General features: G+C 69.7%; 38 protein-coding genes and 2 pseudogenes. 23 read left to right on the top strand and 17 right to left on the bottom strand.

Annotation, left to right across the window (positions count from 1 at the left end; all coding sequences use genetic code 11):
• Positions 1-437: 437 nt before the first annotated feature.
• The gene (locus ABT294_RS49470; RefSeq protein ID WP_350813505.1) at positions 438-1955 is read right to left on the bottom strand and encodes an alpha/beta hydrolase; all 1518 of its coding nucleotides are present in this window, start codon (positions 1953-1955) and stop codon (positions 438-440) included.
• A 136-nt stretch (positions 1956-2091) separates the two neighbouring features.
• On the opposite strand from ABT294_RS49470, the gene ABT294_RS49465 reads away from it, so the two are divergent.
• On the top strand, positions 2092-3219 hold the full coding sequence (locus ABT294_RS49465) for a sensor histidine kinase (protein ID WP_350813504.1): 1128 nt from the start codon (positions 2092-2094) through the stop codon (positions 3217-3219).
• Positions 3220-3238: 19 nt separating this feature from the next.
• On the top strand, positions 3239-3904 hold the full coding sequence (locus ABT294_RS49460; protein ID WP_350813503.1) for a response regulator transcription factor: 666 nt from the start codon (positions 3239-3241) through the stop codon (positions 3902-3904).
• Between the two features lie 7 nt (positions 3905-3911).
• On the opposite strand, the gene ABT294_RS49455 is transcribed toward ABT294_RS49460, so the two are convergent.
• Positions 3912-4073, bottom strand: coding sequence for a recombinase family protein (locus ABT294_RS49455; protein WP_350813502.1), 162 nt, complete (start codon positions 4071-4073; stop codon positions 3912-3914).
• Positions 4052-5416, bottom strand: coding sequence for an MFS transporter (locus ABT294_RS49450; RefSeq protein ID WP_350813501.1), 1365 nt, complete (start codon positions 5414-5416; stop codon positions 4052-4054). Before ABT294_RS49450 ends, ABT294_RS49455 begins: the two co-directional genes overlap by 22 nt.
• A 194-nt stretch (positions 5417-5610) precedes the next feature.
• Between ABT294_RS49450 and ABT294_RS49445 the strand changes: the two genes are divergently transcribed.
• Positions 5611-7182, top strand: coding sequence for a serine/threonine protein kinase (locus tag ABT294_RS49445; RefSeq protein ID WP_350813500.1), 1572 nt, complete (start codon positions 5611-5613; stop codon positions 7180-7182).
• Positions 7182-8651, top strand: coding sequence for a serine/threonine protein kinase (locus ABT294_RS49440; protein ID WP_350813499.1), 1470 nt, complete (start codon positions 7182-7184; stop codon positions 8649-8651). Before ABT294_RS49445 ends, ABT294_RS49440 begins: the two co-directional genes overlap by 1 nt.
• A gap of 72 nt (positions 8652-8723) precedes the next feature.
• Here the strand turns inward: ABT294_RS49440 and ABT294_RS49435 are convergent, their stop codons facing one another.
• On the bottom strand, positions 8724-9674 hold the full coding sequence (locus ABT294_RS49435) for a GlxA family transcriptional regulator (RefSeq protein WP_350813498.1): 951 nt from the start codon (positions 9672-9674) through the stop codon (positions 8724-8726).
• Positions 9675-9865: 191 nt separating this feature from the next.
• Here ABT294_RS49435 and ABT294_RS49430 point away from each other — a divergent pair, with 191 nt between their 5' ends.
• The 4 genes and pseudogenes from ABT294_RS49430 to ABT294_RS49415 all read left to right on the top strand — a co-directional run.
• Positions 9866-10531 (top strand): DJ-1/PfpI family protein, encoded by a 666-nt coding sequence (locus tag ABT294_RS49430; protein ID WP_350813497.1) that lies wholly within the window; start codon positions 9866-9868, stop codon positions 10529-10531.
• A 145-nt stretch (positions 10532-10676) separates the two neighbouring features.
• On the top strand, positions 10677-11138 hold the full coding sequence (locus ABT294_RS49425; protein WP_350813496.1) for a hypothetical protein: 462 nt from the start codon (positions 10677-10679) through the stop codon (positions 11136-11138).
• Positions 11139-11140: 2 nt separating this feature from the next.
• Positions 11141-11422 (top strand): hypothetical protein, encoded by a 282-nt coding sequence (locus ABT294_RS49420; RefSeq protein ID WP_350813495.1) that lies wholly within the window; start codon positions 11141-11143, stop codon positions 11420-11422.
• A gap of 104 nt (positions 11423-11526) precedes the next feature.
• Positions 11527-11742: pseudogene (locus ABT294_RS49415) on the top strand (hypothetical protein); the annotation flags it as partial.
• A gap of 111 nt (positions 11743-11853) precedes the next feature.
• Here ABT294_RS49415 and ABT294_RS49410 read toward each other — a convergent pair.
• Positions 11854-12363: pseudogene (locus ABT294_RS49410) on the bottom strand (cupin domain-containing protein); the annotation flags it as partial.
• A gap of 54 nt (positions 12364-12417) precedes the next feature.
• Positions 12418-13641, bottom strand: a complete 1224-nt coding sequence (locus ABT294_RS49405) for an esterase-like activity of phytase family protein (protein WP_350813494.1) — start codon at positions 13639-13641, stop codon at positions 12418-12420.
• A gap of 352 nt (positions 13642-13993) precedes the next feature.
• Here ABT294_RS49405 and ABT294_RS49400 point away from each other — a divergent pair, with 352 nt between their 5' ends.
• Complete coding sequence (locus ABT294_RS49400) at positions 13994-15091, top strand: PP2C family protein-serine/threonine phosphatase (protein WP_350813493.1); 1098 nt, start codon at positions 13994-13996, stop codon at positions 15089-15091.
• A gap of 95 nt (positions 15092-15186) precedes the next feature.
• Here ABT294_RS49400 and ABT294_RS49395 read toward each other — a convergent pair whose 3' ends face one another.
• On the bottom strand, positions 15187-17979 hold the full coding sequence (locus ABT294_RS49395; RefSeq protein WP_350813492.1) for an AfsR/SARP family transcriptional regulator: 2793 nt from the start codon (positions 17977-17979) through the stop codon (positions 15187-15189).
• 98 nt (positions 17980-18077) lie between these two features.
• Between ABT294_RS49395 and ABT294_RS49390 the strand changes: the two genes are divergently transcribed.
• Both ABT294_RS49390 and ABT294_RS49385 read left to right on the top strand, forming a co-directional pair.
• Complete coding sequence (locus tag ABT294_RS49390; protein ID WP_350813491.1) at positions 18078-18530, top strand: carboxymuconolactone decarboxylase family protein; 453 nt, start codon at positions 18078-18080, stop codon at positions 18528-18530.
• 34 nt (positions 18531-18564) lie between these two features.
• Positions 18565-18855: a hypothetical protein gene (locus ABT294_RS49385; RefSeq protein WP_350813490.1), complete on the top strand. Its 291-nt coding sequence runs from the start codon at positions 18565-18567 to the stop codon at positions 18853-18855.
• Between the two features lie 202 nt (positions 18856-19057).
• Here the strand turns inward: ABT294_RS49385 and ABT294_RS49380 are convergent, their stop codons facing one another.
• Entirely contained in the window at positions 19058-19789 is a 732-nt protein-coding gene (locus ABT294_RS49380) for a MerR family transcriptional regulator (protein ID WP_350813489.1), read from the bottom strand.
• 115 nt (positions 19790-19904) lie between these two features.
• Here ABT294_RS49380 and ABT294_RS49375 point away from each other — a divergent pair, with 115 nt between their 5' ends.
• The 3 genes from ABT294_RS49375 to ABT294_RS49365 all read left to right on the top strand — a co-directional run bounded on the left by ABT294_RS49375 (position 19905) and on the right by ABT294_RS49365 (position 23901).
• Positions 19905-20813: a CPBP family intramembrane glutamic endopeptidase gene (locus ABT294_RS49375; protein WP_350813488.1), complete on the top strand. Its 909-nt coding sequence runs from the start codon at positions 19905-19907 to the stop codon at positions 20811-20813.
• 450 nt (positions 20814-21263) lie between these two features.
• Positions 21264-23051 (top strand): glycoside hydrolase family 15 protein, encoded by a 1788-nt coding sequence (locus ABT294_RS49370; RefSeq protein WP_350813487.1) that lies wholly within the window; start codon positions 21264-21266, stop codon positions 23049-23051.
• Positions 23052-23202: 151 nt separating this feature from the next.
• A complete protein-coding gene (locus tag ABT294_RS49365; RefSeq protein ID WP_350813486.1) occupies positions 23203-23901 on the top strand; it encodes a 4a-hydroxytetrahydrobiopterin dehydratase in 699 nt (232 codons plus the stop codon).
• Between the two features lie 19 nt (positions 23902-23920).
• Here ABT294_RS49365 and ABT294_RS49360 read toward each other — a convergent pair whose 3' ends face one another.
• The 3 genes from ABT294_RS49360 to ABT294_RS49350 all read right to left on the bottom strand — a co-directional run bounded on the left by ABT294_RS49360 (position 23921) and on the right by ABT294_RS49350 (position 28594).
• Positions 23921-24457 (bottom strand): pyridoxamine 5'-phosphate oxidase family protein, encoded by a 537-nt coding sequence (locus ABT294_RS49360; protein WP_350813507.1) that lies wholly within the window; start codon positions 24455-24457, stop codon positions 23921-23923.
• Positions 24458-24820: 363 nt separating this feature from the next.
• Positions 24821-27199 carry an Ig domain-containing protein gene (locus ABT294_RS49355; RefSeq protein WP_350813485.1) on the bottom strand — a complete coding sequence of 793 codons (2379 nt, stop codon included), beginning with the start codon at positions 27197-27199 and terminating at the stop codon, positions 24821-24823.
• A 267-nt stretch (positions 27200-27466) separates the two neighbouring features.
• Positions 27467-28594, bottom strand: coding sequence for an ROK family protein (locus tag ABT294_RS49350; protein ID WP_350813484.1), 1128 nt, complete (start codon positions 28592-28594; stop codon positions 27467-27469).
• Between the two features lie 75 nt (positions 28595-28669).
• Between ABT294_RS49350 and ABT294_RS49345 the strand changes: the two genes are divergently transcribed.
• From ABT294_RS49345 to ABT294_RS49330, 4 genes are read left to right on the top strand one after another with little or no spacing between them, the layout of a single operon-like run.
• On the top strand, positions 28670-29929 hold the full coding sequence (locus ABT294_RS49345; protein WP_350813483.1) for an ABC transporter substrate-binding protein: 1260 nt from the start codon (positions 28670-28672) through the stop codon (positions 29927-29929).
• Positions 29926-30792, top strand: a complete 867-nt coding sequence (locus ABT294_RS49340; protein WP_350813482.1) for a carbohydrate ABC transporter permease — start codon at positions 29926-29928, stop codon at positions 30790-30792. The genes ABT294_RS49345 and ABT294_RS49340 overlap by 4 nt, the downstream gene beginning before the upstream one ends.
• Positions 30789-31604: a carbohydrate ABC transporter permease gene (locus ABT294_RS49335; protein ID WP_350813481.1), complete on the top strand. Its 816-nt coding sequence runs from the start codon at positions 30789-30791 to the stop codon at positions 31602-31604. The genes ABT294_RS49340 and ABT294_RS49335 overlap by 4 nt, the downstream gene beginning before the upstream one ends.
• Complete coding sequence (locus tag ABT294_RS49330) at positions 31601-32887, top strand: Gfo/Idh/MocA family protein (RefSeq protein WP_350813480.1); 1287 nt, start codon at positions 31601-31603, stop codon at positions 32885-32887. The genes ABT294_RS49335 and ABT294_RS49330 overlap by 4 nt, the downstream gene beginning before the upstream one ends.
• A 95-nt stretch (positions 32888-32982) precedes the next feature.
• Here ABT294_RS49330 and ABT294_RS49325 read toward each other — a convergent pair whose 3' ends face one another.
• The 5 genes from ABT294_RS49325 to ABT294_RS49305 are packed head-to-tail and all read right to left on the bottom strand — an operon-like array spanning position 32983 to position 38552.
• Positions 32983-33942 carry an ABC transporter ATP-binding protein gene (locus ABT294_RS49325; RefSeq protein ID WP_502912245.1) on the bottom strand — a complete coding sequence of 320 codons (960 nt, stop codon included), beginning with the start codon at positions 33940-33942 and terminating at the stop codon, positions 32983-32985.
• Positions 33942-34886 carry an ABC transporter ATP-binding protein gene (locus ABT294_RS49320; RefSeq protein ID WP_350813479.1) on the bottom strand — a complete coding sequence of 315 codons (945 nt, stop codon included), beginning with the start codon at positions 34884-34886 and terminating at the stop codon, positions 33942-33944. The genes ABT294_RS49325 and ABT294_RS49320 overlap by 1 nt, the downstream gene beginning before the upstream one ends.
• Positions 34876-35868: an ABC transporter permease gene (locus tag ABT294_RS49315; protein ID WP_350813478.1), complete on the bottom strand. Its 993-nt coding sequence runs from the start codon at positions 35866-35868 to the stop codon at positions 34876-34878. The genes ABT294_RS49320 and ABT294_RS49315 overlap by 11 nt, the downstream gene beginning before the upstream one ends.
• The gene (locus ABT294_RS49310) at positions 35865-36824 is read right to left on the bottom strand and encodes an ABC transporter permease (protein WP_350813477.1); all 960 of its coding nucleotides are present in this window, start codon (positions 36822-36824) and stop codon (positions 35865-35867) included. Before ABT294_RS49310 ends, ABT294_RS49315 begins: the two co-directional genes overlap by 4 nt.
• A gap of 18 nt (positions 36825-36842) precedes the next feature.
• Positions 36843-38552, bottom strand: a complete 1710-nt coding sequence (locus tag ABT294_RS49305; protein WP_350813476.1) for an ABC transporter substrate-binding protein — start codon at positions 38550-38552, stop codon at positions 36843-36845.
• A 207-nt stretch (positions 38553-38759) separates the two neighbouring features.
• On the opposite strand from ABT294_RS49305, the gene ABT294_RS49300 reads away from it, so the two are divergent.
• From ABT294_RS49300 to ABT294_RS49290, 3 genes are all read left to right on the top strand, one after another.
• Positions 38760-41084: an immune inhibitor A domain-containing protein gene (locus ABT294_RS49300; protein ID WP_350813475.1), complete on the top strand. Its 2325-nt coding sequence runs from the start codon at positions 38760-38762 to the stop codon at positions 41082-41084.
• Between the two features lie 91 nt (positions 41085-41175).
• Complete coding sequence (locus tag ABT294_RS49295; RefSeq protein ID WP_350813474.1) at positions 41176-43236, top strand: S9 family peptidase; 2061 nt, start codon at positions 41176-41178, stop codon at positions 43234-43236.
• 334 nt (positions 43237-43570) lie between these two features.
• Positions 43571-44050, top strand: a complete 480-nt coding sequence (locus tag ABT294_RS49290; RefSeq protein WP_350813473.1) for a hypothetical protein — start codon at positions 43571-43573, stop codon at positions 44048-44050.
• A 162-nt stretch (positions 44051-44212) separates the two neighbouring features.
• Here ABT294_RS49290 and ABT294_RS49285 read toward each other — a convergent pair whose 3' ends face one another.
• On the bottom strand, positions 44213-44392 hold the full coding sequence (locus ABT294_RS49285; protein WP_350813472.1) for a hypothetical protein: 180 nt from the start codon (positions 44390-44392) through the stop codon (positions 44213-44215).
• Between the two features lie 464 nt (positions 44393-44856).
• On the opposite strand from ABT294_RS49285, the gene ABT294_RS49280 reads away from it, so the two are divergent.
• Complete coding sequence (locus ABT294_RS49280) at positions 44857-45888, top strand: 2,5-dihydroxypyridine 5,6-dioxygenase NicX family protein (protein ID WP_350813471.1); 1032 nt, start codon at positions 44857-44859, stop codon at positions 45886-45888.
• A gap of 19 nt (positions 45889-45907) precedes the next feature.
• Positions 45908-46660 (top strand): maleate cis-trans isomerase family protein, encoded by a 753-nt coding sequence (locus ABT294_RS49275; RefSeq protein ID WP_350813470.1) that lies wholly within the window; start codon positions 45908-45910, stop codon positions 46658-46660.
• The last annotated feature ends 133 nt before the right edge of the window (positions 46661-46793 follow it).

Below are 46793 nucleotides of genomic sequence, written 5' to 3'. Positions count from 1 at the left end.
CCAGCCACGGCCGCATCGCCAACGCCCTCAAGAACGACGGCACCGCCGAACTCGACATCCACGCCACCACCTCCAACGGCGACATCACCGCCCGCCGCCTGTGACCCGCAGCCCCCATGGGAACCGTTGATCGAGTCGGCGCCCTGCCGGCCATGGCCGGCAGGTCTCAAGACGAGCTCACCACCGCCGCGTACGCCGCGACCGAGGCCCTCAAGGTCGACGCCGATGTCGCCGCGGCGGGTGAGTTCGCCGGTGGTCCCGTGGTCTTCCTGGCAGCCGCCCACCCCTCAGGACGCGAGAGGGGTGCAGCCGGAACCGCTGTGGGTGTGGTCCGTCGTCTGCGCGATCGACGTAGGAGCCTCGCTGCTTGGCACGGTCGGCCCCAGCTCTTGAATGCGTGAGGCCGCGATGGGGCGTCGCGGCCTCGGGGCTGCGGGTCAGGGATGGCAGCTCGGGTCGGTGGCGGGGAGGGTGCCGGTGGCCAGGTAGGCGTTGACCTTGGTGTCCACGCAGGCGTTGCCGTAGTCGCCGTAGATCCCGTGGGCGGTGGTGCCGCGCAGGGTGAGCAGGCGGGAGCCGGTCAGCGCCCGGTGCATGGCCTTGCTGCCCTCGTAGGTGGTGGCGGTGTCGCCGGTGGCGGACACGATCAGCGCGGGGGTGGGGTTGGCGACGTGCGTGAGGCTCTCGCGGGGGTGGTTCGGCCAGAAGGCGCAGGGCCAGATGTTGTTCTTGAGGGGGCCGAAGAGGGGGTGGCGCGTGCGGCTGCGCTGGACGTCGTTCCAGTAGGTGTCGGGGTCGCGTGGCGCGGCGCGGTCGCCGCAGGTGATCGCGGCGGTCGGGCTGGCAAGCGGGGAGCCGGCGCTGGTCAGGATGAACGCGAGGAATCCGTTGAGTTCGGGGCCGGGGTCGGCCGGACGGCGGTGCGCGGCCTCGTTCAGGGTCCGAACGGTGGAGGAGAACTCCGCGCGGGCCGCGGGGCGGTCGTTACCGGAGCCGACGGAGAGGATGTACGGGACCACCTGGTCGTCCACCTCGTAGGGGCCGACGCGCAGCGGGCGGTCCTGCGCGGCGGCGACGATGGCGTTCACGGTGGCGAGCACGCGGGCGGGGGTGGCGCCGAGGCCATAGGTGCCGTGACGGTTGGCGGCCCAGACCGCCCAGCCGCGCAGCGCGCGTTCCGCCTCCTCTTCGCTGCCCTGCATCGCCCTGGGGCCCCACTTGTTCGGGTCGCCCGCGCTGTCCAGGACGACGCGGTCGGTGCGGCCGGGGAACATCTGGGTGTAGACCGCGCCCAGGTAGCTGCCGTAGGAGTAACCGAAGAAGGAGATCCGGCGCTCCCCGAGGACGCGGCGCACGAGGTCGATGTCGCGGGCCGTGTCGCGAGTGTTGGCGTACGGGAGCACGTCGGCGTGGCGCCGGGCGCAGCGCTCGGCCAGGTCGCGCTGCACCGCCACCTGGTGATCGAACCGGGCGCGGGTCGAGCCGGCCGAGCGGAGCCACAGGCCGATGGGCCAGCCGCAGTCGAGCGGCGTGCTGCGCCCGACGAAGCGCGGGTCCAGGCCGATGAGGTCGTAACGGGCGGCGACGTCCTTCATGGCCGCGCGCGTCTGCAGAGGCATGCCCAGCGAGCTCTCGCCGGGGCCGCCGCTGTTGAGGACCATGGTGCCGATGCGATGGGCGCGATCGGTGGCGGGGAGGCGGGACAGCGCGAGTTTGATGGTGCGGCCGCCGGGCCTGGAGTGGTCGAGCGGGACGGTGAGCTCCGCGCACCGTGCGCCTGCCCGGTCGAGCTCCCTGCCGAGGGCGTCGTCGGGGCCCTGGGCGCAGGGCTTCCAGTCGAGCGGCGAGGGCCGGCCAGCGTCGGCTCTGGCCGGGGACGCGACGGCGGCGGACAGGGCGATCAGGGCGAGGGCCGGGACCAGGCGTCTGCGGGTCCGCGCATATGTCGATTTCATGGTCGGGGACGCTATTTCGGCCGGACGTCCGGCACGATACAGCTGGCCGCACGCGCGTTGGTACAGCCCGCTGTAGTGTCCGGCGGTGACCGGTGGCGGATAATGGTCTCCATTCCGGCGTCGTGAGGAGGTGCGCATGCGTGACCGGGCGTTCTCCGGCTCGGTCTACCTGCTGGCCACGCTGGCCACCGCCGTGGTCACGGCGCTCGCGTTGCCGGTGCTGCTCGCGCCGCCGGCGGGGCGGGGCTGGGCGGACTGGCACCGTCAGCGGGCCGGCAGGCTGCTCGGCGTTCCGGCCGACGGGCGGCCGGGCGGGCGGCGGGATCTCCCCTGGGCGCTCGCGCACGTCGTCGTCGGGTTCACGCTCGGGCTGGCCGCCCTGATATGCCTGGGCAACATCCTGGTCGCCGCGGTGGCGTTGCCGTTGTGGTGGGCGTTTCCCGCCGACGCGCGTCCCACCCTGTTCTCGTTCTTCGATGTCCATGTGGGCGATTGGGGGACCGCGCTGGTCGGGGGCTCTGTTCAGATCGCCGTCCTCGGTGCGGCGGCCTGGTGGGTGCTCCCGGCGCTGGCGCGGCTCCACGCGCGGCTGTGCCTGGCGGTGCTCGCGCCGTCGGCCCGCGAGCGGCTCACCGAGCGGGTCGACGTGCTGACCAGGAGCCGGGTCGGGGTGGTCGACGCCCATGGCGCGGAGCTCCAGCGGATCGAACGCGATCTGCACGACGGGACGCAGGCGCGCCTGGTGGCCATCGCCATGCAGGTGGGCCTCGCCCGGGAGTCGCTCGCCGACGACCCGGACACGGTCGCGACGCTGCTCCAGCAGGCGCACGAGACGGCGGAGGAGGCGATGGTCGAGCTCCGCACGGTGCTCCAGACGATCTACCCGCCGATCCTCGCCGACCGCGGGCTCGACGGGGCGCTGACGGCGCTGGCCGCCCGGTCGAGCGTGCCGGTCCACATCGAGCTCGCCGATCTGGGCGCGCTCCCGGCGACCGTGGAGGCGGTGGCCTACTACGTGATCGCCGAGGCGCTGACGAACGTGACCAAGCACGCCGCCGCCACGCGGGCGGCCCTCCGGATCGAGCGCGCCGACGACGTGCTGTCCATCGAGGTCACCGACGACGGAAGGGGCGGCGCCGACGAGGCGCGCGGCACCGGGATCCCCGGGATACGCCGACGGGTCGCCGCCCTGGACGGCGCGGTCCGCCTCGACAGCCCGCCGGGCGGCCCCACCACGCTCGCCGTCCAGGTGCCGTGCGCATAGTGATCGTTCAGGAGGTCCCGTGCGGGTCGTGATCGCCGAAGACAACGTCCTGCTGTCCAGCGGCTTGGAGCTGCTGTTGGCGGCGAAGGGCTGCGATGTCGTGGCGGTCGTCGGCGACGGCGAGGCGTTCCTCCTCGCCGTCGCCGAGCACCGCCCCGACATCGCCATCGTCGACGTGCGGCTGCCACCGTCGTTCCGCGACGAGGGAATCCACGCCGCGCTGCGGGCCCGCCGCGAGCACGGCGCGCTGCCGATCCTGGTGCTATCGCAGTACGTCGAGCGCGAGTACGCCGGCGAGCTCCTCTCCGACGGCCGCGGCGGCATCGGCTACCTCCTCAAGGACCGCATCGGACGGGTGGCCGAATTCGTCGACGCCCTGCGCCGGGTCGCGGCCGGCGGCACCGCCATGGACCCCGAAGTGGTCGCCCAACTCCTCGCGCGCCGCGCCGACGACCCCCTGGACACCCTCACCTCCCGCGAGCGAGAGTCGCTCGCCCTCATGGCGCAGGGCCACGACAACGCCACCATCGCCGAGCGGATGCGCATCTCCGACAACGCCGTCCACAAGCACATCGGCAACATCTTCGCCAAGCTCGGCCTGGCACCGGACGACTCCGGCCACCGCCGCGTACGCGCAGTACTCACCTATCTGGACGGCACACCCGGCCGCGGGAACCCGCACTGATCCGCGTTCAGGCCTCTTCCGGCCCGCGAAGAGGCTCGGAGAGCATGGCGGGGTCGTAGATGCCGGTGAGGAGTTCGAGCTGGATTCCGGCGGCTTGCAGGCCGGCGGCGAGCGTCATGAGTTCGGCAGCGTTGCGGGCCGGGCGCTTCAGCTCGTGGACGGTGAACACGACGGTGACGGCTGGGTGACGGTGCTGATGGAGTCGGTCGACCCGGCGGTGCCGAAGCTGCTGTCGCTGGGTGCGGACATCGAGGTGCTGCGCCGCAGGATCGCGGAGACGGCGGCGGCCGTGCCCGACCGGTACCCACCGGCGGACGCGTGCGGCCGGGCGGAGTCGGGCGCCCTCAGCAGCAGTCCGGCGGACAGGGTCGCCAGCAGCGCAAGGGCGGCGAGGACGCCGAAGCCGTAGCGCGTGTCACTGTGGTCGGTGACCGTCGCGACCAGGAACATCGCCCCGACCGTAGCCGCCAGCCCGCCACCGTTCGCCAGCCCGAAGGCCCTGCCCACCGAGGCGTCGTCGGCCGAGGCCATCAGCATGGTGCGGGAGGCGATCCTGGCCTGCCCGAAGAAGAACGCACCCAGCGGCACCCCGACGAGGTAGCCGACGATCCCGAACTGGCTCTGCAGCACCAGGCCGACATTGCAGAGCAGAAAACCCACGACGGCGATGCGAAGGTCCGGATGGCGTCTGCTGACGATCCGGTAGGCGCCGGTGGCCGCCAGGAAGCCGAGACACCCGAGGGCGTCCACGACGCCGAACGTTGCCGCACCCAGGTGGAGTTCGCCGATGACGGCAGTGGGCAGCAGCGCGTTGAAGACCGTGACGACCACGCTCCCCTGGGCGTAGAGCAGGATGAAGCGGCGCACACGCAGCGGCCCGCGCGACGCTGCCGGGGCCGGCGCCTGCTCCCCGGCGGCGGCAGCCGGCGCCCGGTCCGGGCGGCGCCCCACCGCGGCGACGCAGAGCGCCGAGACCATGAAGGTCGCGGCGTTGAACACCAGCAGCGGCACGGCACCGAACGCCTGGACGGACAGCCCGCCGACCGTCGCCGACAGCAGCATCCCCGCCTGGGTCCCCATCTCGTAGCGGGCGTTGAACCGCCGCAGCCGGTCCGCCGGAACCCGTTCCTTGATCAGCGCGGAGCTGGCCGGGAAGAACAGGGCGCTGACGACGGCCAGCCCCAGATTGGCGCTGTAGATCCCGGGCCCCGGGGCACCACCGCAGGCCAGCCACAGTGGCAGCCCGAGGGCCAGCGCCGCACTGGTGGCATCGCACCCGATCCACAGGCTCCGCCGGTCGAAGCGGTCGGCCAGCCGTCCGAAGAAGGGCGACAGCAGCGCCTGCGGACCGGCGACCGCGATGAACAGCCAGCCGACGGCCATCATGGTCTGCTGCTCCCTGATCATGAGCAGCGCACCGACGATGAGCTGGACATTGTTCCCAAGGGCGGTGGCGAAGGCCGCGGACACGAGCAACCCCTCGGCCCGGCGGGGGTGGTGACTGAGGATCATGGCATCAGTGTCCGGAGGTTCACTGACATCTTCTGTCAGTTGTCGCTCAGACGGACTCCCGGCCCAGTCTCATCCGAGTGAGCTCAGACGTGCGCGAGAGCGCCACCGTCCAGGCCTCATGACCATATATCGGACGCAATCACGGCATTCCCGCTATGGTGCTGAAGATCCATAGTTTCCGACATTGGAGTGTCATGCCGTCCGCCGAACCCCTCCGGGAGGGTGATCCCGCCGCCGTGGGGCCGTACCGGCTCCTCGGACGGCTGGGCGCGGGCGGGCAGGGAATCGTCTATCTGGGCCAAGGGCCGGACGGCCGCCCCGTCGCGGTGAAGGTGCTGCGCGAAGGGCGGGCCGACGAGCGTTTCGCCAAGGAGATCGAGGCGGCGCGGCGGGTGGAGCCGTTCTGCATCGCCCAGGTGCTGGACGCGTCAGCGAGCGGGCGGCCGTACATCGTGACGGAGTACGTGGAAGGGCCGTCGCTCCAGCAGGCCGGCCGCCACGCGGGCGCCGATCTGCAACGTCTGGCCGTGGCGACGGCGACCGCGCTGGCGGCCGTCCATCAGGCGGGGATCGTCCACCGCGACTTCAAGCCCGCCAACGTGCTGCTGGGGCCGGGCGGGCCGCGGGTGATCGACTTCGGGATCGCGCGGTCGGCCGGGGCGGGGCCGTCGGGGGCCAGCGGGATCGTGGGGACGCCCGCGTACATGGCGCCCGAGCAGCTCGCCGGGACGCCGATCGGGCCCGCGGCCGACGTGTTCGCGTGGGGCTCGGTGATGGTGTTCGCCGGGACGGGGAGCCCGCCGTTCGGCGAGGACACGCTGCCCGCGGTGATCAACCGCGTCCTGCACAACGAGCCGCGGCTCGGCGACCTGCCGCAGCCCTTGCGCGCGATCGTGCTCGAATGCCTGGCCAAGGATCCGGTACGCCGGCCGTCCATGCAGGACGTGCTGCTGCGCCTGCTGGGCGACCCGAGATCCGGACCTGGGAGCGGCGTCCCGGCTGGTGCGGGGTTCGGAGGCAGCGGACCGGCGGGGCCAGGGCTGGAAAACGGCGCCCCGGGTTTCGACGGCGGCGGTCCTGTCGGCAGGGGACCCCGTTCCGGCGGCATGGCCACGGCGCCCGGGAGGTCGGGGCGCAGGAGCGGGCCCTGGATCGTGGCAGGGGCCGCCGGCGCGGTGGCCCTGGCGCTCGTGGGGACCGCCGTCTGGGGTGTCGCGAACGGATGGATCGTCAAGAGGCCGCGCCCGACCGCGGAGTCGCTCGCGATCGCCACGAACGAAGACCCCAAGCCGACGGCGACGCCCACGCGCCCGAAACGTACGAAGAAGCCGACCTCCCCCAGACCGACCAGGAAACCGACCACCGAACCGCCCGAACGGCCCACGCGGGAGCCCACCACCTCCGCCCCGCCGACGCGTACGGCGAAGCCCACCAGATCCGCCACCTCAGCGGGGTCGTTCAGGATCCCCTCTCTGTACGTCCAGGGCGCCAGAAAGGCCAACACCCAGGACTGCCAGATCGGCCAGAGCAACGCGTTCGCCGTGGTTGAGGGCACCAAACTGCGCACCAGGTTCACCTACCAATGGATCCTGGACGGCAAGGTCGTGATGCGCTCCGAGGCTTACATCGCGGGCGTCCACACCCAGGGGGCCACCAGCCCGCTCATCGAGAAGAACGGCCCTCACACCATCACGCTCCGCGTGACCTCGCCCGTCGCGGTGTCGAGGACGCTCAAGTTCACCATCTGCCCGGTCGGGACCGAGTGATGGACCCGCTCCGGCCCGAGGATCCGCCGGCCATCGGTCCGTACCGGCTGCTGGGACGGCTGGGCGCGGGCGGGCAGGGCGTGGTCTACCTGGCCCAGGGGCCCGACGGGCGGCGGGTGGCGGTCAAGGCGCTCGCGGACGGGCTGGCGGGCGACCACCGCTTCGCCAAGGAGATCGAGGCGGCGCGCCGGGTGGAGCCGTTCTGCATCGCCCAGGTGCTGGACGCCTCGCTGGGCGCGCGGCCGTACATCGTGACCGAGTACGTCGAAGGCCCCTCCCTCCACCAGGCGGGCCGCCACACCGGGGCCGACCTGCAACGCCTGGCCGTGGCGACCGCGACCGCGCTGGCCGCCATCCACCGCGCCGGCGTGGTGCACCGCGACTTCAAACCGGCCAACGTGCTGCTCGGGCGCGACGGGCCGCGCGTCATCGACTTCGGCATCGCCCGCACGGCTGACCAGGCGCTGACGGTGACGAGCAGCATCGTGGGGACGCCCGCGTACATGGCTCCCGAGCAGCTCGCCGGCGCGCCGGTCGGACCGGCGGTGGACGTGTTCGCGTGGGCCTCGGTGATCGTGTACGCCGCAACGGGGACGCCACCGTTCGGCAACGACTCGCTGCCCGCCGTGATCCGCCGCATCCTCAACGACGAGCCGTATCTGGGCGATCTGCCGGGGCCGCTGCGGCCGATCGTCCTGGCCTGCCTGACCAAGGATCTGGCGGCGCGGCCCGCCATGCAGGACGTCCTGCTCTGGCTCATCGGCTCCAGGCCGGCGCCTCCCCTGCCCTCGCCCCGTCCTCCTGTCCCTTCCCCTGCGCCCGCGCCGCGGCGGGGGCCGGTGAAGGCGCTGCTGACGGGCGCCGGGGCGCTGATGCTGGCCGCCGCCGTGGTGGCCGGGGCGATCACGTGGATGCCGGACGCGGCGACGACCGAGGCCGCCTCCACCCCCTCCCTGAGCGCGCCGGCCACGACGCCGGGCCCGACGGCCACGTCCTCCCGCCGCCGACCGGCCGCCAAGTCCACGCCGAGCAAGCGCCCGTCCACGAAATCGGCCACCCCCAAGCCGAGCACGGCCGATCCCACGACGTCCCCGTCCGAAAAGACCAGCCCCACCAGGACCGCGCCGACGAAAACCGCGACGACCGCGGCCGCGAGCGGGAACACCCGCCTGCAGTCGCTGACCCTGGACGGGATGAAGACGGAGAAGGGCTGCTATTCACCCAGCCTCTTCCCCGTCGCGGTGATCAAAGGCCCGACGGGCAGGAACGCGGAGTACGGCTACAGATGGATCGTGGACGGCCAGGACGAGGGCTGGAAGACCGGCTACCTGTACCGGGGGACGGACAAGAACATGCGTAACCCGCTCGGCGCGTTCGACCCGGGCAGGCATACCGTCGTCTTCCGCCTCCTGACCGGAGTCAAGACCACCAAGAGCCTTTCGTTCACTGTCTGCGACGCCTACTCCTGAACCACACGACTCCGAGAAGGAACTCGTGGCCCAGCTGAGACGCCACCAGCGTGTCGATTGAGTTCAGGAAGCTCAGGATGCGTTCGTCCGGAAGGAGGAGCGGTAGGACTGCGGCGTGACGCCGACGACGCGTTTGAACCGCTCCCGGAACGCGGTGGCCGAGCCGAAACCGGCCTGCGCGGCGATGCGTTCGACGCCGTGGTCGGTGGTCTCCAGCAGGAACTGTGCACGCCGTACGCGTGCTCGCAGCAGCCACTGCAGCGGGGTGGCGCCGATCTGCTCGCGGAAGCGGCGGCTGAAGGTCCTCGCGCTCATCCCGCTGCGCATGGCCATCTCCGCCAACGTCAGCTCCTGGGCGAGGTTGTCCTCGATCCACGACAGCACCGGCTCCAGCAGCGAACCCTGAGGGACCGGCGGCTGGGCGTGGAGGATGAACTGCGCCTGACCGCCCTCCCGTTCCAGGGGCATCACCGACAACCGGGCGGAGTCCGCGGCGACCGCCGAGCCGAAATCCCGCCGGATGATGTGCAGGCACAGGTCCAGGCCGGCGGCGGCCCCGGCCGAGGTCAGGATCTGGCCGTTGTCTACGTACAGGACGTCCGGTTGTACATCCACCTGTGGGAACGTCTGGGCCAGCCGGCGAGCGGCCATCCAGTGCGTGGTCGCGCTCAGCCCGTCCAGCAGCCCAGCTGCGGCAAGGGTGAACGCTCCCGCGCAGATGGAGGCGATCCGGGTGCCTGCGGCCGCGGCCGCGCGCAGTGCGTCGAGCACCTCCCGGGCGGGTGGGGCGGCTTTCTCGGAGCATCCCGGCACGACGATCGTGTCCGCCTCCCGGAGCGCCTCCAGGCCGTGCGGGGCGATGAGTGTGAAGGCGTCGCTGGCCACCTGTGGCGTTGCGGCACAGACCAGGACGCGGTACGGCCGGCGCCCGTCCGCCAGCCGGGTACGCCCGAAGGCCTCGATCGGCGTCGCCATGTCGGCCGCCACCACATGGTCCAGAGCCAGGACCGCCACCGTGTGCATCAGGACACGATAGGCGAGAACCGGCCAGCCACAAAGAGGCAGGTGAAGCGTGTGACGCGGTCATCTGCGCAGATGGAGCCTGATGGCGAGAACCCGTTGGAAATTGTCGATTCAGCCCATGGGACGTCCCCGGGCGGGCTGTCTAGCCTTGCGCTGCGAGATTCGAGCAAGCGACGAAGGAGCAACGGCTGATGCATGCGCAGGTCGTCCTGTACGACGGTTTCGACCCTTTGGATGCCATCGCGCCCTACGAGGTGCTGCACGCCGCGGGAATGGCCACCGGCGGAGCCGTGACCGTCGAACTGGTGACGGCCGAAGGCGCCCGGGAGGTTCCCAGCGGCACGCCGCCTCTGGCGTTGCGGGCCGCCGGCGCGCTCGACCCTGCCGGCGCCGACGTGGTCATCCTGCCCGGCGCGGCCGGCGAACTCCCTACCGGGAAAGAGGTCAGTGAGGAGGAACGGCGGCGCTCCATCCCTGTGATCCTCGGCCGCGCGTTGGAGACGGACCTGCCCGCGCTGGCCAGGGAGGCCCTCGAACGGGAGGACACGCTGGTCGCCACCGTCTGCGGCGGTTCCATGCTCCTGGCCATGGCCGGGCTGATCAAGGGCCGCCACGCCACCACCCACCACCACGGGCTGGACGTCCTCAGCGCCGGCGGCGCGCTGCCCGTGGCAGCCCGGATGGTCGACGACGGCGACCTCATCACTGGCGGCGGTGTCACGTCCGGCCTCGACCTGGCCCTCTACCTCCTGGAACGCGAGATCGGCCCGCAAATCGCGCACGCGGTCGAGACTCTCTTCGCCCACGAGCGCCGTGGCGTCGTGTGGTCCAGCCGAGGCCCCTCCCCCGCCTTCTGACCGCCCACACCGCACGTGTCCAACCCGAAGAAAGCACGCCGTTCACCATGTCAGCCACCGAAGGCATCCAGCACAACCCGATCATCGACACCCCCTGTGCCATGGCCGGCGCCGAGCGCACGGCCGCGGAGCGGAGGGCCGGCCGGTGACGAAGTTCCTCCTCTCCGTCCACGTCCTGGCCGCCATCATCGCCGTTGGCCCGGTGACCGTGGCGGCCAGCATGTTCCCCGCCGCGGTGCGCCGCGCCCAGGCGGCGGGTGCGGACGCCCCCTCGCTCGCCTCCGTCCGGCTGCTGCACCGGATCTGCCGCGTCTACTCCGTCATCGGCCTGGCCGTGCCGATCTTCGGCTTCGCCACCGCCAGCGGTCTCCACGTCCTCGGCGACGCATGGCTGATCGTCTCGATCGTGCTCACCGCCGCGGCGGCGGGCGTCCTGGCGTTGCTCGTCCTCCCTGGGCAGGAACGCTTGCTCGCCGAACTCGGCGGGGCCTCGACGGTACGGGGTTCCACGGCGCGCCTGGGGATGCTGACCGGAGTCTTCAACCTGCTGTGGGCCGTCGTGACGGTGCTCATGATCGTCCGGCCCGGCTCCACCACGGGAGTATGAGCGTGAGCCGGACCAGAAGGCCCTTGCCCATCGCGGCCGCGGTCGAACTCGTCTCGCTCATCGTCCTGCTGGGCAACCTCGCCACCGCACACCTGCCCGCCATCTCCTCACTGGCCGAGCCCATCCATGGTTGCGCGTACCTGTTCACCGTCGCCGCCGCCCGCGACCCGCAGCGCACCGTCGTCGCCGCCGCCCTGGCCTGGCTGCCGGGGATCGGCGGGCTGCTGGCCCTGTGGCGCCTCGACAGGACGGCGGCGCAGGGTGAGCAGGTCCGCGCCGACTGAAGCCGCACAGGTGCGCGTCATGCAGGCGCGAGGAGACGATCACAAATGCTTCATCGACGTTCTCCCATGGATCATCTCCGGGCCCGTGTAGTTGCCTGGGTGGTGTGGACAACACCTTGATTCTCGGCGGCACCGGCCAGACCGGCCGCCGCGGTTCCGTGATCGTCATCACCGCTCCCACCGGCCAGATCGGCCGACAGGTCGTCGACAGGATTCTCGACCATGGGCAGCCCATCCGCGTGATCGCGCGCGATCCGTCCTGTCTCGCCCCGCAGGTGCGCGAGCGCGTCGAGGTCGTCCAGGGGTCGCACGGCGACCCGGACGTCGTCGCCAAGGCGTTCGCCGATGCCGACAGCGTGTTCTGGCTGGCGCCCCCCAACCTCCGCGCAGAGAGCGTCGAGGGCTACCTTCTGGACTTCACCCGGCCGGCGTGCGACGTCACAGGCGACCTCTGTGGCGAGCAGATCCAGCGCCGCCCGGGTCCGCGGCCCGGCGGGCACGACCGCCAGCGGCGGGAGCATGTCCAGCAGGCGGTCGCCCACGTCGCCGCGGAGTTCGTAGGCGCCCCGGATCATGATCGTGGCCCCGGGCAGACCGTCGCCGTAGGTGCGGGGGGCCAGACTCCGGTGGAGCCCTGGCGCCTCCTCCCCCCCGCCGACGACGTATTTCTGCTGTCCCTGAATCACGACCTGGGGTGGGGTGGACGGGTCGTCGGCGACCGTGTACCGCCCGGTGGCGCTGATGAGGGCGGTGTCACCGGCGGCGAGGCGCACGGGCGCGTCGTCGTCGAGCCGGATCGACGCGTGGCCGCCGAGCGTGGCCACGACCGTGAGCGCAGGAGTGTCGGCAAAGGTCAGCGACCATGGCGGCCGCTGGACCAACTTCCTGACCAGCGCGTTCTTGGCGCGGGCCCGGTGCAGCAGATCGCTCAGGACGTCCATGCCGCCCACGGTAGACGATCACATCGGAACAGATCCGTCCGACGCCTTTCAGCGCTACCGCTTCGGGAATCCGATCACGATCATCTCGGTGGCGTCCGTCTTGCCCGGGACGCGGCCGGCGCTGTCCGGGAAGTTGTTGTCCTGCATGACGGCGATCCTGTTGCCCGGCAGGGGGAGCAGCGCCTCCACGGACTGCAGGGGGAACTTGAAGGGGTCGCCGAGGCCGTAACCCCCGGCGGGGTCGTCCGAGCCGATGTGGGCCGGGTTGCGCAGATTCAGCAGGTCGGCGACCTCGGTCTTGACGAGGTAGCCGTCGGCGTCGGTCTTGCGCCGGTCGATCAGGTAGACGCGCTTGAAGGTGGCCTTGGGCCCCTCGTCGTCCTCACGCTCGATCAGGATGGCCCGGTTGGCGTCGAGGGACTGCATGTCGGCGATGCGGTAGTCTCCGCCGTCCGTGCGGTACTGCCAGGAACGACCGGTGTACTGGTTCTTCTGGGTGTCGAACTCGTAGATGTGGCGCCGGAACGGGTTGGCCTCGTTGGCCAGCGGGCCTTCCACCGCGGGGTAGAGGAAGCGTCCGTCGGGAGAGGAGGCGAGGGCTTCGAAGCCGCGGCTGCTCGGCACCGTCCAGGGCTCGCCGCTCGGCAGCGTCGGGTTCTGCGGGGCCTTGAGCGAGGGGTGGGCGATCGGGGCCTGCAGCAGCTTGCCTGTGCTGTCGAAGTGCAGGAGGAACGGCCCGAACTCGTCGCCGACCCACATCGACCCGTCGGGGGTCCGGGTCACCGACTCCACGTCGAAGTCGCCGCCGGTGAGCAGCCGGTCCGCGGTGTCCTCGTTGACGATCTTGAAGGGGATCTTGTGGTCCGGGTCGCGGAGCGAGAGGAACCGGCCCACGTCGATGGTCCCGGCTCCGCCGCGGGCCGTCTCCCAGTGTGGCGTGAACTGGTAAAGCCGCAGCAGGAAGTCCACCGAGTTGCCCTTGGTCCCGAAACCGTTGTCGGGCATGGCCCAGAACGCACCCTTGCCGTCGGGCAGCATGGACGAGATGCCGAACACCAGCTGGCTCGGGTAGGGAGGCGTCATGCCGTTGTTCGGGTCGCTGAAGGCGCCTGTGGGCGGGCCGGGGGCCGGCGTGTAGGCGGGCAGCGTGGCGCGGCCGAGCAGGGTCGCGCGAGCGGGGTCACCGGCCGGCGGGGCCGCCTTGCCGGCGGCGAAGGCGGGGGAACCGACCAGCATGAGCGCCGCGGTGGCCAAAAGGACGAGGGGGCGACGTCGCACGTCTTCTCCTGAGGAACGGACCAGTGAGGGGCATTGGCGAGTCGGATCAAATCGGTCGACCATTAACTGCGGTAACGGACTTGATGGCGGCAGGCCGTAGAGGTGGCGAAATGCCGATGACATCCGCTGATCGCGCGCCGGGAGCGACGACCACGCCGGGCAACTCGACTGCCCAGCCACCACCCGGACAGACGCCCTGGGAGTGTCGCCTCGACAGGCAATTCACCATTGACTAGAACAGGAGCAAAGCCAGGACCTGGGGGAATGACGTGCGACGAACCCCAGGGGAATTCACGTGGCCTTTCCCACGCTGTTCGCACACAGGTCGATCGGATGTGGGATCGAGGCGCGGATGACCCCACTCTCCACCAAGTGGCCGTGGTACTTCTCCTTCATACCGGCCGCCATGATCGTCATCGGGACCGTCCTGAACATTCTGTCTCCGCGCTACTACTGGGGCGACTACCTGCTGGGCGCCGCGGTCGTGGTGGCAGGAGCACTGCTCTCGCTACGGCACACGATCGCGGTCGGAGCGGCCATCGTGCTGGTCCAGCTGGTGCTGTTGGTCAAGGACGGTTACTTCGGTCATGTCGTCGGCACGTTCTCATTGATCAGCGCGGTGTTCACCGCGCTCGTCGGCCTCGGGGTGAACCGCGTGGTCACCAGCCATAGCCGCCGGCTGGAAATAGTGCGTTCCGTCGCCGAGGCCGTGCAGCGTGCTGTGCTGCCCGCACCGCCGGCACGTGTCGGCCCGCTGGCCATCGCCGCGGTCTACAAGGCCGCGCAGATCGAGGCATTGATCGGCGGAGACGCCTACGCCGTGCAGGACACGCCGTACGGCACCAGGCTGCTGATCGCAGACGTGCGGGGCAAAGGCCTGGGCGCGGTCGGCACGGTGTCCGTACTGCTGGGCGCATTCCGGGAGGCGGCAGACCAGGTAGCCGACCTTGTGGTGCTGGCCGAGCGTATGGAGCGCGCACTGGTCAAAGAGGCCTCCTCGCGCGAGGAGAGCATCCGAGTGGAGGGATTTGTCACGGCCGTGCTCGGCGAGATCCCACCGGGCGCGGACCGTGTGCGGTTGCTGAACTGCGGCCACCCCTCTCCGTATCTCCTCGAGGGTGACACGGTGTCCTCGCTGGATCCGGGCGAGCCGAGCCTTCCACTGGGCATGAGCAGCCTGGGGGTGCCGCGGGCAGGGCCAGAACACTGGCCGTTCCCGACCGGGGCCACGCTCCTGCTGGTCACCGATGGGGTGACGGAGGCCCGAGGCCGTAACGGGACTTTCTACGAACCGGTGAGTCGACTCGGCGGCCGGGGTCCGTTCCGGCAGCCGGACGAGGTGGTTGAGGTCCTGATGCGTGATGTCGAGCGCTGGACCGACGGTCCACGCGATGACGACATGGCGATTCTGGCGATCACCCGATGTGCCGGTGAACCGGCCGGTCCGTGAATCCGTTGGCCACGGAACACGGCGCCGGCGCATGGTGGCTTCGGTGTGAGGTCTCCCCCGGCGAAGGGCCGTCCCGCGGCAGAACACTCATGGCCTCACGGGGTGAGGATGGTCTCCTGCCTTGCGGACGCTCCGGCCTGTTCCAGGAAGGTGCGGACCTCCTCGGCCTCCGGAACACCGAGCTCCCCGTACAGGCCGAGAGCCAGCCGCCCATGCTCACAAGCCTGCTCTGAGTGCCCGAGTGCGAGGTGGGCGCGCGCCAGCCCATCGTGAGCACGCGCCTGCTCCGGCCGGTTGCGCGTCAGGTCGGCGAGCGCGAGCGCGGCCGTGTGCTCCTCGACCGCCCGAGCCGGGTCGCCCGCCGCCTCGGCCAGCCCGTTGAGCGCGGCCGCCTCGTCGGTGGTGGTGCCGAGCTTGCGGTAGAGAGCCGCGGCCTGCTCGTGGCGGGTGCGTGCCTGGGCGAGCTCGCCTTGATGCCGGAGGACGATGCCGAGGTGGTTGAGAGTCATCGCCTCTCCGGCCGGGTTACCGACCTTGCGGTGGAGCGCCAGCGCCAGGTCGAGATGGCGCCGGGCCTCCTCCGGACGGTCGGCCCGGTCGAGGACGAGAGCGAGGATGCCGAGCACATGGGCCTCGCCCCGGGTGTCGGCGCAGATCCGGGTGAGGTCGAGTGCCTGCTGGAGGTACTGCTCCGCCTGCGTGTCCTGCCGCCGGCGCAGGGTCACGTTGCCCAGCGTGAGCAGTGCCCGAGCCCGCTCGTAGGCCTCCTCGCACGCGTCGAGGGCCTGGTGGGCGTGCTCCTCTGCGCGCTCGTACTCGCCGAGCCGCCAGTAGGTCCACGCCAGGTCGGTGAGCGCTCGCGCCTGGACCTCGCGGTCGCCGAGCTTGCGGCTGCGCTGGAGCGCCAGGGTGTGGAGAGTGAGCGCGTCGTCGTGGTACGCCTGCCGGTCGAGGTAGGGGCGCATCGCCAGAGCCAGCATGCCCAGGCAGATCTCCGGCCCGTGGACGGCGGTCGCGATGATGTTGGAGCGTTCGGCGTCGAGCCAGGCGCTCGCCTCCGCGGCGTCGCGGATGGGCGCGATCGGGGCAGCCGGCTGGGGGATGCCCTCACGGTGGCTGAGGCTGTCCGGGAAGAGCAGGTCCACCGCCGCGCGGGAGCGGTGCAGGTAGTAGGTGAGCAGCCGCAGGACCGCGCCGTCGTCCTTGGCGATCGAGCGAGCGTGCTCGCGGAGCAGGTCGTGGAAGGTGTATCGGCCCGGTTCGAACTGCAGGAGCATATGGGCGTCGAGGAGGCCTTCGAGGAGCTCCTCCGCCTCGTCCTCCGGGATGCCGGCCAGCGCGGCCGCGCCGTACGGGTCGATGTCGCGGCCCGGCACCAGCCCGAGCAGGCGGAACATGCGCTGCTCGGCCTCGTGGAGCTGCTCGTAGGAGAGAGTGAAGGCGGCCGACACGCCGTCCAGGAGGCGGCGGTGGTCCCGCAGCCGGCCTGCCAGGTAGGACACGGTCCAGCGCGGGCGGTGCTGGAGACGGGCGGCCGAGATCCGGATGGCGAGTGGGAGGTGCCCGCACAGCCGCAGCACCTCGCGTACGGCGTCCGGCTCGTGCTGAGCGCGTTCGCCCACGATCCGCTCGAACAGCTCGGCGGCGTCCTTTTCCTCCAGCACGTCGACCGACAGCGCGTGCGCGCCGTCCAGGTCGACGAGCCGCCGCCTGCTGGTGATCAGGACGACGGTGTCGGAGTGCCCCGGCAGCAGGGGGCGCACGTGCTCGGCGTCGAAGGCGTTGTCCAGTACGGCGAGAACGCGGCGTTCGGCCAGCTCGGCGCGCCAGAGGGCGCTCCGCTCGACCAGTGTGACCGGGATGCGGTCGGCGGGCACCCCGAGCTGGCGGAGGAGAGCCTCCAGCGCGGCAGCGGCGTCGACCGGCTCCTGGCCCGCGGTGTGGGCCCGCAGGTCGATGAAGAGCTGGCCGTCCGGATAGCGGGAGGCCAGCCGGTGGGCCACGTGGACGGCGAGCGTGGTCTTGCCGATCCCGGCCATGCCGTCGATCGTGACGACCGCCGACCGCTCGCCCACGAGCCGATCCAGCTCGGCGGTCCGTCCGGAGAAATCAGGAATGTCGTAGGGCAGGAAGGTGGAGCGACGCGGCGGGCCGGAAACGACCGGCGCCGCGTCAGCCAGGCGCAACGCCGGATCATCCGCCAGGACCGCCCGCTCCAGCTCGGTGAAGGCGTGCCCGGGATCCAGCCCCTGCTCGTCGGCGAGAGTCGCACGGTAAGAACGCGCCGCGGCCAGGGCGTCGGCCTGCCGCCCCGCCCGGTGCAGGGCCAGGACGAGGTGGCCGTTGAGCCTCTCGCGGAGCGGGTTGGCGGTCACCTGGGCGAGGAGCCCGTCGAGCAGATCGCCGTGCCGCCCGGCGGCGAGCTCGCCCTCGACCAGGCGCTCGTACGCCGACAGCCGCCGGTCGTTCCAGAGCTCCCGGACGCCGGTGACGTAATGCGCGTGCACGTCCTCCAGCGCCTCGCCGCTCCACAGATCCAGGGCTTTGCGCAGCTCACCGGAGGCCACCAGCTCGGTGAACTCCTGCGCGTCGAGCTGTCCGGGCTCCGGCTGCGCGACGTAGCCACCGGCACGCGTCTCCAGGAGCTGTACGGCTCCCGCACCACGCAGCACCTTGCGGATCGCGGTGATCGAGGCGTGGATCTGCGATCGGGCGGTGTCGGGCTGGTCGTAGCCCCACATCGCGTCGATCATCCGCTCGATGCTGATCACTCGGCCGGCATTGAGCAGGAGGTAGGCCAGCACAGCCCGGTGACGTGGGGCGATGCCCGTCAGCGGCTCACCGTGGACGACCATCTGGACGGGGCCGAGAAGGGTGAAGCGCAGCATGGTCCCCCCAAATCGCCATCGCATCGTGCGCGCATAGCGAATGTATCAATCCGGGCAACCACTCTGACCTCACACCAACCACGACAGAGGAGAACACGATGGAAGCCCGGATGAAGAACCCCGCCACGATCATCCCCACCGCGATGAAGCCGATCATGGAGCTGATGAAGGCCGCGCAGTCGCAGGGCCTCCCCCAGGAGCTCATGGAGATGATCCACCTGCGGGTCAGCCAGATCAACGGCTGCAGCTTCTGCGTCGACGCCGGCCTGAAGAACCTGCGCAAGCTCGGCGAGAGCGACGAGCGCATCGGCCTGGTCACCGCCTGGCGCGAGGCTCCGTACTACACCGACGCCGAGCGGGCCGCGCTGGAGCTGGCCGAGGCCTCGACCCGGCTGGCCGACCGCGCCGACGCCGTCCCCGACGAGGTCTGGAACAACGCCGCCGACCACTTCGACGAGCAGCAGCTGGCCTCGATCCTGCTGATGACCGCCGTCACCAACCTCTTCAACCGCCTGAACGCCCCGATCCGGCAGATCGCCGGTAGCTGGTAAGCGCCGACCCTCACGCACAGAAGGAGACACCGACATGTCCGTCGTCCGCTCGCACCGCTACTCCGTCGCCGACGCCGACCTGGAGGAGTTCCTGGCCCGCCGGAACTCGCTGGTCGCGACCGTCCGGAAGGGGCACCCCGGGCTCACCCACGTCGTGCTGATCCAGCTCGAGGACGGCACCTACACCGACACCTGGCACTGGGAGACCGCCGAGCAGATGGGTGCCGCGTTCGCCGCTCTGCCCACCTTCCCGGAGGCGCCGCTGACCATGGCCCTCACCACGGACAGCACCGCCCTGAACGGCCAGGTCGTCGACGAGCACTGAGACCCGATGACCGTCTTCAGCACCGGCGATGTCGACGCAACCTTCGAGCGGGTACCAGCCGCCTTGTAGGCCATGGCGATTCCGGCCGCCCGCCCGGGCGGCCGGAGACTCGCACTGTGCGGCCTGGTCCGGGCGGCGTTCACCCCCGTCGCGTACAGCTTCCTGCAGTCAGGCTTGCGCAGGGCGCCCGGCAGGCCTGGCGTCAGCTTCTTGGCGCCCGGAGACGGGCGAGCGTGTCGAGTTGTGCGCTGTTGAGATGCAGTTGCTGGAGTTCCTGGAGCATCTTGGTGGTCGCCGTATCCGCTGATTCACACGTGTTCGGCGAGGCTGTCGGCAGGTTTGCGCGCAGAGCGTCGGCGGTTCTCTGTCGTTGCTCGCCTGGCGCGTCGGGTGGCATCTGGGCGAGTTGTTTGACGGCGTCGAAGAACGCGGGAGTAGCGTGCTCACTGAGGTTGGCGATTGCCTCGCGTGCCGCGTGAACATCGGGTCCTGACAGCTGTGCGATCAAAGTGGCGACATCGAGGTCGAATCTCGCCGCCTCGGCCGGAAGGCCGAGTTCGCTGTGCAGCTTCGACAGGTCGCCACCCAGGCCCGCGGGAGCGTCAGGTGCGCCTCCTTCGGTGCGGAGCGAGCGAACGAGATCGCGCTGCGCGCTCAGCTGCGCCATCTTCGCATCGATGTCGGCCTCGATCCGATCCAGGACCATCGTGGTCGATTCGTGCAAGTCGTCATCGAGGATGCTGGGAACCTCGGTGAGGCTGACTCCGAGCCCGACAAGGTGCCGAATGCGGAGCAGACGGACCAGGTCGTCGACGGTGTACCTGCGGTATCCGTTGGGTGATCTGGGTGGCTCGGAGAGGATGCCGATCTGGTGGTAATGCCGCAGGGTCCGCACGGTCACGCCGGCGAGTTTCGCGAGCTGGTGTGAGTGCATCGTCTTTCGCTTGTCTGATGTCCATGGACTTGACTCCGACGCTACGTCGTAGTTTCGGATGGGGCAAGGCATCGTGCGCAACCGATGCGAAGAGGCCGAGGACCCTGGAGGAGATATGAGCAACACGACAGCGACCGACCACGGCGCCCTGCAGCACGGGGCGAGTCCGGATGCGTCGTCGTCGTATGTGCATGGTCTGCGTGACCGCCCGCAGCTGTGGCGCACGATTCTGGCCGTACTCGCCGGGCTCGGGGTGCTGCTCACTGTGCTGTTCGTCGCGGCGATCCCGGTCGGGATCGCGGCGGATCGTCTCCTGGGCGTGACACCGTTCGACCCTGAGCACCCCTCGTTCACGATCGGGTTCTGGATCGCGGGGAACCTTCTGCTTGCCGCCCTGATCCCGGTCTCGGGGATGCTGCAATGGGCGATCTATGGCGAACGCCCGCGCCGGCTGTCCTCGACCGAGGGGGGCTTCCGATGGCGAGTTCTCGGACGAGCCGCGGTGTTCATCGTCCCGATGTGTGTCGCCCATCTGGTGGTGTTGCAGTTTCTCATGCCGGTCGGCGCGATCGAACTGACCATGACCACGATCTCGCTCTCGGTCGTTGCGTTGATCACCGTGCCCTTGCAGTCAGCGGGCGAGGAGTACCTCTTCCGCGGTCTGATCTTCCGCGCCATCGGTGCCCGCTTCCGCCGTCCGGCGATCGCCATGATCGTGGCTGCCGCGATCACCGCGTTGCAGTTCGCCGCGATCCACGGCTCCGCCGATGGCTGGACGCTGGCCTACTACACCCTCGCCGGGGCCTGTTTCGCCGTGATGGTCCAGGCCACGGGAGGACTGGAAGTCGCCGTCCTCGTGCATGCGGTCAACAACACGCTCCTGCTCATCCCGACCATCCTCGCCGGGCAACTCGGCGCCCTCTCGGTCACGACCGGGCCGATACTGCTACTACCGATGCTCCTCATGCTGCTTGTTACCGCGCTCGTGTGGAAAATGGCCCCGCGTCTGACGAGGAACAGCTAGTGGCTCGTCTCTGAACGTTGGGGCGGCGCCGGCGGGAGGGGCGGTGCTGGTCGCCGGGGCGATCGTCCGCAAGGAGGAGGACGGCCCCCGAGGGCATCAGGATAGGCAGCACCGCGAAGCAGCTGCGCACGGCCTACCCGAAGCTGGAGAAGTCGGAGCGGGCTCGGGGAGACTCAGACGGCTCCCAGCACGTTGGCTGACGGAACCCAGGACGCGTGATGCCCGCGGACAGCGACCGCGTACCCGCGCCCTGGGGGAAACCGTCTCCGTTTGCTGAAGGTGTGCGGGGTACGACAGCGGATGAAGCGAAGGCGAGCGGGCAAGCCACCCGTGGCCCGTCTCGGCACCGGTTCCGGACCGTCGTAGTACCGGCTCACCCGGCCACGGCCTGATCCCGCGCACCGCCACCGCCGAACGTGACCGCCTGGCCGGACCGACGGGAGTGATCGCATGCGGATCGAGGATTACGCCCTGATCGGCGACATGCACACGGCGGGCCTGGTGGCGCGCGACGGTTCGATCGACTGGTTGTGCGTGCCCCGCTTCGACTCGCCGGCCTGTTTCGCCGCGCTGCTGGGCGGGCCGCAGAACGGTCGCTGGCTGCTGGCCCCGGCCGGCCGCCGGTCGTGCTCGGCCCGCCGCTACCGCGAGGACACGCTGATCCTGGAGACGACCTGGGACTGCGATGGCGGGAGCGTGCGCGTCCTCGACTTCATGCCCCAGCGCGGGCAGGCGCCCGACGTGGTGCGGATCGTCGAGGGCGTGCGCGGACGGGTCGAGATGCGCAGCGAGCTGATGCTGCGCTTCGACTACGGGCACGTCATACCGTGGCTTCGACACGAGGACGGCCAACTCGGCGCGATCGCCGGACCTGACGCCGCCTGGCTGCGCACCCCTGTCGAGCTGCGCACCGACGCGGAGACCCACTGCACCACCGCCGCCTTCGCCGTCAGCGCGGGCGACCGGGTGCCGTTCGTCCTGACCTGGCAGCATTCGTGGCTGCCGCGCCCCGACCCGGTCGACGCGATGGCCGCCCTGACGGACACCGAACGCATGTGGCGGGACTGGATGCGCGGCTGTGCGTACCGGGGCGGCTATGACGAGGCCGTCCGTCGCAGCCTGCTCACCCTCAAGGCCCTCACCTACGCCCCCACCGGCGGCATCGTCGCCGCCCCGACCACCTCCCTGCCGGAGCGGTCCGGCGGGACGCGTAACTGGGACTACCGCTACTGCTGGCTGCGCGACGCCTCGTTCACCCTGCGGGCCCTGATGTCGGCCGGGTTCGACGCCGAAGCCAGGGCGTGGCGCGACTGGCTGCTGCGCGCCGTCGCCGGGCACCCCCGCGACCTGCAGATCATGTACTCCGTCGAAGGCGCCCGCCGCCTCCCCGAGTGGACCGTCGACTGGCTGCCCGGCTACGAGAACTCGCTGCCGGTGCGTGTCGGCAACGCCGCCTCCGGCCAGTTCCAGCTCGACGTCTACGGTGAGACGCTCAACTGCCTCCACCTGGCCAGGCAGGTGGGCCTGGCCATCAGCGAGGAAGCCTGGGACCTGCAGCAGATCATGATGGACCACCTCGAGGGCGCCTGGCATCAACCCGACAGCGGGGTGTGGGAGACGCGCGGCCCCCACCGCCACTTCGTCCACTCCAAGATCCTCGCCTGGGTCGCCGCCGATCGCATGATCCAAGGCGTCCGCACGTTCGACCTGAACGGCGACGTCGAGCGCTGGCAGGCGCTGCGCGAGCGCATCCACCGCGACGTGTGCGCCCACGGCTACGACCCCGCCCGCAACACCTTCACCCAGTACTACGGCTCCATGGGCCTGGACGCCGCCCTCCTGCTCATCCCGCGCCTCGGCTTCCTGCCGCCCCACGACCCGCGCGTCGCCGGCACCGTGGACGCCATCGTGCGGGAGCTGGCCGAAGACGGCCTGCTGCTGCGCTACCGTCCCGACAGCAACGGCGTGGAGGGCCTGCCCGACAGCGAGGGCACATTCCTGGCCTGCTCCTTCTGGCTGGCCGACGCCCTCACCCTGCTCGGCCGGCGCCAGGAGGCGCGCCAACAGTTCGACAGGCTCCTCGGCCTGCGCAACGACGTCGGACTGCTCGCCGAGGAGTACGACATCACCGACCGCCGCCAGATGGGCAACTTTCCCCAGGCCTACAGCCACGTCTCGATCATCAACACCGCGACCACACTCGCCCAGGGCCAGGCCGAACGAGCCGGATCCCGGTGATCTCCACGATCAGAGGAGCCCTCAGCCGTAGCTCGGACCGCCGGCGGGAAACGCGGCGCACCGGTCCGGTCCCTGCGAAGCGCGAAAGACCGGTCACGGTGTGGCGGCGAGCGGTGTGCGGCACGTGCGCCCAAGGCCCTACGGTGAGCGCATGACCCATGTTGAGGACAAGATCGAGCGGATCAGGCCACAGGAGTTCCATGAGACCGTCGGTCTTGAGGATTGGCGTGTGCTGGGCGAGGGAGCGTGCGCGTACTTCCGCACCGGCTCGTTCACCGTCGGCGCCCGGTTCGTGCAGGAGATCAGCGAGCTGACCGGTCTCGGGGGTGGTCACCCCGACATCGACCTGCGGAATGAGGGCGTGACTGTACGGCTGATCACGGTCACGGACGACTACTACGGGCTGACCGAGCGGCACGTCGAGCTGGCGCGGCAGATCTCGGCGGTGGCCCGCAAGCTGGGCATCCTTGCGGAACCGTCCGCAGTGCAGACCGTCCAGGTCACCATCGATGCCCTTGTCGGTCCCGAGGTGGTGGCGTTCTGGCGTGCCCTGCTGGGCTACCAGGACCGCGCCGGCAGCCCTGAGGATCTGATCGACCCGCACCGTCGCGGGGCGCCGTTCTACTTCCAGCAGATGGACGCGCCGCGTGCGCAGCGCAACCGGGTCCACGTCGACGTCTGGGTGCCGTACGACCATGCCGAGGCGCGGATCGCGGCGGCGATCGCTGCCGGCGGCCGCCTGGTTTCGGACGCCTACGCGCCGTCGCACTGGGTGCTGGCCGACCCCGAGGGCAACGAGGCCTGCGTCGGCGCGGCCGGCTGGACCGGGCCCGAACCCAGCCGGCCATGAGGGCCATCGCCGGACGAGATCATCTCACCGGTTGAGCGCTCTCCTGCCGCACATCCGGATCATCGGCTGCGAACAGTCCGTCGGCTACGGCCGAGCCCTGGCGTGCCAGCACCAGATCTTCGACGGCCTTGGGGAGGGTGGTCTCAAAGTCCAGCAGTTTCGCCCAGTCCGGCTCGATGGTGATGAGGACCATCTGGTCGTACAGGGCGCGCACCCCCTGCTGCCAGCCCTCGAAATGCTCGGCCGGGGTCACCTTCCGCGCCGCCTCGACGTAGGCGTCCGGCACCCCGTCGACCAGCTCGACCCGCGCCGCGCCGCGGATCAGCAGCACCCGGGGCGGCCATTGGCCCTGCGTGTCGATGGTGAGCGCCACCCTGGGATTCTGCCGCAGCGCCCGAACCTTCGCCGACTTCGGCACGGTGGCCATGACCACATGCTCGCCGGTCCAGAGGAACGCGATCGGGATCACCCGAGGCTCGCCGTCGACGCCGGCATAGGCCAGCCGCGCCGGGATCGACGACGCCAGCAACTCCTGCGAGATCGGCTTGGCCAACACCTCGAATACGTCTTGGCGGTTCATGTCCTTCTCCCTTGTCTCTGGTCGCGCCACCCTGGCGCAGTCATGAGTCAGACGGAGCCGACCGCGCGTTCTCGACATGCCCGCCGGCTGGAGTTGCCCAGCCGGGTCGGGAGTTCACCATCACGTCGACCCGAGCGAATGTCCCAAGGGATCACGACCTCGCTAGGTGGTCATGGGTTGTCCCGTGAAGCGTTGACGCAGCGTGTTTCCGCCGGTTGCCGGTCATCGCCATGAGGGCGGCACCGGGGATCCCTCCGGCGCCGCCCCGGCAGATGCGCACGTCATCCGGGCCGCGCCAAGGGCCGCATGCCGCCCTCGCTGCTTCACATGGAGACCTCGTCAGGGGCGTACGGCCAGCTCGTAGGTGGCCGTGGCCGCGGGCAGGCCGTTCGTGCTGGTCGCGGTGATGGTGAAGGTGGCCCGCTCGGTCCGGCGCGGCTTGCCGACGATGCCGCCGGTGTCCTGGTTGAGGGTCAGCCCCCTGGGCAGGGCGCCGGAGGTCACCTCGTACCGGATCGTGGCCGGGGTGTTGGTGGTCACCCTCGCCTCATACAGCTGGTGCAGGGTCGCCGCGGGGAGTTGTTCGGCCCGCAGCTGCGGGGTCGGGGTCGCGACGCTCTGGGGTGCGCCGATCGGGTTGCCGCCCGCGTCGAGTTCCTGCAACGACCATTCCCTGCCGGGAGTGACGACTGTGAGGTGCCAGTTGGTCGACTGGTCGCGGAAGCGCGCCTTCTGCGTCTCGGTGAAGGCGCCGAGGTTGCGGGCGGTCTCCCACTGCTTGATCGCATCGAGCACCCGCTTGCCGTTCTCGCCGCCCGCGTTGAGGCTGGACACCGAGGTCTGGAATCCTGCGCCCGCGTTCAGGCCGGCGCCCCGCGCCAGCTTGCTCTCGACGCTCAGCAGGCTTTCCGAACCGCGCAGGCTGATCCAGCCGAGCATGCCGGGCAGGAAGTTGGCCCGGTAGTACTCGTTGTTGATGAACACCTGGTTCATGGTGGTGACTCCCACCTCGCCCCAGCTTGCCCTGGTGAGGGCGTCCCAGGTGTTGGACGTCATGCGGCTGGTCTCGGTGATGTAGCCGTCCTTGGCCCGGGTCCGTGCGTAGGTTCCGTTCACCAGGCGGGCCTGACCGTAGGAGCCCCAGCCGGACTCCGAGGCGGACTCCACCCCGTCGTAGGAGTTGGACATGATGCCCGTGCTGTTCCAGGTGGTGGACAGGCGGGTGGCGATCTCGTCGATGATGCCCAGGCCGCCGATGGCCCCGTTGTACGAGTTGACGAGGACGCGCGCGGCGCGGTCGCCCGCGGGGTGTGCGGCGGCGGCCGACCCCCACTGGGCGCGACGCAGCCCCGACACGACCCATTCGTCGCCGACCTGCTGAACCGAGCCGTAGCCGACGAACTCGTCGCCGATGCGCAGCAGCGTGTTGTACACCCCGGCGGCGAACGGCGCGCGGGAGTCCACGTACAGCGTGGTGTCGCCGGGCGCCAGCGGGCGGGTCAGCGCGGCGCGGGCGCCGGTCGCGATCCGCGCGTCGGCGGGCTGCGGCGTGACGTAGCGGTCGTTGGTGCTGATGAAGTCGGAGATGGTGTGCACCCCGACCCGGACGCCGTTGGACTTGGCCAGCTCCACCGCCGCCGCGGCGCCCGCGTCGCTGCCGCCCAGGCTGGAGTTGAACTGGTAGTGGCCGGTCGTCTGCCACGGCCCGACCGCGTTGGGCAGGGAGTAGACGTATCCGATCCCTGCCGTCTTGGCGGCGTCGGCCGCCGCGGGAATGGTGTCGGTGCGCAGATCGCTGAGGACGAGGAAGGACTGGCTGCTGGCCTGGGCGGTCTTCTGCCACTGCCCGTTCTGCGTCGGGTACGGCAGGCCCTCCCCCTTGGAGATGTTCGACAGCACGGTCGGCGTCAGCTCCGGCGAGGCGCCGAAAAGCGCGATCTTGGAACCGACGACCTTGCCGGTATCGCCGGGCAGCGGGCCGACGGGGATGGGGTACCCGTTCACCGTCTGCCGCTCGCGCTCCTTGGTGTAGTCGTAGGTGAAGGCGCGCAGCACCGAGCCCCACCCGGTCCTGCCCGCCGCGCTCCACTCCTCCAGCGCGGCCACCTGCAGGTTGGACGGGTTGTCGGCCACCTCGCTCTCCCAGCCGAGCTGCTGGTATTCCTGTGGCCAGGCGCCCTCGGTCCGGTCGTTCAACGGCCGCAGCCCGATCGCGAACGCGTTGTCGCGGACCACGCCGACCGTCTCACCGATGGTCTGCGTGATGGCGGTCGGCAGCGGGCCCCACAGCAGGGTCCGCACGTCCGCACCCGCCGGCGCCTCGGCCCGGACGACCTCGAACGTCGTGTAACCGGCCTTGCTCTCGACCTTGACGCCGACCTCGACGCCCGCCTCCTCATTGCTGAAGGTCAGCCGGCCTCGATCGGCCTTGACCTTGGTGGGCCGCACCTCCCTGCCGTCGATCACCAGGCTGACCAGCGAGGCGGACCTGCCGGCCGCCAGGTGGTCGGCTCCGGTCCGGGAGTCCACCAGCCCGACGACCGTCCCGGCGGAGTCGAGCTCGATCATCAGATATCCGGCCGCGATGCCGAGGGTTGGGCGGGAAGCGACCGCGGCTGCTCCCCGTGCGGTGCTCGCCGAGGCGGGATGCACCGTGCCCAGGGCCAGCGCCAGCGCGCCGACCGTGACTGCCGCGCCTAACCGTCCTGCTGTACGCACACCTTCTCCCTCCCGCCCGACAAGGGCGGCTCTGACCTCCATAATAATTTGGTAGGTCATTTAATAATTAGGCATGTGGGCGGCAGTCTTACAGAGAGCGATCACCCCGTCAAGGCCCCACTCCCCCGGCCATATAGCTACAAACCGCTACAAAAAGGACCCCCTGATGACCTGGCGAGGTCATCAGGGGGTTGAAGATCACCGGCGTGGGCTCGGCCGCGCCGACCGGCGACGGCCCGCTCTACCGGGTGCGGATCGGCTGAGGCCTCAGACCTCGAACAGCTCGCGCTGGACGTGATCCAGCGCGAGGCGGACCGCGCCCAGGGCGACCGACTCCGAGCCCAGCGTCGAGGCCTCGACACGGACGGGGAACAGGCAGATCTCGGCCAGCTCCTCCCGCAGCGGCTCGGCGAGCAGCTCCCCCGCTCCCGACATGCCGCCACCCAGGACAACCAGCTCGGGGTCCATGGTGAGCACGGCGGCGCCGACGCCCTTTGCCAGGTCACGGGCGAACGCGCGGACCACGGCGATGGCCTCGGGGTCGCCCTGCCGCACCGCGCCGAAGACCCGCTCGGCCGAGCCGCCGCCGTCCTGGGGGCCGTCGTCGGCGTAGGCCAGGAAGCGGTCGAACGCGGTGTACCAGCCGAAGGCGCGCATCACGCCGATCTCCCCCGCCGCGCCGTTGCGGCCATAGTGCAGGCGGCCACCGATGAGCAGCCCGGCGGCGATGCTGCGGCCGACCAGGATGCACAGCACGTCGTCGACGTTCTGGGCGACGCCACGCCAGTGCTCGGCCAGCGCGGCCAGGTTGGTGTCGTTGCCGACCAGGACCGGACCGGCGGACAGGCCCTCAAGGGCCCCGGCGAGGTCGAGCCCGGCCCAGCCTGGAAGCCGGTCGCTGACGACCACCTTGCCCGCGACGGGATCGACCACGCCGGTGCTGGCCACACCCAGCGCACGCACGTTCTCCACGGGCACGCCGAGGTGACGGAGGCTGCGGCGGACGACCGCCCGGGCGGTGGCCACCCGCTCGGCCGGGGGCGCCGACGGGCTCACCGCGGACCTGCGCGTGTCGAGGATGCGGCCCTTGAGGTCGGTGGTCATCGCGAGCACCTTGTGCGGGCCGACGTCCAGGCCGACGATACGGCCGGCTTCGGCTCGAAAGCGGTAACGCTTGGCCGGGCGGCCAACCGGCCGGGCGTCGCCCAGCTTGGGCAGGATCTCCTCGACGAGGTCGGTCACGCCCGCGATGACGTCCTCCACCGTGGCGCGGGAGATCGAGGTCGCCTTCACCAGCTCGGTGAGCGTCATCTCGTCGGCATCGTAGAGAGCGCGCAGCACGGCGGCGGAGTTGAGGCGGCGCAGCAGCGCGGGATCCTGTCCGGTCAAGGTCACGAATCCATGATAGGGCATTGCGAATTATTTGATGTCCCACTAAAAATATTCAGGAACATCGAGAGAGGACCCCAGGTGAAGAAGGTCGTTGCCGTGTCCGTCGCCGCGCTGGCGCTCGCCGCATGCGCGCCCGCGGGCAGCCAGCAGCCCACATCGACGGGTGGGAAGAAGGAGATCACCTTCCTCACGTTCGAGACGCCGAACCTGCCGCCCGCGCTGTGGGACGCGCAGATCAAGCGGATCACGGACAAGCATCCGGACATCGTGGTGAAGAAGCTCGTGGCGCCCAGCGCCGGGGAGCGCAACGCCTATGCCAAGCAGTTGCTGGCCTCCGGGCAGTTGCCGGATGTGATGGCCGCGATCGCGCCCGACGGCCTGGCCGAGGGCGGCAACCTGTACGCCTGGAGCGAGCAAGAGCTGGTCACGTACGACTTCCCGCACTCCAACCCGCTGGGCGGCAAGATCTACCAGCTGCCGTACAACTCCCAGCCGATACCGCTGGTCTACTACAACAAGAAGCTGTTCGCCGACGCCGGCATCAGCGCGCCGCCGAAGACCTACGCCGAGCTGCTGGACGACGGCGCCAAGCTCAAGGCCAAGGGGATCAACCCGTTCGTGGCGGGCGGCGGCGGCAAGGACGCCTTCGCGGCCGGATACATCTGGATCGCCCTGGTGGGCGCCGACGTCTACGGCCAGCAGCCGGACTTCCTGGTCAAGCGCAGAAAGGGCGAGGTGAAGTTCGCCGATCCGATCTTCGTCAAGGCCACCCAGAAGTTCGCCGACCTGGTCAAGAAGGGCTACATCGACAAGGCCGGGCTGAGCCGCGACTACCCCTCGACCGAGAAGGCGTTCATGGACGGCAAGGGCGCCATGTACCCGATGGGGTCGTGGTTCGCCGCCACCAAGCCGCCCTTCGACGTGGGGGTGTTCGCCTGGCCGACCGACGACGGGAAGGTCGTGGTGCCCGCCTACACCGGCGGCGGCCCGGTCGTGAACGCGCACTCCAAGAACCTGGAGGCCGCCAAGACGTTCGCCCTGGAGTTCAACCAGAACGCCGCCAACAACGACGAGTCCGTCAAGTCCGACGCCGCCATCATCGCGATCAAGGGCTACCAACCGCCCCAGATGGGGCCGCTGTACAACGACACGCTGAAGGTGTTCAAGTCCGGTCAGGTGGTCAACGCCTTCACCGTCGAGACTGGCGACGACGCGCTGCTGCCCGGCGTCTCCGACAAGGTGTTCGCGCTGGCGCAGGAGATCATCGCCGGCAAGACGGACGGCGCGGGCGCGGCCAAGGTTCTGGACGAGGAGTGGGTCAGGGCGGGCGGGCAGTGAGCCACGCGAGGAACCGCCTGCCGTACCTCCTGAGCTTCGTGGCGCCCGGCGTGCTGGTCTACGCCTGCTTCGTGATGGCGCCGATCGCACTCAGCTTCGGCTACAGCCTGACCAACGCCAGCCTGCTCCTCCCCCAGACCCGCTTCGTCGGGATCTCCAACTATGTCCAGCTTCTTCATGACAGCACCTTCCTGCAGTCGCTGAAGGTCACCACGATTCTCACGCTGATCGTGGTGATCGTGCCGAACGTCGCAGGGGTCGGCGTCGCCCTCCTGCTGGATCGCAGGGGCTGGCTCTACAACGCGCTGCGCAGCGTCTTCTTCGTCCCGGTCGTGCTGAGCTCGGTCGTGGTCAGCGTGGTCTGGATGTCCATGCTCCAGGACGACGGGCTGATCAACCAGCTGCTCGGAATCCGCGTGGGCTGGCTGTCGGACCCGGATCTCGCCCTCTACTCCATCGGGCTGATCATGAGCTGGCAGATGCTGGGCTTCTGCTCGGTGATCTACCTGGCCGCCCTGCAGGGAGTCCCGCAGTCGCTGCACGAGGCCGCCGCCATCGACGGCGCCGGGCCGTGGACCCGCTTCCGCAAGGTCACCTGGCCGTTGCTGGCCCCGGCGTTGACCACCAACACGGTGATGCTGCTGATCACCGGCTTCAAGGCCTACGACCACGTCCAGGTGCTGACGGCCGGCGGCCCCGGCCTGGGCACCACCGCGACGGTGGCCTTCAACGTCATCCAGGTCGGCTTCACCGCCAACCGCACCGGCGAGTCGTCGGCGATGGCGATCCTCATGCTGGTGATCATCGCGACCGTCTCCGGACTGGTCCTGCGCCTGCTCAACCGCCGGGAGGTGAACCTGTGAGGGCGCTTCGCCCCATCGCGGCCATCGTCGTGGCGAGCGCGTTCTTCCTGCCGCTCTACCTGGTCGTGGCCAACGTCTTCAAGCATGGCCCCGACATCACCGCCTCCCCGGCAGCGCTGCCGATCCCGCCGACCCTGGACAACCTCACCCAGGCGCTCACCCGCCCGGACGGCCTGTTCTGGAACGGCCTGATCAACAGCGTGACCGTGACGCTGGCCTCGATCGTGCTGCTGACGCTGGTCTCGGCGATGCTGGGCCACTACGTCTGCCGCACTCACTCGCGCTTCGGGCGCATCACGCTGTTGGTGCTGCTGGCAGGGCTGATGATCCCGCCGCAGGTGATCTTGGTTCCGGTCACGCAGGTCCTCAACCTCACCCACCTGATGGGCACGATCAGCGGGCTCGTGCTGTTCAACGTCGGCTACTACGTGCCGTTCGGAGTCTTCGTCTTCTCCGGCTTCATCCGCTCGATCCCGGTCGAGCTGGAGGAGGCGGCCTCCATCGACGGCGCCGGCAAGATGGGCACGTTCTGGCGGGTGGTCTTCCCGCTGCTGCGCCCGGCCACCGCCAGCGTGCTGATCTTCCTGGGCGTGTGGATCTGGAACGACTTCCTCAACCCGTTGATCATTCTCGGCCCCGCCGGAGGCACCACGGTCACCGTGGGTGTCTACCGGTCGCTGGGCCAGTTCCAGCGGGACTACGGCGGCATGTTCGGGCTGATGGTGCTGTCCGCGCTGCCGATCCTCATCTTCTATCTGCTGCTGCAGAAGCAATTCGTCAAGGGACTCACCGGGGGAGCTGTCAAAGGATGATCAACCTGAGGGACCATGTCGGGGAGGCCCTCGACCGGCCGATCACGCTGGCCGTCGTGGGGGCGGGCGCCCGCGGCTCCGCCTACGCCGACCTGGCCGCCCGCCGGCCTGCACAGGCTCGGGTGGTCGCGGTCGCCGAACCTCGCGCCGCTGCGCGCCGCGACGTCGCGGGACGGCATGCCGTCCCGGACAACCAGGTCTTCGAGGACTGGAAGGACCTGGCGGCCCTCGGCAGGATCGCGGACGCGGTGATCATCGCCACGCTCGACTCCGACCACCTGGAACCCACCGAAGTCTTCGCCACCCAGGGCTACGACATCCTGCTCGAGAAGCCGATCGCGCCGGTGGAGCGCGAGGTCGTGGCCGTCGGCGAGGCCGCTGCCAGGACCGGTGCCACGATCGCGGTCTGCCACGTGATGCGGTATACGCCCTACACCACGGCACTCCGGGCGATGTTGCCGGACATCGGCGACCTCGTGAGCGTGGAGCATCTGGAGCCGATCGGCTGGTATCACTTCGCGCACTCGTTCGTGCGGGGCAACTGGCGGCGCGAGGACGAGACGACGTTCGCGCTGCTGGCCAAGTCCTGCCACGACCTGGACTGGCTCGGCTATGTCATCGGCCGGCCGGTCGAGCGGGTCTCGTCGTTCGGCGGCCTGCGTCACTTCAGGGCGGAGAACAAGCCAGACGGGGCGACCGATCGCTGCCTGACCTGCCCGGTCGACTCGTCCTGCCCCTACTCCGCCGTCCGGATGTATCGCGAGGGGCTCCATGCCGGGACGGGACCCAAGAACTACTTCACCCGCGTGATGACCGAGAACGTCCTCACCGAGGAGGCCGTGACGCGGGCGCTGGCCGAGGGCCCCTACGGCCGGTGCGTCTACGCCAGCGACAACGACGTGGTCGACCACCAGGTCGTCAACCTCGAGTATGAGGGCGGCATCACCACCTCGTTCACGATGACCGCGTTCACTCCGCTGGAGAACCGGCACACCAAGTTCTTCGGCACCCGTGGCCAACTGACCGGCGACGGCCGCTATATCACCATTTATGACTTTTTGTCGGAGAGAAGCACGACCATCGATACCTCCGCCGACGGCTCCAGCGCCGCCGAGGGCCACGCCGGTGGCGACTCGGCGCTCGTCGAGTCCTTCGTCACCGCGCTGCACGAGGGCCGGCCGGAGCTGATCCTTTCCGGCATCCAGGAGAGTGTCGAGAGTCACCTGGTCGTCTTCGCCGCCGAACGCTCCCGCCGAACCGGACAGACCATCACCTTGGTCTGACGTCCGACGGCCGACGAAGTCCCGGGAGGGAATCGATGCCTCAGCTCGGAGCTGGGCCGTTCTCTCCCGGCTCTACCGGGAGAGAACGGCCTGGCTCAATCGGGAAAGTGACAGGCGACGTGCCGCTTCTCGTGGATCCGCAGCACCGGGCTCTCCTGCGCGCAGAGCGGGGCGGCCTTCGGGCAACGAGGATGAAAGGTACAGCCGGAGGGCGGTTTCGCCGGAGAGGGCAGATCTCCGCGCAGCACAACGCGCTCCCTCTTGCGCTCGATCTTCGGATCGGGCACGGGCACGGCCGAGAGCAGGGCCTTCGTATAGGGATGAGCGGGATGCCGGTAGACCTCGTGCTTATCCCCGATCTCCACGATCCGGCCCAGATACATCACCGCGACCCGATCGCTCACCCGGCGCACGACGGACAGGTCGTGGGCGATGAAGACGTAGGTCAGCCCGAGTTCGCGTTGAAGCTCCTCCATCAGGTTGACGATCTGCGCCTGTACGGAGACGTCCAGCGCCGACACCGGCTCGTCGGCGATGACCAGCTTGGGCCGGGTGGCCAGGGCCCGCGCGATGCCGATGCGCTGGGCCTGGCCGCCGGAGAACTCGTGCGGGTAGCGGTCGATGTGCTCCGGGATCAGGCCGACCAGGTCCAGCAGTTCCTTCACCTTCGCGCGCACCCCTGAGACGCCCTGGACGACCAGCGGGTTCGCGATGATCTGGCCGACAGTCTGCCTGGGGTTCAGCGACGAGTACGGATCCTGAAAAATCATCTGAAGGTCGCGGCGGAGCGGGCGCATCTCCCCCTGGCTCACGTGGGTGATGTCCCTGCCCTCGAAGGTGATCGAGCCGGCGGTGGGTTCCAGCAGCCGCACGATCATGCGGCCTGTCGTGGACTTGCCGCAGCCGGACTCCCCGACCAGGCCGAGCGTCTCGCCCTGCCGTACCTCGAAGGAGACTCCGTCGACCGCCCGTACCGCGAGGTCGCGGCGGCGGGCGAAGGGGACTTTGAGGGGGAAGCTCATGCGCAGGTCGGATACCCGCAGCAGGTCGTCCATCAGAGGCTCCCAAGGTGACAGGCGGCGAGGTGGCCGGGAGACGTCTGGGTGAGGAGCGGCAGGTCCCGCTCGCAGACCTCCATACGCTGCGGGCATCGGGGGTGGAACGGGCAGCCGGGCGGCGGTGCCAGCAACGACGGCGGGGAGCCCGGGATCGTGCGCATGGGCGTGTCGTCGTCTTCGTCCAGGCGGGGCAGCGAGTCGAGGAGACCTCGGGTGTAGGGGTGCCGGAACCTGTCGAAGATCTCGTCGGCGGAGGCCTGCTCGGCGACGCGCCCGCCGTACATGACCAGCACCTCGTCGGCGACCCGCGCCACCACGCCGAGGTCGTGGGTGATCAGGACGACCGCGAGCCCGCGATCGTCCTGGATCTTCTTTATCAGTTCGAGGATCTGGGCCTGGACGGTCACGTCGAGCGCGGTCGTCGGCTCGTCCGCGATGAGCAGGTCCGGCTCGCAGGCCAGGGCCATCGCGATCATCACCCGCTGGCGCATGCCCCCGGAGAACTGGTGGGGGTAATCCCCCACCCGGTCCTTCGGTGACGCGATGCCGACCTCGGCGAGCATCTCCACCGCCCGTGCCCTGGCGGCCCGGCGCGAGGCCCCGAAGTGGAGCCGGTAGGCCTCGGCGATCTGCTCGCCCACGGTGTAGTGCGGGTGGAGCGACGACAACGGATCCTGGAAGATCATCGCCATCCGGCGGCCCCGCAGCCTGCGGAGACTCTCCGGCGAGGCCCCCACGAGCTGCTGCCCGTCGAAGAGGATCTCCCCGGAGACCTCGGCCCCCCGATGCAGGCCCATGACGGCGAGGCTGGTGACTGATTTGCCGGAACCAGACTCGCCGACGATGCCGAGCGTGCGGCCCTTGTCCAGGCAGAAGCCGACGTTCTCGACCGCCCGCAGGCCCCCGAAGGCCACCCCGAGGCCGTTGATTTCAAGCAGCATGTCTCACCCTGGGGTCCACGATGCCGTAGAGCAGGTCCACGACCAGGTTGGCGATGACGATGAAGAACGCGGCGAGCAGCGTCGTGCCGAGCACCACCGGGTGGTCCTGGGCGGTGATGCTGTTCACGGTGAGCTTGCCGATGCCGGGCAGGCCGAAGATGGACTCGGTGATGATCGCGCCGCCCATCAGTCCGCCGAGGTCCATGCCGAAGATGGTCACGATCGGGGTGAGCGCGGCCCGGAGCCCGTGCTTGACCACGACGGTGCGCTCGTGCAGGCCCTTGGAGCGGGCGGTGCGGATGTACGGCTCACCCATCGTCTCGATCATGGAGGAGCGACTCTGCCTGGCGTACATGGCGGCGGACAGGACCGCCAGCGCGATCCAGGCGAGCACCAGATTCTGCGCCCAGGTCAGCGGGCCCTCACCGAATGGGGTGTAGCCCGGGTACGGCATCAGTTGCAGCACCTGGACCACCACGAAGAGGAGCATCGGCCCGACGAAGTAGATGGGCAGGGCCGCCGCGGCGACGGTCGACACGACCAGCGTCCGGTCCAGCAGGGTGTCCTTGCGCAGGGCCGAGACGACGCCGACGCTCAGCCCGCCGATCAGCCAGAGCGTGGCGGCCCCGACGGCCAGGGAGAAGGTCACGGGCAGGCTCTCCAGGAGGAGGTCCCAGACCGGCTGACCGCTCTGCCAGGAGTAGCCGAGGCAGGGGAAGCCGCATTCGATCGCGTACTGGCCGGTGCCCAGGGTGCGCCCGGCGAAGATGCCGGTCACGTAGTCGAAGAACTGGGTGAGAAGCGGCTGGTCCAGGCCCATCTGGTTGCGGATCTCGGCGATCCGCTCCGGGGAGCAGCTCTTGCCGCAGGCGGTGACGGCCGGGTCGGTGGGCAGCAGGTAGAAGATGGCGAAGGTCACCGCGCAGATCACCAGCAGGACGCCGGCGACCGCGGCCAGCCGGCGCGCGAGGTAAATGATCATTTGCGGGCGCCCTTGGGGTCGATGGCGTCCCTGAGCCCGTCGCCCAGCAGGCTGAACCCCAGGACGACGAGGAACAGGCACAGGCTGGGAACGACGAAGTACATCGGGTCGACCTGGTAGTACGTCACCGCGTTGGAGAGCATCTCCCCCCACGAGGGCGTAGGGGGCCGGATCCCGATACCGAGGAAAGACAGCGCCGCCTCGGCGCTGATCAGCCCGGGGACGAGCAGCGTCGCGTAGGCGATGATCGGCCCGGAGACGTTGGGCAGGATCTCCTTCAGCAGGATCCGGTAGTCGCGGGCGCCGCTGGTCCTCGCCGCGTCCACGAACTCCCGTCGCTTGACCGAGAGCGTCTCGCCTCTGACGATGCGCGCGATTCCCGGCCAGCTGAAGAATCCGATCACGCCAATGAGCAGGACGATCCGGTTGACGTCCGGGGTCACCGCCATGATGGCGATCATGAAGATCAGACCGGGGAAGGACATCAGCAGGTCGGTGAGCCGGCTGATCATCGCGTCGACCCAGCCGCCGAAGTAGCCGGCCGCGATGCCGAAGAACGTGCCGAGCGCCATCACGACCACCGCGCTGGTGAAGGCGATGAACAGGGACACCCGGGCGCCCTGGACGATCCGGCTGAAGATGTCCCTGCCGCTGACCGGCTCGACGCCGAGCCAGTGCTCGGTGCCGATCCCGCCCAGGGCCCCCCTGGGGATCCCGGCGAGGTTGGCGTCGATGGCGGTGCTGTCGGGCTGGGCGGGATCCCAGCCGCTCAGCGCGGTGAGCAGCGGGGCCGCCAGGGCGACGACGAGGAAGAAGATCACGATACCGAGGCCGGTCATCGCGGCACGGTTCGTGCGAAGACGGTCAAGGACGAGCCCCCACGGGGAACGCCCTGCCGGGGCGGCGGAGTCTCGCGCCGGCCCGGCCGTCTCCGCTGCGTCGAGCGGAGTCTTCATGCGTGTCCTCTTACTGGGTTACTGGGAAAGGCTCGGGTTCTTCAGGCCGATCACGCCGAGATCGGGGTTGCCCTCCCAGATCGGGTGGCCTACGGCGCCCGCGACGTTCGAGCCGAACAGGTTGTTCTGCTTGGCCCACTGGTACGGCACGGCGGGCGACTTCGACATGATCAGGTCCTCGAGGCCGAGCCAGGCCTTGTTCGCGGCCTCGGCGTCGGACATCGCGTTGATCTCATCGATCTTGGCCATGACCTCCTTGTCCTTGAAGAAGGAGTAGTTGCCGCCGGCGGAGTTCGCGGTGATCGTGCGGCCGTCGAAGATGATCGGCAGGAAGGTCGAGCCCGACGGGTAGTCGGGGCACCAGCCGCCGATCTGGATGTCCGGCGCCTTGGCGGGATCGCTGGTGATGCCGCTGACGGCCGAGGCCTCGACCAGGTCGATCTGCATGTCGATGCCGACCCGCTTGAGCGCGGTCTGAAGCGCCTCCGCTCCCTGCTTGCCACCGTTGGACGTCACCAGTTTGACCTTCAGGCCGCCGGTGACTCCGGCCTCGGCGAGCAGGGACTTGGCCTTCTCCACGTCCCCGGTCGGCGGGATGTGGAGGATGTCGCGCTTCACGCCGCCGGTGAGGCCGGGCGGCAGGATGGCGCCCGCGATCTCGGCGACCTGGGGGCCGCCCGAGGTCGTCTGCAACGCCTCCTTGTCGACGGCGTACTGCACGGCCATGCGGACCTTCGGGTTGTCGAAGGGGGCGCGCGAGGTGTTCAGGTACAGCAGGCCCGTGCAGCCGTCCACCGAGCTGACCATCCGCTTCTGGACCTGCGGGTTGGTCAGGACCTTGGGCAGGCTGGCGAGCGCGACGTCGACGTAGCCCACCGCCGAGCGGTCAGGCCCCTGGTCGGCGATGAGCCGGGTGTCGATGGTCCCGCCGCCCACCGTCTGCTTGACGACGATCTTGTCGGGATAGGCCTTGCGCACCTCGTCGGTGGCGGGGTCCCAGTGCTGGTTGCGGACCAGGATCAGCTCGGCCTTGCGCTGATACTTCTCGATCTTGTACGGCCCCGAGGAGAAGGGGCGGCTGTCGTAGTCGACGCCCTTGTCCTGCGCCTGCGGCACAGGCGCGAACGTCGGCAGCGTCACCGTCTCTCCGAACTCCGCCACCGGGCGTTTGAGCTTGAAGATGATCGTCTTGTCGTCCGGGGTCTCGATCGAGGGCAGGTGCTCGCCCTTGAGCGGACCCTTGTACTTCTCCCCTCCCGCGAGGTAGAGGATCGCGTAGTTCGGACCGCCGGGCAGCTCCGGAGAATATGAACGTTCAACGTTATATTTGATGTCCTGCGCCTTGATGGGCGTTCCGTCCTCGTATTTCACGCCGTCCTTGAGGGTGAACTTCCAGACCTTGCCTCCCTCGGAGGGCGTGCCGAGGTCGGTGGCCAGGTCGGGCACGATCTCCGCGCTGCCCGCCTTGTAGGTGGTCAGCGTGCGATAGAGGAGCCGCGTGCCGAAGCCCATGTCCCGCATGGTCCAGTTGCGCGTGGGGTCGAGATGCACGAAGTCCTGATTGGACAGGATGTAGAGGGTTCCGCCCTTGACCGGCCCTCCGCCCGAGGTCGCGGCCCCCTCGGCGTTGTTCTTACCCGAAGTCCCCCCGCCGGAGCAGGCGGCGAGCCCGAGCACGAGCGTGGTGGCGAGCGCGAGCAGGCGTCCGCCGCCCTTGGTTCCAGCCATATGTCACCCCAGTGGATCGCTTGAACGATCGAAGTGACCCGTAACATAATAATGTGAAATAGCACAAGCAAGTGGCGTTACCGACTCGTAGCCTGCGAGTTTCGATCGCTCAAATCCACCCCTTCCGTAGATCACTAGCATGTGACATATTACGCGCGACCACCCGTGCGGCCGGGGATCCGGCCCATGACGGAAGGAACCCCCCGCGTGCGTAAGCTCACCGCCATGCTCGCAATCGGGCTGGCCGGAACGGTCCTGGGCGTCTCGGCGCCCGGACTCGCCTCCGCCGATCCGAAACCGACGCCCACCCCCTCGACGAAGGTCACCGCCACCCCGCCGGGCGAGGGACGTCACCAGGAGGACGTCCTCAACCCGATCGCCCTGCAGGAGCGTGCCCTGCGAGACAAGGCCATGGAGCAGGTGCTCTCCGAACCCAAGGTGAGCGCGCGAGCCTCAGGCAGCGTGAAGGTCGGCAACCAGTACGTCGAGCGCGCCCTCGAACGCAAGGACAAGATCTTCACCGTCCTCGCCGAGTTCGGCGACAAGATCGACAACCAGACGTTGCACAACGGGCAGATCCGCTACGGCGGCGTGCCCGGCCCGCTGCACAACCAGATCCCGAGACCGCAGCGAAGCTACGACAACCACACCCTCTGGCAGCGGGACTTCAACCGGGCCTACTACCAGGACATCTACTTCAACAACGCAGAGGGCGCCAACTCGCTGCGCAACTTCTACCGACTGCAGTCCGCGGGCCGTTACGACTTCGACGGCCACGTCTCCGACTGGGTGAAGGTCCCCTACAACGAGTCCCGGTACGGCACGCCGCGCTGTGACAGCGGTCTGGACTGCGACACCCCCCTGTTCGACTTCGTCAAGGACTCCGCCAACGCCTGGTACGACGCCGAGCGCGCCAAGGGCCGCAGCGTCGAGGACATCACGGCGCAGCTCAAGAGCTACGACGTCTGGGATCGATACGACTACGACTTCGACGGGAACTTCAACGAGCCCGACGGCTACATCGACCGTTTCCAGGTGATCCACGCCGGCGTCGACCAGACATGGGGCGGGGGCGCGCAGGGCGCCGACGCGATCTGGGCGGTCAACCACGACGCCTACTGGAACCAGCGCGGGCGCACGGGCCCCGCGGGAAACCTGCGCGGCGGCACCCAGATCGGCGACACCGGCATCTGGGTCGGCAAGTTCCTGACCGCGGGCGAGAACAGCGGCGTCGGCCTGATCGCCCACGAGTACGGCCACGACCTGGGCCTGCCCGACCTGTATGACGGCGGCGGCACCAACAGCGTCGAGTTCTGGTCGCTCATGTCGAGCGGCTCCTACCTGAGCAAGAAGGACGGGCAGCCCGGGGAGTTCCCCGGAGACCTGGACGCGTGGAGCAAGCTGCGGCTCGGCTGGCTCAGTTATGACAGGGCCAAGGCCGCCACCGCCTCCGCCCACACCCTCGGGGTGAGCTCCTACAACACCGCCGATCCACAGGCCGTCATCGTCGACCTGCCGCCGCACACGGTCACCACCGAGCTGGTCGACCCCGCCCAGGGGGCCTTCCAGTGGTGGAGCGGCAAGGGCGACTACCTCAACGAGACGCTCACCCGCGAGCTCGACCTCACCGGGCTGACGACGGCGAAGCTCGACGCCAAGGTCTGGTACCAGATCGAGCAGGACTTCGACTATCTCTACGCCGAGGTCTCCGAGGACGGCAAGTTATGGAAACCGATCGGCGGCACCGTCGGCGGGCAGCCGATTCCCTCCGTCGACGGCGTCCCCGGGATCACCGGCCGCAGCGGCTGGACCGACCTCAGCCTCCCCTTGGACGCCTACGCGGGCAAGAAGATCCAGTTCCGGTTCCGCTACGTCACCGACACCAACACCGCCGAGAACGGTTTCCTCATCGACTCCATCACCGGCGTCGTCCAGGACGATGTCGAAGGCGGCGACAACGGCTGGACCGCCGTGGGCTTCAGCCGTACCGGAAAGATCGGCAAGAAGGACCACCCGCGCGCCTACATCGCCGAGAACCGGCGCTACGCCGGTTACGGCGCCTATCTCAAGACCGGTCCGTACAGCGCCGGCTTCTCCAACGACCCCGCCCGGCGGGAGATCTACGAGCACTACCCCTACCAGGACGGCCTGCTCGTCTGGCTGTGGGACACCTCCTACACCGACAACGCCACCCGTAGCCATGTCGGCGAGGGCATGATCCTGCCGATCGACGCCCATGCGGTGCCGCTGCTCTGGAAGGACTACACCGGGGTCAACAGCCGGATCCAGGTGTTCGACTCGCCCTTCGGGCTGACCCCGACCGACCGGGTGGTGCTGCACAAGGACGGCGCGAAGACGATCTTCCCGGCGCTGCCGGGGGTTTCCTCCTTCAACGACCACACCGGCGTCTACTGGTACAGCACCAATCCCCAGCAGGGCGTCATCCCGCCCGACACCAACACCAGGATCGACGTGGTGAAGGAAGCGAACAACGGCCTGCGAACCACCATCAAGGTGGGTCCGGCCTCCTGAAGCAGCCGGGTCCGCCGCACTCCACGGCCCCCAGGCCCGCGACGGACCCGGCCACTCGCGACATGCCACGTACTGTGATATGTCACACTTTATGGACTTTCTCTCTTTAAGCGCCAGAACCGGGCGCTTCACCTATGGCTCCCCTCGCGCGCTGACCGTCTCCCCCGACGGCTCGCTCGTGCTGTTCCTGCGTTCCACCGGTCCAGAGGACCCGATCGAACGGCTGTGGGCGATGGACGTCGCCACCGGCACCGAGCGGCTGCTGGCCGACCCCGCGGCCATCGGCGCCGACGGCCGCGGCGACCTGCCGCCGGAGGAACGCGCCCTGCGCGAGCGCCTGCGCCTGTGGGCCCCGGGAATCGGCTCCTACTCCACCGACGCGGACTGCTCGGTCGCGGTGTTCACCCTGGGCGGGCGGTTGTTCACGACCGACGTCGCCACGGCTCAGACCGAGGAGCTTCCCGTGGCCGGGCCCGCGTTCGACCCGCGCGTCTCGGCGGGCAGGATCGCTTACGTGGCCGCCGGACGGCTGCACGTGCTCGACGGTCGTCACAGCCGGGTCCTCGCTTCGGAGCCCCACGTCACCTGGGGTGTCGCGGAGTTCGCCGCCGCGGAGGAACTCGGGCGGCACCGCGGCCACTGGTGGTCACCCGACGGCTCCGCACTCCTGGCCACCCGGGTGGACGAGAGACACATACCGGGCCGCCACCTGGCCGACCCCGCCCATCCGGAACGTTCCACGCCGACGGCGCCCTATCCCCAGGCGGGCGGGCCCAACGCGAGTGTCGAGTTGCACCTCCTCGGGCTGGACGGCTTCCGGACCCAGATCCTTTGGAACGCCACCCGGTTCCCCTATCTGTCCGACGTGGACTGGAGCGAACCCGGCCGGCCGATGATCACGGTGCTGGACCGGCTCCAGCAGAACGGCCTTCTCCTGACCGTCGACCCGGTCACCGGCGCCACCTCGCCCCTGCTGGAACTGTCCGATCCGCGCTGGATCGAGAACGTCCCCGGCACGCCCGCGATCCTTCCCGACGGCCGGGTGCTGACGACCGTGGAATCGGGCGGCACCCGCGCCCTCGCCCTGGACGGCACCGTGATCACACCGCCGTCGCTGTACGTCCGCAAGGTGGCCGGGTGGCACGGCGACGACCTGCTGATCGAGGCCGGCGAGAGCGAGCCCGCCGAGCAGCACGTCTACCGCCTGCGAACCGACCGCACGCTGGTCAGGATCACCCACGGGCAGGCGGTGCACAGCGTGCTGTGCGGCGGCCCGACGATCCTGGTCACCGGCGGATCGCTGGAAACCATGCGGAACTCCAGGATCGTGTACGGCGAGAGCGCCACGACGGAGGTGCGCGACCTGTCGGCGGCGCCGCCCTACCGGCCGCGTCCGATCCTGGAGCGCGTGACCCGGCATGGCCTGCCCGCCAGCGTGCTCTACCCCAGCGAGCACGTGGCGGGGGAGAAGCTCCCGGTGCTGGTGGACGTGTACGGCGGGCCGGGGTATCAGGCGATCGGTTTGGAGCCGGGCCGGTGGATCCGCAAACAGTGGTGGGCCGACCAGGGCTTCGCCGTGGTGACGATCGACAACCGGGGCACGCCGAACGTGTCGGCCGACTTCGACCGGGCGATGTTCCGCAGGTTCTCGCAGGTGGTTCTGGACGACCAGGTCGACGGTCTGCTGGAGCTGGCGGTCAAGCATCCCGACCTGGACATCTCCAGGGTCGGCGTGCGCGGCTGGTCGTTCGGCGGGTATTTCGCCGCGCTGGCCGTACTCCGGCGGCCCGACATCTATCACGCGGCCTGCGCGGGCGCCCCGCCCACCGACTTCCGCTGGTACGACACCGCCTACACCGAGCGCTATCTCGGCCTGCCGTCGGAGAACCCCGACGGGTACGAGGCCGACTCGCTGATCTCCGACGCGCCCGGGTTGCGCAGGCCGTTGCTGCTCATCCACGGGCTGGCCGACGACAACGTCTATCCCCTGCACACCTTGCGGCTGTCGGACGCGCTCACCAGGGCCGGGCGGCCGCACTCCACGCTCCTGCTGCCCGGGGTGAGCCATATGACGCCGGACGGCGTGGCCGAGAACCTGATGGCCGTCGAACTGGACTTCCTTCGCCGCAACCTTGAATGTGAACGTTCATAACAGAAGCTGCTGACCCGCCTCCAGCATCCAGGGCTTCACGATGAGTCTCGGCAGTTCCACCCGTCCCCACGCGATCGCCACGGGGGCCTCGTGACCGTCACCACCGAATACTGATTTTCCGCACCGTCCGGTGCGGTTCGAGCGCGGCCTTCGCACTCGGACTGCACCGGACTTATGGCTGTCTATCCCATTTTCCCAGTTTTGGACTGTCCGATTAGAACGCTCCAATTTTTCCCGTTGATTCTTATTTAGTTTGCCCAATCGCCATGTCATGTGTGACATACTACTGATGTGTGCGGCACGGGGTCGCACGCGATCAACGGAGGGGAAATCGTTGAAGCAGATCGTCAAGCGTGGAGCCGCAGTACTCGCCGCAGGCGTGGCAGTGGCGGGGGCACTCGCGGTGAGCAGCCCGGCATCCGCCGCCACGGCTACGACCACCTGCAGTGACCGCGTCCTGATCGCGGGTCTGCTCACCAAGGCCTGCGTGGACGTCACTGGCACCCAGGCGCGGTTCTACGGCACCGTCGGCGCTGCCGGCATCTCGGAGCCGGGGCCCGGCGGTGTCATCACCCCGCAGCGCGCCGAGGCGGAGGTGTCCGGCCAGGTCGTCGGCGGCCTGTTCCTCGGCGCCCGGCGGCAGTCGGTGAGCATCTGGAACAACACGGTGACCGTCGAGGGCGTCACCGAGACCATCACGTGCGGATCGACGGTTCGCGCCGAGGTCAAGCTCTCCCAGGGGCCCGTGGGTCCCGGCAGGCCCGGCTTCTCCGGCCCGGCGTCCGTCACGGTGGACGTGCCGGTCGGCTGCTGAAAATAGATAGATAGACGGTGGGGGCGCGGAACAATCGTTCCGCGCCCCCACGCGCATGCCTGCGAAAACGCCGACCAACTGCGGGAGCCTGTTCGGCGGCAAAACCCGCGTCACATCTCCTGCGATTATGCGGTGATTAGGCGTGGATGCGAGCCGGGCGGGTCAGGACGGTGTCGTGACCGAGTCGGCGGGTTGTGCCCGCGCCCCGGAGACTTCCGCGGGCTTGGACCTCACCAGCCACAGGCCGGCGAACACGGCGCCGGCCGCGACGAAGGCGCTGTTGAGACCGGCCTCGAAGGACGCGCCACCGGATTCCCGGGTGCGGACGACGGCTCCGAGCACCGCGCCGATCTGCCGGGTGGTGCTGCTGATGCCCGACGCGAGGCCTCCCTCCTGCGGGCATCCAGCCCCAGCCCGGCCAGCGCCAGGCCGATGGTGACCACGATCCGGAAGCCGTACTTGGCGGCGAACCGGCCCGCGTACGGGCTGACGATCACCATGGCGAGGGAGACGGGCAGGGTCTGCAGGCCGGCACCGGCGGATCCGGCCACGCATCGACGATCTGAGCGACCGCTTCCCGGGCTTGCTCGATCTGATCCTGCGCCTCGGTACGGCCGAGTCGTTGAACAGCGGCCTGTTGCAAGGCCGTCCCTCAACGTCTGAGAGGGTTTGCGCGCTTCACCCCTTGCGCCAGCAGACTAGTCCGTGTTCGGATTAATTCGGTCACCAGGTCCGCGCCATGTCCGGGCCTTCTCCGGCCGCGATCGTCCGTGTCCGGACTAACTCAATGTGATCATGGAGGGTCAATGGACCAGAACCTGTTGAACGAGATCTGCCTGCGCCAGCTGACGCTCAGCGGCGTGCACGAGGGTGAGACCGTGGCCGTCCTCTCGGAGGGCGCGGAACGCCTCGACTACGCCGACGCCTTCCTCTACGCCGCCCGCCGCCTCGGGGCCGCCGCCTACCACCTGCGGCTGCCCGCCCCCACCGCCGGCTCGGGCGCGTGGGCGGTCGGCGAGTCCGCGCTCGCGACCAGCCCCCAGGCCGTGGAGGCGCTCAAGCAGGCCGACATGCTCGTCGACCTGAAGTTCCTGCTGTTCAGCAAGGAGCAGTTCGCCATCCAGGAGGCGGGCACCCGAATCCTCACCGCCGTCGAGCCGGCCCCGCTGCTCGCGCGCCTCATGCCCACCCCCGAGCTGCGGGAACGGGTCGAGGCCGGAGCCGAGCTGCTCAGCAAGGCCGGCACCATGCGCATCACCAGCCCCGGCGGGACCGACGTCACCTATCGCCTCGGCGTCTACCCGACAATGAGCGAGTACGGCTACACCGACCAGCCGGGCCGCTGGGACCACTGGCCCGCCGCGTTCGTCTTCACCGGCGGCGCCGACGACGGCGTGGACGGCACCATCGTCCTCTCCCCCGGCGACGTGCTGCTGCCGTTCAACACCTACGTCCAGACCCCCGTCACGCTCACCATCGAGCAAGGGTTCATCACCGACATCCGCGGCGGGCTCGACGCCGAACTGCTGTCGTCCTACATCAGGTCCTTCGACGACCCGCGCGGCTACGGGATGTCGCACGTCGGGTGGGGGCTGGACGAGCGCGCGCACTGGCACGGCCTGACCCAGTTCCCCGGCGGGATGGGCATGGAGCTGCGCTCCTTCTACGGCAACGTGATGTTCTCCATCGGCCCCAACAACGAGCTGGGCGGGCCGAACGACACCTCGTGCCACTTCGACATCCCCATGCGCGGCTGCAGCCTCTTCCTCGACGACGAACCCGTGGTCGTGGACGGAGACGTCGTCGTGCCGGAGATGCGCCCGGCCGGACGCCGCTGACCCGCCTCGGAGGATCCCCATGACAGACCACCACATCGGCCTGATCGTCCCGAGCTCCAACCTCACCATGGAGACCGAGCTGCCGCGGATGCTGCGCGCCCGCGAGGACGCCGTGCCGGGCGACCGGTTCGTCTTCCACAGCAGCCGGGCGCGCATGCAGCACGTGACTCCCGAGCAGCTCCGCGCCATGAACGCGCAGGCTGAGCGCGCCGCCCGGGAGCTGGCCGACGCCCGCCCCGACGTGGTCACCACCGCGTGCCTGGTGGCGATCATGGCGCAGGGGCCCGGCTACCACTGCACCGCCGAGGCGTCCATCCGCGACGCCCTGCGCGCCGAGGGCTCCAAGGCGCCCGTCGTCTCCAGCGCGGGGGCGCTCCTGGCCGGGCTCGGCGCGCTGGGGGCCCGGCGGGTCGCCATCGTCACGCCGTATATGAAGCCGCTGACCCAGAAGGTCGCGGAGTACATCGAGGACGCGGGCGTCGAGGTCGTGGACGCGCTGAGCCTGGAGGTGGCCGACAACCTGGCGGTCGGCCGCCTCGACCCCCGGGGCCTGCGCGACCACTGGCGCAGGCTCGATCTGAGCCGCGCCGACGCGCTGGTGCTGTCGGCGTGCGTGCAGATGCCGTCGCTGCCGGTCATCCAGGCCGTCGAGGACGAGGCTGGGCTGCCGGTGCTCTCGGCCGCCACGGCGACCGCCTACCGCGTGCTGGCCGAACTGGGCCTGGCGACCACCGTCCCGCAGGCGGGAAGCCTGCTCAACGGCGAGTACTGAGCCGGGCGCCGGGCACGCGGAAAGGGGAGCCGGTCGGACCGGCTCCCTCCGGCGAGTGGTTCATGACCACCACGACCACGGGGGCCAGGCCGAGCAGCGCGGTGTAGACGAGGCTCTGCGGCCCGACGGTGGC

The sequence above is a fragment of the Nonomuraea sp. NPDC000554 genome (assembly GCF_040300065.1).
Lineage (GTDB): Bacteria > Actinomycetota > Actinomycetes > Streptosporangiales > Streptosporangiaceae > Nonomuraea.
The sequence above is the reverse complement of the archived record's forward strand: the minus strand, read 5'-3'. Positions and strand labels throughout refer to the sequence as shown.

Coding starts and splice junctions, on each gene's coding strand:
- ABT294_RS49470 (WP_350813505.1), bottom strand. CDS start 1,955: ATGAAATCGACATATGCGCGGACCCGCAGACGCCTGGTCCCGGCCCTC.
- ABT294_RS49465 (WP_350813504.1), top strand. CDS start 2,092: ATGCGTGACCGGGCGTTCTCCGGCTCGGTCTACCTGCTGGCCACGCTG.
- ABT294_RS49450 (WP_350813501.1), bottom strand. CDS start 5,416: ATGATCCTCAGTCACCACCCCCGCCGGGCCGAGGGGTTGCTCGTGTCC.
- ABT294_RS49445 (WP_350813500.1), top strand. CDS start 5,611: ATGCCGTCCGCCGAACCCCTCCGGGAGGGTGATCCCGCCGCCGTGGGG.
- ABT294_RS49440 (WP_350813499.1), top strand. CDS start 7,182: ATGGACCCGCTCCGGCCCGAGGATCCGCCGGCCATCGGTCCGTACCGG.
- ABT294_RS49435 (WP_350813498.1), bottom strand. CDS start 9,674: ATGCACACGGTGGCGGTCCTGGCTCTGGACCATGTGGTGGCGGCCGAC.
- ABT294_RS49430 (WP_350813497.1), top strand. CDS start 9,866: ATGCATGCGCAGGTCGTCCTGTACGACGGTTTCGACCCTTTGGATGCC.
- ABT294_RS49400 (WP_350813493.1), top strand. CDS start 13,994: ATGACCCCACTCTCCACCAAGTGGCCGTGGTACTTCTCCTTCATACCG.
- ABT294_RS49395 (WP_350813492.1), bottom strand. CDS start 17,979: ATGCTGCGCTTCACCCTTCTCGGCCCCGTCCAGATGGTCGTCCACGGT.
- ABT294_RS49390 (WP_350813491.1), top strand. CDS start 18,078: ATGGAAGCCCGGATGAAGAACCCCGCCACGATCATCCCCACCGCGATG.
- ABT294_RS49385 (WP_350813490.1), top strand. CDS start 18,565: ATGTCCGTCGTCCGCTCGCACCGCTACTCCGTCGCCGACGCCGACCTG.
- ABT294_RS49380 (WP_350813489.1), bottom strand. CDS start 19,789: ATGCACTCACACCAGCTCGCGAAACTCGCCGGCGTGACCGTGCGGACC.
- ABT294_RS49375 (WP_350813488.1), top strand. CDS start 19,905: ATGAGCAACACGACAGCGACCGACCACGGCGCCCTGCAGCACGGGGCG.
- ABT294_RS49370 (WP_350813487.1), top strand. CDS start 21,264: ATGCGGATCGAGGATTACGCCCTGATCGGCGACATGCACACGGCGGGC.
- ABT294_RS49365 (WP_350813486.1), top strand. CDS start 23,203: ATGACCCATGTTGAGGACAAGATCGAGCGGATCAGGCCACAGGAGTTC.
- ABT294_RS49330 (WP_350813480.1), top strand. CDS start 31,601: ATGATCAACCTGAGGGACCATGTCGGGGAGGCCCTCGACCGGCCGATC.
- ABT294_RS49325 (WP_502912245.1), bottom strand. CDS start 33,942: ATGGACGACCTGCTGCGGGTATCCGACCTGCGCATGAGCTTCCCCCTC.
- ABT294_RS49320 (WP_350813479.1), bottom strand. CDS start 34,886: ATGCTGCTTGAAATCAACGGCCTCGGGGTGGCCTTCGGGGGCCTGCGG.
- ABT294_RS49315 (WP_350813478.1), bottom strand. CDS start 35,868: ATGATCATTTACCTCGCGCGCCGGCTGGCCGCGGTCGCCGGCGTCCTG.
- ABT294_RS49310 (WP_350813477.1), bottom strand. CDS start 36,824: ATGAAGACTCCGCTCGACGCAGCGGAGACGGCCGGGCCGGCGCGAGAC.
- ABT294_RS49305 (WP_350813476.1), bottom strand. CDS start 38,552: ATGGCTGGAACCAAGGGCGGCGGACGCCTGCTCGCGCTCGCCACCACG.
- ABT294_RS49295 (WP_350813474.1), top strand. CDS start 41,176: ATGGACTTTCTCTCTTTAAGCGCCAGAACCGGGCGCTTCACCTATGGC.
- ABT294_RS49280 (WP_350813471.1), top strand. CDS start 44,857: ATGGACCAGAACCTGTTGAACGAGATCTGCCTGCGCCAGCTGACGCTC.
- ABT294_RS49275 (WP_350813470.1), top strand. CDS start 45,908: ATGACAGACCACCACATCGGCCTGATCGTCCCGAGCTCCAACCTCACC.